The 55,467-nt window shown below is 67.4% G+C and carries 58 protein-coding genes (1 of these 58 only partly in view); 30 read left to right on the top strand and 28 right to left on the bottom strand.

Annotated elements, in window-relative coordinates; all coding sequences use genetic code 11:
• From BRO63_RS24835 to BRO63_RS24820, 4 genes are all read left to right on the top strand, one after another.
• Positions 1–1,159 carry the 3' portion of a TonB-dependent receptor gene (locus BRO63_RS24835; protein ID WP_088142344.1) on the top strand. It extends 1,043 nt beyond the left edge of the window, so the window shows 1,159 of its 2,202 coding nt (coding positions 1,044–2,202); its start codon lies beyond the left edge, outside the window; the stop codon is at positions 1,157–1,159.
• A 23-nt stretch (positions 1,160–1,182) separates the two neighbouring features.
• Positions 1,183–2,712 carry a PepSY-associated TM helix domain-containing protein gene (locus tag BRO63_RS24830; protein ID WP_088142343.1) on the top strand — a complete coding sequence of 510 codons (1,530 nt, stop codon included), beginning with the start codon at positions 1,183–1,185 and terminating at the stop codon, positions 2,710–2,712.
• A 65-nt stretch (positions 2,713–2,777) separates the two neighbouring features.
• Positions 2,778–3,206, top strand: a complete 429-nt coding sequence (gene arsC / locus BRO63_RS24825; protein ID WP_088142342.1) for an arsenate reductase (glutaredoxin) — start codon at positions 2,778–2,780, stop codon at positions 3,204–3,206.
• Between the two features lie 91 nt (positions 3,207–3,297).
• Positions 3,298–3,903, top strand: a complete 606-nt coding sequence (locus BRO63_RS24820) for a phosphatase PAP2 family protein (protein WP_088142341.1) — start codon at positions 3,298–3,300, stop codon at positions 3,901–3,903.
• 13 nt (positions 3,904–3,916) lie between these two features.
• On the opposite strand, the gene BRO63_RS24815 is transcribed toward BRO63_RS24820, so the two are convergent.
• From BRO63_RS24815 to ogt, 4 genes are all read right to left on the bottom strand, one after another.
• Positions 3,917–4,897 carry a Bug family tripartite tricarboxylate transporter substrate binding protein gene (locus BRO63_RS24815; RefSeq protein WP_088142340.1) on the bottom strand — a complete coding sequence of 327 codons (981 nt, stop codon included), beginning with the start codon at positions 4,895–4,897 and terminating at the stop codon, positions 3,917–3,919.
• Between the two features lie 107 nt (positions 4,898–5,004).
• Positions 5,005–6,090, bottom strand: a complete 1,086-nt coding sequence (locus BRO63_RS24810) for a tartrate dehydrogenase (RefSeq protein ID WP_088142339.1) — start codon at positions 6,088–6,090, stop codon at positions 5,005–5,007.
• Positions 6,091–6,291: 201 nt separating this feature from the next.
• Positions 6,292–7,257 (bottom strand): DUF3829 domain-containing protein, encoded by a 966-nt coding sequence (locus BRO63_RS24805; protein WP_088142338.1) that lies wholly within the window; start codon positions 7,255–7,257, stop codon positions 6,292–6,294.
• A 73-nt stretch (positions 7,258–7,330) separates the two neighbouring features.
• Complete coding sequence (gene ogt, locus BRO63_RS24800; RefSeq protein WP_088142337.1) at positions 7,331–7,879, bottom strand: methylated-DNA--[protein]-cysteine S-methyltransferase; 549 nt, start codon at positions 7,877–7,879, stop codon at positions 7,331–7,333.
• 146 nt (positions 7,880–8,025) lie between these two features.
• On the opposite strand from ogt, the gene BRO63_RS24795 reads away from it, so the two are divergent.
• Complete coding sequence (locus BRO63_RS24795; RefSeq protein WP_088142336.1) at positions 8,026–9,471, top strand: AlkA N-terminal domain-containing protein; 1,446 nt, start codon at positions 8,026–8,028, stop codon at positions 9,469–9,471.
• Positions 9,472–9,484: 13 nt separating this feature from the next.
• Here the strand turns inward: BRO63_RS24795 and BRO63_RS24790 are convergent, their stop codons facing one another.
• The 9 genes from BRO63_RS24790 to BRO63_RS24750 form a co-directional block, all read right to left on the bottom strand.
• The gene (locus tag BRO63_RS24790; protein WP_088142335.1) at positions 9,485–10,390 is read right to left on the bottom strand and encodes a LysR family transcriptional regulator; all 906 of its coding nucleotides are present in this window, start codon (positions 10,388–10,390) and stop codon (positions 9,485–9,487) included.
• A gap of 47 nt (positions 10,391–10,437) precedes the next feature.
• The gene (locus BRO63_RS24785) at positions 10,438–10,920 is read right to left on the bottom strand and encodes a YajQ family cyclic di-GMP-binding protein (RefSeq protein WP_054451634.1); all 483 of its coding nucleotides are present in this window, start codon (positions 10,918–10,920) and stop codon (positions 10,438–10,440) included.
• Positions 10,921–10,999: 79 nt separating this feature from the next.
• Entirely contained in the window at positions 11,000–11,788 is a 789-nt protein-coding gene (locus BRO63_RS24780) for a heme ABC transporter ATP-binding protein (protein WP_088142334.1), read from the bottom strand.
• The gene (locus tag BRO63_RS24775) at positions 11,785–12,729 is read right to left on the bottom strand and encodes a FecCD family ABC transporter permease (RefSeq protein WP_088142409.1); all 945 of its coding nucleotides are present in this window, start codon (positions 12,727–12,729) and stop codon (positions 11,785–11,787) included. The genes BRO63_RS24780 and BRO63_RS24775 overlap by 4 nt, the downstream gene beginning before the upstream one ends.
• 37 nt (positions 12,730–12,766) lie before the next feature.
• A complete protein-coding gene (locus tag BRO63_RS24770) occupies positions 12,767–13,600 on the bottom strand; it encodes a heme/hemin ABC transporter substrate-binding protein (protein ID WP_088142333.1) in 834 nt (277 codons plus the stop codon).
• An 18-nt stretch (positions 13,601–13,618) separates the two neighbouring features.
• Complete coding sequence (locus BRO63_RS24765; RefSeq protein ID WP_088142332.1) at positions 13,619–14,665, bottom strand: hemin-degrading factor; 1,047 nt, start codon at positions 14,663–14,665, stop codon at positions 13,619–13,621.
• Positions 14,666–14,744: 79 nt separating this feature from the next.
• Entirely contained in the window at positions 14,745–17,363 is a 2,619-nt protein-coding gene (locus BRO63_RS24760) for a TonB-dependent receptor (protein WP_373557795.1), read from the bottom strand.
• Positions 17,364–17,475: 112 nt separating this feature from the next.
• Entirely contained in the window at positions 17,476–18,489 is a 1,014-nt protein-coding gene (locus BRO63_RS24755) for a FecR domain-containing protein (RefSeq protein WP_088142330.1), read from the bottom strand.
• Positions 18,468–18,977 carry a sigma-70 family RNA polymerase sigma factor gene (locus BRO63_RS24750; protein ID WP_054451641.1) on the bottom strand — a complete coding sequence of 170 codons (510 nt, stop codon included), beginning with the start codon at positions 18,975–18,977 and terminating at the stop codon, positions 18,468–18,470. Before BRO63_RS24750 ends, BRO63_RS24755 begins: the two co-directional genes overlap by 22 nt.
• A 136-nt stretch (positions 18,978–19,113) precedes the next feature.
• On the opposite strand from BRO63_RS24750, the gene BRO63_RS24745 reads away from it, so the two are divergent.
• A complete protein-coding gene (locus BRO63_RS24745; protein ID WP_088142329.1) occupies positions 19,114–19,581 on the top strand; it encodes a CopD family protein in 468 nt (155 codons plus the stop codon).
• 143 nt (positions 19,582–19,724) lie between these two features.
• Complete coding sequence (locus tag BRO63_RS24740; RefSeq protein WP_088142328.1) at positions 19,725–20,585, top strand: hypothetical protein; 861 nt, start codon at positions 19,725–19,727, stop codon at positions 20,583–20,585.
• Here BRO63_RS24740 and BRO63_RS24735 read toward each other — a convergent pair.
• Complete coding sequence (locus BRO63_RS24735) at positions 20,582–21,538, bottom strand: LysR family transcriptional regulator (RefSeq protein ID WP_088142327.1); 957 nt, start codon at positions 21,536–21,538, stop codon at positions 20,582–20,584. The two genes, BRO63_RS24740 and BRO63_RS24735, sit on opposite strands and share 4 nt — an antisense overlap.
• Before the next feature lie 162 nt (positions 21,539–21,700).
• On the opposite strand from BRO63_RS24735, the gene BRO63_RS24730 reads away from it, so the two are divergent.
• From BRO63_RS24730 to BRO63_RS24715, 4 genes are all read left to right on the top strand, one after another.
• Positions 21,701–22,711, top strand: a complete 1,011-nt coding sequence (locus BRO63_RS24730) for a Bug family tripartite tricarboxylate transporter substrate binding protein (RefSeq protein ID WP_088142326.1) — start codon at positions 21,701–21,703, stop codon at positions 22,709–22,711.
• The gene (locus BRO63_RS24725; protein WP_256943402.1) at positions 22,711–23,679 is read left to right on the top strand and encodes a hypothetical protein; all 969 of its coding nucleotides are present in this window, start codon (positions 22,711–22,713) and stop codon (positions 23,677–23,679) included. Before BRO63_RS24730 ends, BRO63_RS24725 begins: the two co-directional genes overlap by 1 nt.
• A gap of 76 nt (positions 23,680–23,755) precedes the next feature.
• A complete protein-coding gene (locus BRO63_RS24720; protein WP_088142324.1) occupies positions 23,756–24,448 on the top strand; it encodes a helix-turn-helix transcriptional regulator in 693 nt (230 codons plus the stop codon).
• A gap of 78 nt (positions 24,449–24,526) precedes the next feature.
• Positions 24,527–24,940, top strand: coding sequence for a VOC family protein (locus tag BRO63_RS24715; RefSeq protein ID WP_088142323.1), 414 nt, complete (start codon positions 24,527–24,529; stop codon positions 24,938–24,940).
• A gap of 70 nt (positions 24,941–25,010) precedes the next feature.
• On the opposite strand, the gene BRO63_RS24710 is transcribed toward BRO63_RS24715, so the two are convergent.
• On the bottom strand, positions 25,011–26,417 hold the full coding sequence (locus BRO63_RS24710) for an amino acid permease (RefSeq protein ID WP_088142322.1): 1,407 nt from the start codon (positions 26,415–26,417) through the stop codon (positions 25,011–25,013).
• A 77-nt stretch (positions 26,418–26,494) separates the two neighbouring features.
• Positions 26,495–27,745 carry a kynureninase gene (gene kynU, locus BRO63_RS24705; RefSeq protein WP_088142321.1) on the bottom strand — a complete coding sequence of 417 codons (1,251 nt, stop codon included), beginning with the start codon at positions 27,743–27,745 and terminating at the stop codon, positions 26,495–26,497.
• A gap of 138 nt (positions 27,746–27,883) precedes the next feature.
• Between kynU and BRO63_RS24700 the strand changes: the two genes are divergently transcribed.
• Positions 27,884–28,357, top strand: coding sequence for an Lrp/AsnC family transcriptional regulator (locus tag BRO63_RS24700; RefSeq protein WP_088142320.1), 474 nt, complete (start codon positions 27,884–27,886; stop codon positions 28,355–28,357).
• 19 nt (positions 28,358–28,376) lie between these two features.
• Here the strand turns inward: BRO63_RS24700 and trhA are convergent, their stop codons facing one another.
• Both trhA and BRO63_RS24690 read right to left on the bottom strand, forming a co-directional pair.
• Entirely contained in the window at positions 28,377–29,006 is a 630-nt protein-coding gene (gene trhA, locus BRO63_RS24695) for a PAQR family membrane homeostasis protein TrhA (RefSeq protein WP_088142319.1), read from the bottom strand.
• An 85-nt stretch (positions 29,007–29,091) separates the two neighbouring features.
• Positions 29,092–30,177 carry a P1 family peptidase gene (locus BRO63_RS24690; RefSeq protein ID WP_179215210.1) on the bottom strand — a complete coding sequence of 362 codons (1,086 nt, stop codon included), beginning with the start codon at positions 30,175–30,177 and terminating at the stop codon, positions 29,092–29,094.
• Positions 30,178–30,371: 194 nt separating this feature from the next.
• Between BRO63_RS24690 and BRO63_RS24685 the strand changes: the two genes are divergently transcribed.
• The 3 genes from BRO63_RS24685 (at position 30,372) to BRO63_RS24675 (ending at position 32,671) form a co-directional block, all read left to right on the top strand.
• Positions 30,372–31,154: an amino acid ABC transporter substrate-binding protein gene (locus BRO63_RS24685; protein WP_059377702.1), complete on the top strand. Its 783-nt coding sequence runs from the start codon at positions 30,372–30,374 to the stop codon at positions 31,152–31,154.
• Between the two features lie 84 nt (positions 31,155–31,238).
• Positions 31,239–31,919, top strand: coding sequence for an ABC transporter permease subunit (locus BRO63_RS24680; RefSeq protein WP_088142407.1), 681 nt, complete (start codon positions 31,239–31,241; stop codon positions 31,917–31,919).
• Complete coding sequence (locus BRO63_RS24675; protein WP_059377700.1) at positions 31,916–32,671, top strand: amino acid ABC transporter ATP-binding protein; 756 nt, start codon at positions 31,916–31,918, stop codon at positions 32,669–32,671. Before BRO63_RS24680 ends, BRO63_RS24675 begins: the two co-directional genes overlap by 4 nt.
• Before the next feature lie 41 nt (positions 32,672–32,712).
• Here the strand turns inward: BRO63_RS24675 and BRO63_RS24670 are convergent, their stop codons facing one another.
• The 7 genes from BRO63_RS24670 to BRO63_RS24640 all read right to left on the bottom strand — a co-directional run bounded on the left by BRO63_RS24670 (position 32,713) and on the right by BRO63_RS24640 (position 39,705).
• Positions 32,713–33,252, bottom strand: coding sequence for a hypothetical protein (locus tag BRO63_RS24670; protein WP_088142318.1), 540 nt, complete (start codon positions 33,250–33,252; stop codon positions 32,713–32,715).
• 112 nt (positions 33,253–33,364) lie between these two features.
• A complete protein-coding gene (locus BRO63_RS24665) occupies positions 33,365–35,524 on the bottom strand; it encodes a TonB-dependent receptor (RefSeq protein WP_088142317.1) in 2,160 nt (719 codons plus the stop codon).
• Between the two features lie 55 nt (positions 35,525–35,579).
• Positions 35,580–36,230, bottom strand: coding sequence for a hypothetical protein (locus BRO63_RS24660; RefSeq protein WP_088142316.1), 651 nt, complete (start codon positions 36,228–36,230; stop codon positions 35,580–35,582).
• Positions 36,227–36,832: a hypothetical protein gene (locus tag BRO63_RS24655; protein ID WP_088142315.1), complete on the bottom strand. Its 606-nt coding sequence runs from the start codon at positions 36,830–36,832 to the stop codon at positions 36,227–36,229. The genes BRO63_RS24660 and BRO63_RS24655 overlap by 4 nt, the downstream gene beginning before the upstream one ends.
• A 3-nt stretch (positions 36,833–36,835) precedes the next feature.
• A complete protein-coding gene (locus BRO63_RS24650; protein ID WP_088142314.1) occupies positions 36,836–37,573 on the bottom strand; it encodes an ABC transporter ATP-binding protein in 738 nt (245 codons plus the stop codon).
• Entirely contained in the window at positions 37,566–38,651 is a 1,086-nt protein-coding gene (locus tag BRO63_RS24645; protein ID WP_256942876.1) for a FecCD family ABC transporter permease, read from the bottom strand. The genes BRO63_RS24650 and BRO63_RS24645 overlap by 8 nt, the downstream gene beginning before the upstream one ends.
• Positions 38,635–39,705 (bottom strand): ABC transporter substrate-binding protein, encoded by a 1,071-nt coding sequence (locus BRO63_RS24640; RefSeq protein WP_088142312.1) that lies wholly within the window; start codon positions 39,703–39,705, stop codon positions 38,635–38,637. Before BRO63_RS24640 ends, BRO63_RS24645 begins: the two co-directional genes overlap by 17 nt.
• 112 nt (positions 39,706–39,817) lie before the next feature.
• On the opposite strand from BRO63_RS24640, the gene BRO63_RS24635 reads away from it, so the two are divergent.
• Positions 39,818–40,513, top strand: coding sequence for a Crp/Fnr family transcriptional regulator (locus BRO63_RS24635; RefSeq protein WP_179215206.1), 696 nt, complete (start codon positions 39,818–39,820; stop codon positions 40,511–40,513).
• A 3-nt stretch (positions 40,514–40,516) separates the two neighbouring features.
• Here the strand turns inward: BRO63_RS24635 and BRO63_RS24630 are convergent, their stop codons facing one another.
• Positions 40,517–41,200, bottom strand: a complete 684-nt coding sequence (locus BRO63_RS24630) for a M23 family metallopeptidase (RefSeq protein WP_088142311.1) — start codon at positions 41,198–41,200, stop codon at positions 40,517–40,519.
• 207 nt (positions 41,201–41,407) lie between these two features.
• On the opposite strand from BRO63_RS24630, the gene BRO63_RS24625 reads away from it, so the two are divergent.
• From BRO63_RS24625 to BRO63_RS24575, 11 genes are all read left to right on the top strand, one after another.
• Positions 41,408–41,833, top strand: coding sequence for a DUF2946 family protein (locus tag BRO63_RS24625; RefSeq protein WP_088142310.1), 426 nt, complete (start codon positions 41,408–41,410; stop codon positions 41,831–41,833).
• A 61-nt stretch (positions 41,834–41,894) separates the two neighbouring features.
• A complete protein-coding gene (locus BRO63_RS24620; protein WP_088142309.1) occupies positions 41,895–42,518 on the top strand; it encodes an SCO family protein in 624 nt (207 codons plus the stop codon).
• 38 nt (positions 42,519–42,556) lie between these two features.
• The gene (locus tag BRO63_RS24615; RefSeq protein ID WP_179215205.1) at positions 42,557–43,051 is read left to right on the top strand and encodes a copper chaperone PCu(A)C; all 495 of its coding nucleotides are present in this window, start codon (positions 42,557–42,559) and stop codon (positions 43,049–43,051) included.
• 252 nt (positions 43,052–43,303) lie between these two features.
• Positions 43,304–43,663: a DUF4148 domain-containing protein gene (locus BRO63_RS24610; RefSeq protein WP_088142308.1), complete on the top strand. Its 360-nt coding sequence runs from the start codon at positions 43,304–43,306 to the stop codon at positions 43,661–43,663.
• 237 nt (positions 43,664–43,900) lie between these two features.
• Positions 43,901–45,103, top strand: a complete 1,203-nt coding sequence (locus BRO63_RS24605) for a HAMP domain-containing histidine kinase (RefSeq protein WP_088142307.1) — start codon at positions 43,901–43,903, stop codon at positions 45,101–45,103.
• Positions 45,104–45,108: 5 nt separating this feature from the next.
• Complete coding sequence (locus BRO63_RS24600; protein WP_042794894.1) at positions 45,109–45,660, top strand: response regulator transcription factor; 552 nt, start codon at positions 45,109–45,111, stop codon at positions 45,658–45,660.
• 258 nt (positions 45,661–45,918) lie between these two features.
• A complete protein-coding gene (gene cyoA, locus BRO63_RS24595) occupies positions 45,919–46,827 on the top strand; it encodes a ubiquinol oxidase subunit II (RefSeq protein WP_088142306.1) in 909 nt (302 codons plus the stop codon).
• Positions 46,828–46,829: 2 nt separating this feature from the next.
• On the top strand, positions 46,830–48,806 hold the full coding sequence (gene cyoB, locus BRO63_RS24590) for a cytochrome o ubiquinol oxidase subunit I (RefSeq protein ID WP_088142305.1): 1,977 nt from the start codon (positions 46,830–46,832) through the stop codon (positions 48,804–48,806).
• A 3-nt stretch (positions 48,807–48,809) separates the two neighbouring features.
• Positions 48,810–49,424 (top strand): cytochrome o ubiquinol oxidase subunit III, encoded by a 615-nt coding sequence (gene cyoC, locus BRO63_RS24585; RefSeq protein ID WP_042794897.1) that lies wholly within the window; start codon positions 48,810–48,812, stop codon positions 49,422–49,424.
• The gene (gene cyoD / locus BRO63_RS24580; protein ID WP_054451659.1) at positions 49,424–49,774 is read left to right on the top strand and encodes a cytochrome o ubiquinol oxidase subunit IV; all 351 of its coding nucleotides are present in this window, start codon (positions 49,424–49,426) and stop codon (positions 49,772–49,774) included. Before cyoC ends, cyoD begins: the two co-directional genes overlap by 1 nt.
• 167 nt (positions 49,775–49,941) lie before the next feature.
• Positions 49,942–50,577 carry a nitrogen fixation protein NifQ gene (locus BRO63_RS24575; RefSeq protein WP_088142304.1) on the top strand — a complete coding sequence of 212 codons (636 nt, stop codon included), beginning with the start codon at positions 49,942–49,944 and terminating at the stop codon, positions 50,575–50,577.
• A 9-nt stretch (positions 50,578–50,586) separates the two neighbouring features.
• On the opposite strand, the gene BRO63_RS24570 is transcribed toward BRO63_RS24575, so the two are convergent.
• Positions 50,587–52,671 carry a TonB-dependent receptor domain-containing protein gene (locus tag BRO63_RS24570; protein ID WP_088142303.1) on the bottom strand — a complete coding sequence of 695 codons (2,085 nt, stop codon included), beginning with the start codon at positions 52,669–52,671 and terminating at the stop codon, positions 50,587–50,589.
• A 78-nt stretch (positions 52,672–52,749) separates the two neighbouring features.
• Between BRO63_RS24570 and BRO63_RS24565 the strand changes: the two genes are divergently transcribed.
• The 3 genes from BRO63_RS24565 to BRO63_RS24555 all read left to right on the top strand — a co-directional run bounded on the left by BRO63_RS24565 (position 52,750) and on the right by BRO63_RS24555 (position 54,226).
• Positions 52,750–52,965, top strand: a complete 216-nt coding sequence (locus BRO63_RS24565; protein WP_088142302.1) for a SlyX family protein — start codon at positions 52,750–52,752, stop codon at positions 52,963–52,965.
• A 286-nt stretch (positions 52,966–53,251) separates the two neighbouring features.
• On the top strand, positions 53,252–53,608 hold the full coding sequence (locus tag BRO63_RS24560; RefSeq protein WP_088142301.1) for a DUF4148 domain-containing protein: 357 nt from the start codon (positions 53,252–53,254) through the stop codon (positions 53,606–53,608).
• A gap of 237 nt (positions 53,609–53,845) precedes the next feature.
• A complete protein-coding gene (locus BRO63_RS24555; RefSeq protein ID WP_088142300.1) occupies positions 53,846–54,226 on the top strand; it encodes a hypothetical protein in 381 nt (126 codons plus the stop codon).
• Between the two features lie 166 nt (positions 54,227–54,392).
• On the opposite strand, the gene BRO63_RS24550 is transcribed toward BRO63_RS24555, so the two are convergent.
• Positions 54,393–55,467: phosphate acyltransferase (locus tag BRO63_RS24550; protein WP_256943401.1), on the bottom strand; the 1,075-nt coding region annotated here is incomplete at its 5' end.

The following is a 55,467-nucleotide window of genomic DNA, read 5'->3' as shown; positions in this document are numbered from 1 at the left end:
CCTGGTGCTGCGTTCCGGGGCGCTGTTGCAACGGCACGAACAAAGCCTGATCGGCAACCGCGTGGAAGGCTTGTACCGTTCCACCCTGGCCGGCCTGCCCAGCGACTGGTCCTTCGGCGTGGACGTCAGCCAGAACAAGATCACGCGCTATCCCACCAGCCTGCCCGCGCAAGTGGACGCAGTCGATCCCTACGACTTCTCGCCCGGCGATTTCTACGACATCCCCGGCATGAAGCGCGGCCACGTCGCCGACCGCGATAACCGCATCCGCACGCTGGCGCTGACGATGGAAAACCGCACCACGGTGCTGCCGGGCGTGGCCATCGTATCGGCCTTGCGCAAGGACTTCATCGACATGGACCTGACCAACCGCCGCGCCGTCACCGCCGCCTCGCCCGCCAGCGCGCAGCGCAGCTACTCGCCGCTGACCGGACGGCTGGGCGTGAACTGGGAGCTGAGTCCGGAAGCCTCGCTGTACGCGCAGTACGCCACGGCGGCGGATCCTCCCTCGGGAATCCTGGCCACCGCCTCGTTCGCCGATGTGCTGAACAATGACAAGCTCACCACCGGCAGGCAGGCCGAGGTGGGCGGCAAGTTCAACTTCTGGGACGGCCGCGGTTCGGCCACGGTGGCGCTCTACGAGATCAAGCGCAAGAACATGGCGACCTCGGACCCGAACAACCCCGGCGTCAGCGTGCCCGTGGGCGCGCAATCGGCGCGCGGCATCGAACTGGCCGGCGGCTTGCAACTGACGTCGCAGCTGTCGCTGCAGGGCAACGTCGCCTTCGTCGATCCCAAGTACGACGACTTCTCGCAATCCGTGGGCGGCGTGGCGGTATCGCGCAACGGCAACGTGCCCACCAACACCCCGCGCCGCCTGGCCAACGTCTGGCTGGACTATGCCTTCCTGCCCGACTGGACCGCCAGCATGGCCGCGCGCTACGTCGGCCGCATGTACGCGGACGCCGCCAACAGCGTCTGGACGCCGTCCTACACCGTGTTCGACGCGGCGCTGTCGCACCGCATCAACCGCAACCTCAGCGTGACGGCGCGCGTGCGCAACCTGACCGACAAGGTCTATGCCGCGAACGCGACGCCGACCATGTACTACCTGGGCGCGCCCCGCTCGTTCGAGCTCACCTTGCAGGCCCGCTTCTGAGCGGCGCGCCAGGACAGACCGCCATGAACACGACACATCCCTCCCCGGCCCGCCATCGCGCCGGACCGCCGCTGTCGGCGCGCGCCAAGCGCTGGCTATACCTGATCCATCGCTGGGCGGGCATCGTGCTGTGCCTGTTCTTCGCCATGTGGTTCATCTCCGGCGTGGTGATGATGTACGTGGGCTATCCCAAGCTCACGCCGCAGGAACGCCTGACGCACCTGCCCGCGCTGGATTCCACGGCGATCACCGTCACGCCCGCGCAGGCGCTGGCGGCGGCGGGCGCCAAGGACGCCGCCGGCATGGCGTTGGCCGCCGCCCGCGGCGGCGCGCCGGTCTACGTGATTCCCGGCGAGGCGCGCCGCGCGCCCAGAATGGTGGACGCCGCCAGCGGCGCGCTGCTGCCCCAGGCCGATGCCGCGACCGCGCTGGCCACGGCGCACGCCTGGTCCGGCGGCGAGTATGCCGCCCGCTACCAGGGCACGGTGGACGAAGACGCCTACACCCATTCACGCGCGCTCGGCCCCGACCGGCCGCTGCACCGGGTGGACCTGGACGATCCCGCGCATACGCGGCTCTACATCTCGTCCGCCACGGGCATGGTGGTGCTGGACGCCACCCGCGCCGAACGCGTCTGGAACTACGCGGGCGCCTGGATCCACTGGCTGTATCCGTTCCGCGGCAATGCGCTGGACGGTTGGTGGCACGACATCGTGGTGTGGCTGTCGGTCGCCGGCGTATTGCTGGCGGTGACGGGCACGGTGGTCGGTATCCTGCGCTGGCGCTTTGCGCGGCCCTATGCCAGCGGCAGCCGCTCGCCCTACCGCGAAAGCATGATGCGCTGGCACCACTTGAGCGGCCTGCTGTTCGCGGCCATCACCATCACCTGGATCTTCAGCGGGCTGATGTCCATGAACCCGTGGAAGCTGTTCAGCAGCGGCGCGCCGCCCTTGGCCCAGACGGCCTACGCCGGCGCGCCGGGGAACACGCTGGCCGCTCCCGGGGCACTGATCGCAGCCCTGCCCGCGGCCCCGCGCGAATTGCGCTGGGCCCGCGCCGACGGCCAGGACGTGGTGCTGGCGCGCAGCGCCGCAGGCGCCCCGCTGGTGCTGTCGGCCGGCAACGCGCAGCCCTACACGTTCGACCCGGCGGCCCTGCGCGCCGCCGCCGCCCGGCTGGTCCCCGGCGCCCGGCTCGCCAGCGCCGAAACGCTGCAGGCCTACGACTTCTACTACTACGCCCGCGACGAGCACGCGATGCTGGGCCATGTCGAGAAGCCGCTTCCCGTATGGCGGCTGACCTATGACGATCCCCAGGCTACCTGGGTCTATCTGGACCCGCGCACGGGACAGATCGTGAGCCGGCAGGACAGCGGTTCGCGCACCAGCCGCTGGCTGTTTGCCTTTCTGCATAGCTGGGACTGGACTGGCCTCTTGTCGCGCCGCCCGTTGTGGGACGCCCTCCTGGTATTCCTGAGCCTGGGCGGCGCGGCGCTCAGCCTGACCGGCGCGGTGATAGGCTGGCGGCGGCTGGGCAAGAGGCTGCGCGCCTGAAGGCCCGGCGCGGATGCACTATGCTCACAGCCTTGCATGACGATCTACCGGAAAGAGGAGCTTCCATGTCCGACGTAACCATCTATCACAACCCCAAGTGCGGCACCTCGCGCAACACTCTGGCCATGATCCGCAACGCCGGCATCGAACCCGAAGTCGTGCTGTACCTGGAAACGCCGCCCTCGCGCGCCACCCTGAAGGCGCTGTTCAAGAAGGCCGGCGTCAGCGTGCGCGAGGCCCTGCGCGAGAAGGGCACGCCCTATCAGGAACTGGGCCTGGATGACGCGTCCCTCTCGGATGACGCGCTGCTGGACGCGATCGAGCAGCATCCCATCCTGCTGAACCGTCCCTTTGTCGCTACGCCGCTGGGCGCGCGCCTGTGCCGCCCGTCGGAACTGGTGCTGGACATCCTGCCGGCCCCGCAGCAAGGCGCCTTCGCCAAGGAAGACGGCGAAGCCGTGATAGACGCGCAGGGCAAACGCATCCAGAAGTAAAAGAAGGCAGTCCGCCGCCTTTTGTAAGCGGACTGACGGCTGGGATCATTACCATCGCGGCAATCGTTTCATTACGCCGCGATGACCAGTCATGAATTCCCTTGAGAGCCTTAACCAGTCCCTTTTTCTTTCGATCAACGCCGACCCGGCCACCCCGGTCTGGCAGATCCACGCCGCCATGCTGGTGGCGAACCGGCTGATCCTGCTGGTGCCGGCCGTGCTGGCCGCCCTGTGGCTGTGGGGGGGCCGGCCGCAGCGCGAGATCGCACTGAAAGCGTTGGTCAGCATCGCCATGGCGCTGTTCGCAAGCTACCTGTGCGGCGCGCTGTGGCCGCATGCGCGGCCCTTCGTCATCGGCCTGGGACACGCCTTCTTCCCGCACAAGGCGACGTCGTCGTTTCCCAGCAATCACACCATCATCATCGCCACGCTGGCGTGCGCGCTGATCTATGACCGGCGCTGGGCCGGCTGGGGCTGGCTGGCGCTGGCCGCGGCCGTGCTGGTGGGCGCTTCCCGCGTCTACCTGGGCGTGCATTTCCCGCTGGACATCCTGGGCGGACTTCTGCTCGCGCCCATGGCAGCCGGACTGACCGCCATGGCATGGCGCCGCTGCGGCGAACCTGCCACCAGTGTGGCGCAGGGCCTGTACCGCAGGGTCTTGGCCCTGCCGATCGCGCGCGGCTGGATCCGCGCCTGACCCGGCGCCGCGCTCAGTTGATCGCGACCTTGGCGTCCTTGACCAGCTTGGCGTAGTTCTCGGTGTCCGTACCGATGCGCGCCTTCATCTCGGCAGGCGTGTCGCCGATCGGCACCGCGCCGATCTCGGCCATCCGCCGCGAGAAGTCGGGCGAACGGATGATCTTGACCATCTCTGCATTCAGCCGCGCCACCACGTCCGCGGGCGTGGCCGCCGGCGCCAGCACGCCGAACCAGGTCCCCATGTTGAAGGGCTTGAGGCCGGCCTCCTCCATGGTGGGCACATCGGGCAGCGCGGCCGAACGCTGATTGGTGGTGACGGCCAGCGCGCGCAGCTTGCCGCTCTGGATGTGCGCCAGCACCGGCGTCACGGTGTCGAAGGACATGTCGATCTGGCCGCCCAGCAGATCCGTGGTCAACGGACCGCTGCCCTTGTAGGGCACGTGCAGCAGCTGCACATGCCCTTCCTTTTCGAACTGCGCGCCGATCAGGTGTTGTCCCGTGCCCATGCCGTTCGAGCCATAGGTCAGCTTGCCCGGCTGGCCTTGCGCCAGTTTCAGCAAGGACTTCACATCCTGCGCCGGCAGCTTGGGATTGACCACCAGCACGTTGGGCACCAGGGCCACGGTAGTCACCGGCGCGAAATCCTTCTGGAAGTCGTAATGCAGGCTCTTGTAGACGCTGGTGGCGATGGTGTGATGCACGGCGCCCATCAGCAGCGTGTAGCCGTCGGGCGCGGCCTTGGCCACGTAGTCCGCGCCCAGGGTCGAGCCCGCGCCCGGCTTGTTCTCCACCACCACCGGCTGGCCCAGGCTCTTGGCCAGCTCCTGGCCCAGCGCGCGCGCCAGCACGTCAGTGGTGCCGCCGGCCGGAAACGGCACCACCAGGTTCACGGGGCGGGCCGGATAACCCTGCGCCTGCGCGCCGCCGGCGAAGGACAGGCCCGCCAGGCAGGCCAGCGCCAGAACGCGCGCAGGGTTCGTTTTCTTGAGCATGCTTGTCTCCTCGGTACGAATGGAATTCGCTTTTTGTCGTGGAACCTGCAGCGGGCCTGGGTCTCGTGCCCCGGTCCCGCCTCGGGCCTGCTACGGGTCTGCTTCGCTTATGCGGCCTTGGCCTTGGCCGTAGCGGCCAGCTTCGCGCATACCGCCGCCGTGACTTGCTCCGTGGTCGCGGTTCCGCCCAGGTCCCCCGTATGCAGCGACGGATCGGCGGTCACGCTTTCGATAGCCTGCATCAGCCGCGCGGCGGCCTGGGTTTCGCCCAGGTGCTCCAGCAGCATGACCACGGACCAGAAGGTGCCGACCGGATTCGCCAGGCCCCTGCCCATGATGTCGAAGGCGGACCCGTGGATCGGCTCGAACATGGAGGGATAGCGGCGTTCCGGATCGATGTTGCCGGTGGGCGCGATGCCCAGGCTGCCGGCCAGCGCCGCCGCCAGGTCGCTCAGGATGTCGGCGTGCAGGTTGGTGGCGACAATGGTGTCCAACGATGCCGGGCGGTTCACCATGCGGGCGGTGGCCGCGTCGACCAGTTCCTTGTCCCAGGTCACGTCCGGAAACTCGCGGCTCACCTCCGTGGCGATCTCGTCCCACATGACCATGGCGTGGCGCTGCGCATTGGACTTGGTGACTACCGTCAGCAGCTTGCGCGGACGGGATTGCGCCAGCTTGAAGGCGAAGCGCAGGATCCGTTCGACGCCCGCGCGGGTCATGATGGACACGTCGGTCGCGGCTTCCAGCGGATGACCCTGGTGCACCCGGCCGCCCACGCCGGAGTATTCGCCTTCGGAGTTCTCGCGCACGATGACCCAGTCCAGCTGCCCCGGCGCGCAGCGCTTGAGCGGCGCGTCGATGCCGGGCAGGATGCGCGTGGGACGCACATTGGCATATTGGTCGAAGCCCTGGCAGATCTTCAGCCGCAAGCCCCACAGGGTGATGTGGTCGGGGATGTGCGGATCACCGGCAGAACCGAACAGGATGGCGTCCTTGCCGCGCAGCGCGTCCAGGCCGTCGGCCGGCATCATCACGCCGTGCTTGCGGTAGTAGTCGCCGCCCCAGTCGAAATCCTCGAACTCGAAGCTCAGGCCGCCGTCCCGGGCCAGTTCCTGCATGATGCGTTGTCCGGCCGGAATCACTTCCTTGCCGATGCCGTCGCCGGGGATGGTTGCGATGCGATAGGTCTTCATGTGCCGACTGGGCTCCTTGCTGGTGAGATGCTGTCGGCACTGTACTGAGGCCCGCGGGCGGCGGGCGCAATGGAATTCAAAACATTTTTAACCTGGAGTTGAAGATGGCAGACAGAGAAACCGGACGCACGTGAAAAAACAGCGCCCGCATGGGGCGCTGTGTCAGGTTGCGGCCATGAACCGGCCGCGGGCGCGCTGCGATCAGCAGCGGCCGATGTTCAGGTCGGAGATCAGGTTGTTGAAGTTCTGGCGCAGGCTGTTGGCGTCGTCTTCGATGGTGGGACGCATCATCTTGAACGCGCCGGTGCGCGCGGCGTCTTCCTTGTAGCGGCCATTGTTGGTGTGTTCCAGGATCTTGCGGCCGGAGGCCAGGAAGCCGTTGACGTTCATCATCATGCCGGAGCAGCCCTTGGCGTCGGCTTCGCGCGTCTTCTTGTCGAAGCCCAGCGCCATTTCGTTCATCTTGTCCAGCTCCTGCTTGAATGCGTCCTGGTCGGCGCCCAGGCCCTTGCCCTCAAACACGCCCGAGGCCTTGTCCATCGTGGCCTTGCCGTAATAGACCATGCCGGCGCGGTAGTAGGCGACCGTGTCCTTCTTGGCTTTCTCGAAGGCTTCCTTGGTGTTGGCCGTGTCCTTGATGGAGATGCCGCGGTAGAAGCCGTTCTCCGCCTTCACGACTTCGGTCAGCGCCGCGACATAGGCCGGACTCTTCTCGCGCGCCAGCGCGCCGTTGTCGGACAGGAAGGTCTTGGCTGCGGCATAGTTCTGCAGTTCGTGGCTAAGCGGCGCCAGCTTGCCCAACGCATCCGAGAATTCCTTGGCCGGCGCGTCGATCTCGGCGATGGGCGTCGTCATCGCCAGCGCGCGGTCGAGCTTCTCCTTGGTGCGCTGGATCGTCGAATCATTGCTGATGACAAAATCCTTGAGCGGCTTGCCTTCCTTCAGCGCCGGGACGGCATAGGCCTCGTGGCGTTCCAGCGCCTGCTCGAAAGTCGTGGAAATGCTGTTGGCGGTGTCAACGTACTGGTTGTACTTGGTGATCTCGGCCTGGGCGGTGGCCGCCTCGGGCGCTTTCGCTTCCTTCTTGGCGCTATCGTCGCCGCACGCGGCGAGCGCCAGCGTGACGGCCAGAACTGCGGACATGCGCAAGGGGCGCGGCATAAACATCTTTGTTTCCTGTTGCGGGTTGCTCTGAAGGGGACGCATGATATGCCCATCAGATGCTTAACAAGCTACAAATCTATTCAACCCTGTCACAAGAATTTTCAAGCCATCTCTTCTCGTGATCCAGCAGCCAGCGCTTGCGGTGCAGTCCGCCGCCGTAACCGGTCAGGGCGGCGTCAGCGCCCACGATGCGGTGGCAAGGCACGACGATGCCTATGGGATTCGCCCCATTGGCCGCGCCCACCGCTCGCACGGCTGCGGGACGCGCAATGCGATGCGCCAGCGCGCCATAGCTGATCGACTGGCCGCCCGACACTTCGCGCAACGCCCGCCACACTTCCCGTTGGAAGTCCGTGCCGCCCGTGGCCACATCCAGCGCGTCGATGACGCGCACGTCGCCGTCGAAGTAATCCAGCAGCGCGCGCCGCGCGAGCGAGGCCTGGGCCGCATCGCGCAGCTCCACGTTCTGATGGCGGTACTGCCTGCGCAGCAACAGATGCATGCGCGCTTCGTAGTCCTCCCAGTCGACCGCCCGCAGGCGCCGCTGCTCGTCGCTCAGGACCAGCATCAGGCCGATGGGCGTGGGTACGCGTTCAAGCAGAAATGTCTGGGTACGGGCTGGCATGGGATGGCCTCCTGCGATGATCGACGCAAACAATATAGGCTGTGGAGCAAGCCCTGCGCTGGCGGTTTTCGGACAGGAATGCCGCATCCACAACACTGTCCGAAAACCGCTAGATCCAACGCCCGCCGCGGCGTTAGCATGATCCCATGGACCTGAACCACGACGCCTGCTACAGCGCCATCCAAGTGCGCGACTCCCGTTACGACGGCCGCTTCTTCACCGCCGTGAAGACCACGCGCATCTATTGCCGCCCGGTCTGCCCGGCGCGCACCCCATTGTCGAAGAACGTCACGTTCTATGCCACCGCGGCGGCGGCACAGGAAGCCGGCTACCACCCCTGCCTGCGCTGCCGGCCCGAGACCGCGCCGGAAGTCGGGCCGGGACATGAACTGCCGGACGGCGTCGCCCGCGCGCTGCAGCTGATCGAGCTGGGCGCGCTGGACGAGGACGGCGTGGACGTCCTGGCGCAGCGCCTGGGCGTGGGCGAACGCCAGCTGCGGCGCCAGTTCCGCCAGCACCTGGGCGCCTCGCCCGTGGCCGTGGCCCAGACGCGGCGCGTGCTGCTGGCCAAGCAGCTGATCCACGAGACCCGGCTGCCGATGGCGGAGATCGCCTTCGCCTCGGGCTTTGGCAGCATCCGCCGCTTCAATGAAATCTTCCACGACCTGTTCGCGCGCGCCCCCGGGGAGTTGCGCCGATCCGGCAAGCCGGACGTGTCCGCGGCGCAGGAAGGCGAGATCAAGCTGCTGCTGCGCTACCGCCCGCCCTACGACTGGGATGCCATGCTGGCCTTCCTGCGGCTGCGCGCGATCCCCGGGATCGAACAGGTCACGGACGACAGCTATGCCCGCAGCGTTCTGCTGGACGGCAGCCAGGGCACGGTAACGGTGCGCCCGGGCCGCGGCGATGCGCTCGAGGCCACGGTGCGATTTCCCCGGCTGCAGGCGCTGCCGGCCATCATCGCGCGCCTGCGCCGCGTCTTCGACCTGGCCAGCGATCCCGTCGCCATCGCCGCGCAATTCGCCAGCGATCCCGTCATGACGGAGCTGATCCGCGCGCGGCCCGGCCTGCGCGTGCCCGGCGCCTGGGACGGCTTCGAACTGGCCATGCGCGCGGTGCTGGGCCAGCAGATCACGGTGGCCGCGGCCATCCGCCTGGCCGGCAAGCTGGTGGCCGCGCACGGCGCGGTCATGGCGCGTCCCGAAGGCGCGCTGACGCATGTGTTCCCCTTGCCTGAAGCCGTGGCCGCCGCCGAGCTGGCCTCGCTAGGCATGCCGCGCAGCCGCGCCGCAACCCTGTCGGCAGTCGCCGCGGCGGCGGTGGCGGACCGGCATCTGTTCGACGCCGCCGCCGGCCTGGACGACGCGGTACGCCGCTTGCGCACGATACGCGGGGTGGGCGAATGGACGGCGCAATACATCGCCCTGCGCCAGCTGCGCGAGCCGGACGCGTTTCCGTCCGCCGACATCGGCCTGATCCGCGCATTGGAAAGGCTGGAAGCGCGGACCTATACGCCCGCGCAGTTGCTGGCCCGCGCCGAAGGCTGGCGGCCCTGGCGCGCCTACGCGGCGCAGCACCTGTGGACGGCCTGAGCCACGGCCGGGCTCACCACTGGTCTTCCGCGCCCTTCCTGAAGTAAACCACCAGGAAGTCCACGAACACGCGCACCTTGGCCGACAGATGGTGGCGTTCCGGAAAGACGGCGTAGATGTCGGCTTGCGGCAAGGCGTAGTCCTCCAGCACCTGCACCAGCCTGCCGCTGCGCAGATAGCGCGCCAGGTCCCATTCGGCGCGCTGCAGGATGCCCAGGCCGGCCAGGCCCCAGGTCAACGTCACTTCGCCGTCATTGCTGCTGAGATTGCCGCGCACTTTCACGGTCTCGCTGCGGCGTCCCTTGGTGAAACGCCACAGGCCGTACGCGGCTTCATTCTGCCGCAGCACGATGCACTGGTGCCGCGCCAGGTCGTGCGGCGTGGCGGGAATGCCGTGGGTCTTCAGGTAGCCCGGCGACGCGCAGACCAGGCGCCGGTTGGGCGCGATCTTGCGGGCGATGAGGCGGGTGTCGGGCAGATCGCCGAAGCGCACCGCCACGTCGACGGCGTCCTGCACGAAGTCCGCGGGACTGTCGGTCAGCTGCAATTGCAGCGACACCTCGGGATATTTCTGGGCGAATTCCGCAATCGCGGGCGCAATGTAGCTGCGGCCGAAGCCCAGCGGCGCATTGACCTTGAGCAGGCCGCGCGGACTGTCCTGGCGGCTGGCGATCAGCTGGTCCAGGTCCTCGATCTCGCCCAGGATGCGGCGGGCGTTCTCCAGGTAGACCTCGCCTTCCGCGGTCAGGCTCAGGCGCCGCGTGCTGCGGTTGACCAGCCGCACGCCCAGCCGCGCCTCGATCTGGGCCAGCCGCTTGCTGACCGCGGCCGGCGTGACGCCCAGCTCGCGGGCGGCGGCGGACATGCCGCCGGCGCGCACCAGTTCGACCACCAGCTGCAACTCGTTGGAATGTCCCATGGCCCCTCCAGGTCCGCAGGGTGCGCGGCACCCTGGCGCGGGGCGGATCAGTCGCGGAAGTTTTCGAACTGCAAGGGCAGGTCGACGTCGGTCTTCTTCAGCAGCGCGATGGCGGTCTGCAAGTCGTCGCGCTTCTTGCCGCTGATGCGCAGCTTGTCGCCGTTGATCTGCGATTCCACCTTGAGCTTGGCGTTCTTGATGGCGGCGATGAGCTTCTTGGCCACCGGCTGTTCGATGCCCTGCTTGATGGTGACCTTCTGGCGGGCGCCGCCCAGGTTTTCGAGGGGATCGGCCACGTCCAGGCAGCGCACGTCGATGCCGCGGGCCGACAGGCGGCCGCGCAGGATGTCCAGCATCTGCTTGAGCTGGAAGGCGCTGGAAGCGACCTGGGTCACGACAAACTCGTCGAGCTCGAACTTGGCGTCGGTGCCCTTGAAATCGAAGCGGGTGGCGAGTTCGCGGTTGGCCTGGTCGACGGCGTTGGAGAGTTCGTGTTTGTCGACTTCGGAGACGACGTCAAAAGTAGGCATGACACGGGGTCCTGTTGGGTAAATGTTGAAAAAGGCGAATACCGGGGTATCGCCTATTTTACCGGCCCCGCGCCCCGAGTCACGCCGTCAGCACCAGCAGGCGGCCAGCCTGCAGGGGATGCGCGATCACCTGCGCGTCGATGCCGTAGGCCAGATACAGATTGGCCGGCGTCAGCACCTCTGCCGGCGTCCCCTGGGCGATGCCGCGTCCGCCGCTGAGCAGCAGCAGGCGGTCGCACCAGCGGGCGGCCAGATTCATGTCGTGCAGGATCACCAGTACGCCCGTATTGCCTGCGTGGGCCAGCTCCCAGGAGCGCCGCAGCAGGTCGCCCTGGTGCTTGGGGTCCAGGCTGGCGGTGGGTTCGTCCAGCAACAGGTAGCGCGGCTCGTTGTGTTCGCGCGCGGCATGGCATTGAACCAGTACGCGGGCGAACTGGACGCGCTGCTGTTCGCCGCCGGACAGCTCGGGATAGCGCCGCGCGGCAAGATGGGCCGCGTCAGCCTCGCCCAGCGTCTGCGTCACCAGTGCGTCCACAAGGGATGGCGGCAATTCCGGGAACGGATAGGCGCCCATGGCGACCACCTCGCGCACGCCAAGGTCGAAGCTCAAGCCGGGCTTTTGCGGCAGCACGGCGCGGCGGCGCGCCTGTTGCCGGTGCGGCATGGCGGCAAGCGGGGTCTCGCCCAGGCTCAGCTGGCCTGCATCGGCAGCCAGTTCCGCGGACAGCGCGCCCAGCAAGGTGGATTTGCCGGCCCCGTTGGCGCCCAGCAAGCCCACGACTTCTCCCGGGCGGATCTCCAGCGATACGTCGGTGAGGATGCGGGCGCCGCCGCGGTTGACGGTCAGGTTCCGTGCGCGGAGGGTCATCCTATCCTCCGTCCGCGCGCCAGCAGCCACAGGAAGAACGGTCCGCCCACCAGGCCGGTCACCAGGCCGATAGGCAGTTCCGCCGGCACCACCACGGTACGCGCCAGCCAATCCGCGAGGATCAGCGCCAGGCCGCCGGCCAGAATGGTCGCGGGCAGCAGCCAGCGGTGATTGGCGCCCAGCGTCATGCGCACCAGGTGCGGCACCACCAGGCCGACGAAGACGATGGTGCCGGTGGCGGCGACCAGGGGTCCGACGATGAGCGCGCTGGCCAGCACCAGCCTGGCCCGCACACGCTTGAGCGTGTAGCCCAGATGCTGGGCCTCGCGTTCGCCCAGCAGCAGCGCGTTCATGACGCGCCACTGGCTCATCAGCCACAGGCTCACCAGCAGCACCCAGGGTCCCAGGAACGACAGCACCTTCCAATTCGCGCCGCCCAGGCTGCCCATGTTCCAGAACGTCAGGTCGCGCAGTTGCGCATCGGTGGCAACAAAGGTGAACAGGCCGATCAGGCTGAACGCCATGGCCGTGATGGCCACGCCCGCCAGCAACAGCCCCGCCACGCCCGGCACGCGCCGGCCCACCGCGTAGGCGCAGAGCGTGGCCAGCAGGCTGCCGGCGAAGGCGGCGGGCGCGGTGATCCAGAAACCGCCGGACGTCAGCACGATGGCGGCCACCGCCCCCAGCGCGCCGCCCGCCGAGATGCCGATCAGGCCGGGCTCGGCCAGCGGATTGCGGAACAGCGCCTGCATGGCCGCGCCGGACACCGCCAGGCCGGCGCCCGCCACCAGCGCGAACAGCACGCGCGGCAAGCGGATGTCGATCAGCACATTGCGCCACAGGGCGGTCTCCGGCGTGGGCGCGCCCCACAGCAGGGACGGCAGCTCGCGCAAGGGGATCGCCACCGCGCCGTTGGCGGTCGCGGCCACCACCGCCAGCATCAGGGCCGTCGCCAGCAGGCCCAACGCCAGCGGCGCGCTAACGCGCCATGACATGCGCAACCTCCTGCTTGAGCTGGGTCAGCGCCAGCGGCAGGCGCGGTCCCATGCCCAGGATGAGCAGGTCGTCCATCACGACGATGCGCCGCTTCGCGACCGCCTGGGTGGACGCGATGCCGGGCATGCGCAGAAAGGCGTCCATGCCGCCGCCAGCGTCCAGCGATGCCTGCGTCACGATGATCAGGTCGGGCGCGAGCGCGCCCATGGCCTCGGCGGACAAGGGCTTGTAGCCATGCTGGTCTTGCAGCACGTTCACCAGACCCGCCAGGTGCATGACTTCGTTGGCGGCGGTGTCGCGGCCGGCGCCCTGCGGCGAGCCTGTGCGGTTGATCAGCAGCAGCGCCCGCGCGCGCGTCGCGGGCACCGCCTCGGCGCGCGCGAGCTCGCGCGTGACGTCTTCCACCATGCGTTCGCCCGCCGACGCCACGCCCAGCGCGTCGGCTATGCCGCGGATGCGCGACTTGAGCGAAGCCACCGACGGCGCGTCCGACACGGTGACGACGCGCACGCCGACGTCCGCCAGCCGCTTGAGCGCGTCCGGCGGCCCGGCCTGCTCAGAGGCCAGCACCAGGTCGGGCTTGAGCGACAAGACGCCTTCCACCGGTACCGAACGGTAGTAGCCGACGCGCGGCAGCTTGGTCGCGGCCTCGGGATAGAGGCTGGAGAGATCGTCTCCCACCAGCTTGCCGCCCTGCCCCAGCTGATACACGATTTCGGTCACGGAGCCGCCCAGGGTCACCACCCGGGCGGGCGGCGCCGCGTGCGCGCCCAGCGCGATTGCCCAGCCCGCCGCCATTGCCAACCATTTTTTCATCGCTACGTCCTTATGGGCTCAGGCGGCCAGCGGCACGCTGCACAGGCTGATCATCAGTTCGCGCCATTGCGCCAGTTCCGGCTTGCCGGGCTTGCGTTCGCCGAAGAACTGCGCGATCAGGTCGCCAGTGGCGGCATACAGCTCCAGCGAGGTGACCCAGCCGTCCGAGGTCGGCTTGTTCACCACCCAGGCCGAGGCAATGGCGGTGGTGTCCAGGTGCAGGTTGAACTTGGGGTCCAGCACGTTGTACCAAGGGCCGGTGCGGCGCAACTGCTGCACCGGGCCGGTATGGATCTGGATCATGCCGCGGTTGCCCACGAAGCACATGATGGACAGCCCGGACTGCGCCGCGGATTCCAGCATGCGTTCTACGGCGTCGGCCGGCACTTGCTGCGCCAGATCCTCGCCCGCGGCCGCCAGGGCGGCCAGGCGCGACACCTTGAACTTGCGCAGCAAGGGGAAGAACTCGTGCGTGTCCTGCATGCCCAGCCAGGCCTCGCGCCATTGCGCGCCGTCCTCGACTCGGTCGGCGTCGGCGGCGGGCGCATAGGGCTGGGTCTCGGGCCATTGCGCCTCGCCCGCGAACTTGGCGACCAGGGCATCGTAGGCGGTGGCATCGGTGGCCTCGGTGCGATAGACCTTGTGCACCGCCACGCCCGCGCCGTCGAAGAACTGCAGACTGTGGCGGCCGTCCTGCTCGACCGCCCAGGCCGACTTCCAGGCCGTGAAGAAGACGCGCAGGTCGATGTCCGGCCCCAGCACCAGGCCTACCGGACCGTCGGCCTGGATGTCCTCATACACGCCGTGACGCTCGTGCACACACCAGTCGTTGCGCGTCAGCGCCATGACCGGACCCAGCGTGCCCAGTTCGCGGAAGATCTCCTGGGGCGTGCCGTGCAGGGCGGTGGCCTTCAGGCCGCCGCATTCGGCCGCGACCCACTCGGCTTCGGATACGCCCAGCGATTGCGCCAGGTTGCGGGCGCGCAGCTTGGGTTGCGAGGCGGCCAGGGCCTCGTTGCGGGCGCGCAGTTCCTGGGCGCGGGACATGAAATCGGTGTTGCTCATCGTGGGCCCTCCGGCCGTTGCTAAGGTTTGCGTAGACCGCCGCCGTCCCGGCATTGCCCGGACCGGCGGCGGGTCTGGATCAATACTGGTATGTCAGTGAGACGCGCAGGCTGCGCCCCGGTTCCGTGTACCAATCGACCGGCCGCGGAATGGCGATGGCGCCGGCGGTCGGCACGTTGATGGCCTCCCAATACTTCTTGTCGAACAGGTTGAAAACGCCTGCCTGCACCTGCAGCCCCTTCACCGCGGCCGGACGCCAATAGCCCATCAGGTCCACCACGCCGTAGCCGGGCGCCTGGAAATCGGGATTGCGCGCCGTGGCCGTGGCCTCGGGATACTCGACCTTGTCGCGCTTCAGGGCGGTGGTCAGCATGGCATCCACCCCCCACGCGTCGCGGCTGTAGCCCAGGCCCAGCACCGCCTTCAACGGCGCCACGGAGTTCAGGTACTGCCCCGTGCTTTCGTCCTTGCCCACGGCCCACGCCAGCGAACCCCAGGTGCGCCAGCCTGGCGAGAACTTCCAGTGCGCGCTGGCTTCGGCGCCATAGATGCGCACCTTGGCGCGATTGACGTTGCCGGTCACGCCCAAGGGATACTGTCCAGCCCAGCCCGGCTGCCACTGGGGCGAGGACGCGTTCAACGGCACGTCGCCATCGATGAAGTTCTGGTAGCGGTTGTCGAACAACGATACCGCGCCGCCCAGTGAATCGGAACCGATCTTGGCGCCCAGCTCCCAGCCCTTGCTGGTTTCGGGCTTCAGATAGGGATTGCCCACGCGCAGGTAGGTGCCGGGGCCGCCGTAGTTGGTGTAGAGCTGGGTCGGGCTGGGCGCCTTGAAGCCGTAGGCGTACTGGGCATACAGGCTCAGCTCGTCCGCGGCCTTCCAGGTGGCCAGCAGCTTGGGCGAGAAGCGGCTGCCGCTGTTGGACGGCGGCAGCGCGCCCGCGTTCGGGTTGCTTTCGTAGCTGGCCGTGGATTGCGGCTTCTGTTCGTAGTGGTCATAGCGCAGCGCCGGCATGACGGTGTAGCGGCCGTCGGCGAAGCTGAATTCGTCCTGCACCCACAGGGCCCATTGATTGCCCTTGGATTGCGGCACATCGGCCTGGTTGGTGTGCAGCATGTCGCACAGGCGCGGGCCCAGGGGCGCCGCCGTGCCGGGAGGAATCGCGGGGCAATTGTCGTAGCCGCTGGAGTACTGCTCGGTCTTGTTGCCGTACCACTCGCCGCCTATCGTCCACAGCTGAGAAGCCGTCGCGCCCGCCAGCCGCTTGGTGACTTCGCCGTTGAAGCCGAACATCGTCTGTCGGATGGAGTTGCTACGGCCGTAGGGACCGCTGGGATAGCCGTAGTAGTAGGGATCCCCCCGCCAGCGGTAGGCGCGGGAATCGACGCTGCGCACGCCGCTCAGCGAGCTGTCCAGCTGCAAGCGCTGCCAATAGAGGACCGCGGTGGCGGTGTCGATCAGGCTGCCCTCGCCTGGCGCCTTGTACGAGTAGTCCAAGGACACGCGCTGGCGTTCGGTTTCCTTGCGGGTGCTGTTCTCGCCGTACAGGTAACTGGTGCCCGCGCCCTGCTCGAACATGCTGTCGATGTCGGCATTGCGCTTGAAGTATTCGCCTGTCAGGCCGAAGCGATGGCCGCCTTCGACGCGCTGCTGCAGCTTCAAGAGGAAGCTGCGCTGGTCGTAATCTTCGGGGCTGGGTTCGCTGCGCTTGGGGCCGTAGCCGCCCACGTCGCCGCGGTTGTCCAGGGCATGGCCGTTGCGCACGCCGGCCTGCACCAGCCAGAACGTATTGCTGTGGATCTGGCCGGCCAAGGCCGCGTTGGCGCCCCAGCTGCTGTCGGCCGTGTCGTAGTCGGTCTTGGCCAGCGCGCCGAAGGTCTTGCCGTCGGTCAGCAGGTCCGACGGCTGCAGCGTGTGCAGGTCGGCCATGCCGGAAATCGCACCGGAACCGCCGCTGCTGGCGTCGGCGCCGCGCACGATGTCCAGGCGCGACAGGCTATTGAAATCCACCGCCTCCAGCCCGCCCTTCAGGCCGCGCGCGCCGTCGTCCAGCCACGGCAGGCGGATGCCGTCCACCCGCGTCAGCACGCGATCCTGGTCCAGGCCGCGGATGTTGATGCTGTTGGTCGTGCGGTTGAAGTTCACGCCGGGCTCGGCGCGTCTGCCGAAGTCGGTCCAGTCCCTGACCTGCAGCTCGTCCAAACGCTTGCGGTCGGTGCTGGTTTCCCAGGCGGGCATCACCGGCGCCCCCTCGCCGTCGACCTGGACGGGCGCCAGCTGCGTCACGTCCGCGGGCGTGACCGCCTGCAGCACGTAGACGCGGGCGCTGCGCTCCTGCACGCCCAGGCCGCTGCCCGCCAGCAAGCGCGCAAAGCCTTCATTCACGGAATAGACCCCATCGAGCCCCGCCGTGCGGCGCTGGCCCACCAGCGCCGCATCGAACAGCACCGTCACGCCCGCGCTGTCGGCAAAGCGCGGCAGCGCCTCGGCCAGCGCGCCCGCCGGAATGCGATAGCCGCGCGCCTGCATTTGCTGCGCGGACTGGGCCCATGCGCCGCTTGCGGGCAGCAAGGCGGCGGACAGGGCGGCCAGCGCCAGCGCGGCATGCACGGCGGCGGCGACGCGGGTCATTCGGCATTGCAGGCCTCGGGCGGGTCGGGAGCCGCTTGCGCGGCCGGCGGGTAGATAAGCCATGGTCGTCCTTTCGATCCAACAGGTGTCGGCATTCGTTTGCCTCTACAGACCATGACCCTCGTGAAATCCGAATCGGACAGCTGGCCCTCCAGTTTTTTGTAACGGCGCGGATTCAGGCCTCGGCGGCCGCGCGCAAGGTGATCGTCACCCAGTACGGCGTGCGGTAGCGCACCCGCACCGGCAGGGTCGCGGGCAGCGCCGCCAGCACCGCATCGGTGTCGCGCAGCTGGAACGCGCCCGAGATGCGCAGGTGCGCGGCCTCGGGGTCGCAGCGCAGCATGCCGGAACGGTAGCGGCCGAGTTCCGCCGCGAAGGCGTCCAGGCGCATGCGCTGGGCGTACAGCACGCCGCGCTGCCAGTCGCTGGCATGCGGATCCGCGGGTGACGGCGGCGACACGCCCTGATCCGTCAGGCTGCCCTGTTCGCCAGCCGCCAGGCTGACCAGGCTGCGCGGATGCGCGGCGCTGCCGATACGGACCCGCCCTTCCTGCACGCTGACGCGGCACAGCCCGCCTTCCTGCCGCACGCAGAAGCGCGAGGCCTGCGCCTCGATGTCTCCCAGCCGCGTGCGCACTACGAAGGGCCGCGGCGCGGGCGCCGTATCGGCCACGGCGTGCACCGCGATCTCGCCGGCGCGCAGGCGCAGCAAGCGGGCCGTGGAGCTGAACATCACGTCGACGGCGCTGGCCGTGTTCAAGAGCAGCGTGGAGCCGTCCGCCAAGGCCACTTCGCGCCGCTCGCCCGGCGCGCTGCGATAGTCGGCGGTCCAATCCAGCGGATCGGCGCGCCAGGCGGCCCAGCCGACGGGTCCGGCCACCACCAGCGCGACCAGCGTCTTGAGCGCGGCGCGGCGGCTCGCGAGCTCGGGGCGGTTCAAGGTCGCCATGCCCAGCGCCGCCGGAATCAGGCCGAAGCGTTCGTTCACGCGTTGCGCGCGCTGCCAGGCGTGCTCATGCTCGGCCTTGCTGGCGCGCCATAGTTCACAGGCTCGCTGGTCGGCATCGGTGGCGCGGCCCGAGCTCAGCCGCAGCAGCCAGCGTGCAGCCTCGCGCGCCACGCTGCGTTCGACGGCGGGCGGCTCGGACGCCGCCCCGGCCTGCGGGCTCAGATCGACGCCATGATGCATTGTTCGAATCCCTTGGCGATGTAACGGTGCACGGTACGCAGCGACACGTTGAGCCGGGCGGCAATCTCGCCGTGGCTCAAGCCTTCCAGTTGCGCCATCAGGAATGCCTGCCGCGCCGGCAGGGACAGGCCCGCCAGCATCTCGTCGATTTCCTGCAGCGTTTCCAGGATGATCAGGCGCTGCTCGGCCGAGGGCGCCAACGCCTCTGGCATCAAGGCCAGGGCTTCCAGGTAGGCCTGCTCCACCGAGCGCCGCCGGTGGTGGTTCAGCAGCAGGCGCTTGGCGATGGTGGTGAGATAGGCGCGCGGCTCGCGCAGGGCGTCCAGTTCGTGACGGTGGCGCAGCACCCGCACGAAAGTGTCCTGCGCCAGGTCGGCCGCGTCGAAACTGTTGCCCAGCTTGGCACGCAGCCAGCCATGCAGCCATCCATGATGAGCGCGGTACAGCAGTTGGACGTTGTCGCTGGCGGCGACCGCGGGGTTCGGCACGAAAGGCTCCCTGAACTATCAATCACAAATAGAAATCAATCTCATTCTAAATGCAAAACCATGATTCCGGTCAAGTCCGCGCGCCGCGCTTGACGGGGATATGATGGGGACGGATTCCCCCTACAGGTCTGCCCCCATGCTCTATGCCGCGCTCAAATTCATCCACCTGATGGCCGTGATCCTCTGGGTCGGGGGCATGCTGTTCGCGCACTGTTTCCTGCGGCCAGCGGCCGCGCAGCTGGAACCGCCGGTACGGCTGCGGCTGATGGCATCGGTGCTGGGGCCGTTCCTGAACGCCGTGCTGGCGGCCATCGTGCTGATCCTGTTCTCCGGCGCGCTCATGATCGGCCAGGAAGCCAGCCAGGCCGCGCAGACGGGTGGGGCCTTCTTCATGCCGCGCAGTTGGACCCTCATGGCCTCGGGCGGCCTGGTCATGACGGCCATCTATGCCTATATCCGTTTCGTGCTCTACCCGCAGCTGCGGGCAGCGGTCGCGGCGGCGGACTGGCCCCAGGGCGGACAAGCCATGGGCGGCATCCGCCGCTGGGTCGGCATCAACCTGCTGCTGGGCATCGCCATCGTGGCCATCGTCTTTCTGGGGTAGCCGGATATCAGCCGGCGCGCGCCAGCTATCGGGCATGCGCAGGCTGGTATCGGAATTCTTTTGCTTGGTGCAATACGCATTACATCCGCGCTGGCCACACTGCGGATGACTCTCGCGGGCCTACACAAACAAAAGGAATCTCCATGATCAAACGTGTCTTCCAGCTGGCCGCCCTCGGCCTGTTCGTATCCGCCTCGGCCGCGCATGCCGCCGCCCCCATCGACAACAGCTCCCTGGACCAGCCTGGGTTCCGCGAGCACAAGGCCACCTACGGCGTGGTCTACCGCCTGCCCCAGGACGTCAACGCCATCCTGGATGCCAAGATCAACGGCACGCTGAAGGCCGACCTGCTCACGCTGGGCCTGAAGACCGAGGCCGAAACGCCCAACATGCCGCACGTGACGGTGGTGCACATCCACAGCGCCGACCCGCAAACGCCCGCCCGCATGCTCAAGGCCCTGCCCAAGCCGCCGGCCCCGCTGCAGATCACGCTGAAGACCTTCTATCCCACCGAAGCCGCCAAGGGCGCGGGCCATCCGTGGTGGCTGGACCTGGGCGTGGTCAAGAGCGGCCAGGGCTTCGAGGACATGATGCGCTACAACACCGTTACCACCGCCGCCCTGGCGCCGCTGCGCGACGGCCCGCTGCCGCGCGTCACCGGCCCGGTCTACGCCAAGATGGGCGATGCCGGCAAGGATCTGGTCAAGACCATGGGCGTGAGCGGCGTGAACATCATGCAGGACGGCAAGGAAGTGCGCGCGCACAACCCGCACACCACGCTGGTCTACAGCATGGCGCCCTACGACGCGCGCCTGCAGGACGCGATGAAGCAGGAGTCCGACAAGTTCAACGCCGTGCTGCCGGACGGCATCAACACCACCTTCAAGGACGTCTCCATCGTCGAGATCGGCTTCGCCGGCAACGTGGTGCGCGAGATCTACCGCGTCAGCCTGGAAGACGGTTCGGCCATCGATGTGGCCACGGGCAAGAAGGTCGGCTCCTAAGCCGCAGCGGCTGCGGGAACGTCCGCGCGTTCCCGCAGCACCTCGCGGATCTGCCCGCGCAGCCAGGCCTGCAGCGGCGAGGTATGCAGGCGCCGCGGCCACACCATCACCAATTCGATCTTGCGCAGGCTGGCGGGCAGCTCCAGCGTCGCCAGCGGAAAATGCCGGGCGTGCGCGCGCGCCACGCTGGCTGACATGGTGGTCGCGTAATCGGTGTCCAGCAGCACATAGGGCGTGATGCCGAAACCCGACAGGTAGGCCGAAAACTCCATGCGGGCCGCGTCCGGCTTGAGCGCGCGGTCGAAGTTGGTCTCCCGGCCGTACATCTGCGCAAAGGCGAACCACTTGATGGACGGCAGGTCCGCCAGCGTCAGCGCGCCCCGCCCAGCCCAGGGATGTTTGGCCGACACCACGCAGACGCGCCGGTCCTTGAGCAGCGTATCGCGGTGAAACCGCGCCGGCACCTTGCCGAACAGTCCGATGGCCAGGTCCAGGCGTTCGGCGTCGAGGTCGTCGGGCACGAAATCCCCGTGCACGGACTGGAAGCGCAGCGTGATGCCGGGCGCGGCGCGATGCAGGCGTTCTATCAGGGGCGCGGCCAGCAGGATCTCGCTATGCGCACCGGTGCCGATATTGACCACGCCGCCAGCCTTGGCAGGATCGAAGGCCTCGGGCGGACGCAGCGCGGACTCGATCTGCGCCAGCGCGTCGTGCACCGCCGAATGCAGTTCCAACGCACGTTCCGTCGGGATGAAGCGGCCCTTCACCACCACCAGCAAGGGATCTTCCAGCCGCAGGCGCAAGCGCGCCAGCTCGCGGCTGATGGCCGGCTGCGTCTTGTGCAGCAGGGCCGAACTGGCCGTGGCGCTGCGGGTGCGCATCAGGGCGTCGAACGTCAGCAGCAGGTTCATGTCCAGCCGGCGCAGATAGGGCAAGGAGTGGGTGTCGCTCATGCCGCCGATACTATGCCTGAAATGCATGTATTGGAAATTCCATACCAATTTCGACATGATTGGCTTGCGCAACCGGCATTGGGCAAGGCGCCCGGGCTTGGCTACAGTCCGCGGCAGATCGGGGCCATCCGCACCCGACCCGACTTTCCGGAGACTGCTGCAATGAACCCCTTGGGCCCGACCGCCGCGCGCTGGCGCGCTTCCCCCCGCCGCTGGATGGCGGCCGTGCTGACCGGCTCGGCGCTGCTGCTGGGCGCCGCCCAACCGTCCGCTGCCGCCTTCCCCGAACGTCCCGTGACCTTGGTGGTGCCCTTCCCCGCTGGCGGCACGCCCGACATCCTGGCCCGCATCCTCAGCGACAGCCTGGCCAAGCGCCTGGGCCAGCCCCTGATCGTGGAAAACCGCGCTGGCGCCGGCGGCAACATCGGCGCGCAGGCCGTGGCGCGCGCCGCGCCCGACGGCTATACGCTGCTGATGTGCGCCTTCGGCTGCACGGTCGCGCCCTCGCTCTACCAGCCCGCCCCCTACGACATCGTCAAGGACTTCGCGCCCGTCGCCATGGTCGGCACGGTGCCCAGCGTGCTGGTCGTCAATCCCAAGGTGCCGGCGCAGACCGTGGCCGAGCTGCTGGCCTACGCCCGCGCCCATCCGGGCAAGCTGAACTCGGCCTCGTCGGGCGTGGGCGGCTCGGCCCACCTGGCCACCGAACTGCTGAAGCTGCGCACCGGCATCGACGTGGCGCACATCCCCTACAAGGGCGCCGGGCAGGTCGCGGCCGACCTGCTGGGCGGCCAGGTCGACATGTACTTCGACAATCTGCCGGCCTCGCTGGCGAACATCCGCGCGGGCAAGCTGCGGGCCCTGGCCGTGGCCAGCGCCAAGCGCGCGCCGGCGATTCCGGACGTGCCGACCTTCGCCGAGGCCGGCGTGGCCGATTTCCTGATCACGCCCTGGTTCGGCATCATGGCGCCGGCCGGCACGCCGGACGCCACGCTGGCCGCGCTGCACGGCGCCCTCAACGACGCCCTGCAGGCGCCCGAGGTCGCCGCCAAGATGCGCGAACTGGGCGTGGAAACCGCCGCCGGCCCGCGCCAGGCGCTGGGCGACTTCGTGCTGGCCGAGACCGCGCGCTGGAAGGACGTGATCCAGGCCAACCACATCCGGGCGGAATGATGGCGGACGAACCCGGCGGCGCCGCATCCGACGCGCTCGCGCCGATCCGGCTGCGCGACATGGGCGCCTTCCATGTCGGCGGGCGCGAGGTGAGCCTGTCGGGCCTGCCGCGGCGCGAGGTGGTCATGGCCGAGGGCGGCCAGCCCGTTGCGCTGGACCCCAACGGCACCTACCGCGTCGAGCAGATGTACGCGCAGTATTTCCTGGCCGAACCGGCCAGCGGCCGCCCGCCCCTGACCTTCTGGCACGGTGGCGGCATGACCGGCGCGGCCTGGGAGACCACGCCCGACGGCCGCCAGGGCTGGCTCCATGCCTTTCTGCGCCGCGGCTGGGACGCCTATCTCTGCGATGCCGTGGAACGCGGCCGCTCGGGCTACGCGCCGGTTCCAGAGATCTGGCCCGAAGGCCCCATCGTGCAGGCGCAGGAAGACTGCTACACGCGCTTTCGCATCGGCCGCCCGGGCGCCCGCCCCGGCCCCGGCAGCGCCTATGGCAACACGCAGTTCCCGGTGCAAGCCTTCGGCGAGCTGGCCGCGCAGATGGTGCCGCGCTGGGTGCATACCGACGCCGCCGTCCTGCGCGGCTATCTGGCCTTGCTGGAGCGGGTCGGCCGCATGATCGTCATCTGCCATTCGCAGGCGGGCGTATTCGGCATCCGCGCCGCCTCCGCCCGACCCGACCTGGTACGCGCCGTGGTGGCGCTGGAGCCGGCCAGCATCCCGCAGCTGGACGCCGGCTATCGCACGCCCACGCTGATCCTCATGGGCGACAACATGGATACGGACCCGCGCTGGCCGCGCATGCGCGAGCGGGTGCGCGATTTCGCGCGGCGGCACGCTTGCGTCACCCTGCTGTCGCTGCCCGAACTGGGCATTGCCGGCAATTCGCACATGCTGATGATGGACCGCAACAGCCTGGACCTGGCCGCGCGCGTGCACGACTGGCTGATGGCCCTGCCGCCGGGCTGACATCTCGCCGCGGACGGGGCCCCGCCTGCTGCCATTTCGTGGCAGCATTATGGATCCGCCATCCCCGCCCGTCCCCATGTCCCGCACCGAACGCCTCCTGGGCCTGATGCAGACCTTGCGCTGCCATCGCCGCCCCGTCAGCGGCCGCCAATTGGCCGCCGACCTCGGCGTCAGCATCCGCACGCTATACCGCGACATCGCCACCCTGCAATCGCAGGGCGCCGAGATCGAGGGCGAGCCAGGTGTGGGCTATGTGCTGCGGCCCGGTTTCATGCTGCCGCCGCTGATGTTCAGCACCGAGGAGATCGAGGCGCTGGTGCTGGGCACCCGCTGGGTGGCGGACCGCGCCGACCCCCGGCTGGCGCAGGCCGCGAGCAACGCGCTGGCCAAGATCGGCGCGGTGCTGCCGGCGGAAATGCGCGACGGGCTGGACGCGATCCCGCTGCTGGTCGGCCCCAGCGCGATGCAGGTGGTGGACCGCGTGGACCTGTCGCTGATCCGCCACGCCATACGCTGCGAACAGAAGATCGACATCACCTACCGCGACGACAAGGGCGCCGATTCCGCGCGGGTGATCTGGCCGTTCGCGCTGGGTTTTTTCGACAGCGTGCGCATCGTCATGGCGTGGTGCGAACTGCGCCAGGATTTCCGCCATTTCCGCACCGACCGCATCGCCACGCTGACGCCCGGTGAGCGCTATCCCAAGCGCCGCCATGCGCTGCTGAAGGAGTGGCGCGCGATCGATCGCACGCCCAAGAATTGCGGCTGAAAACGCGGCTGAAAGCTACTGCCAAAAACTGACAGCACCCCTGTCTAAGATGAGCGCGTCAATCACCTGGAGCGCATCATGTCAGACACTAATTTCGTGATTTTCTACGTCGAGAAGCCCGCCGCCAGCGCCGCGTTCTACAGCGCCCTGCTGCAGCGCCCGCCCGTCGAAAGCTCCCCCACGTTTGCCCTGTTCAGGCTGGATTCCGGCCTGATGCTGGGCTTGTGGTCGCGCTATACCGTGGAGCCTGCCGCCGCCGGCCGCGGCGGCGCGACCGAGCTCGCCTTCACCGTACCCGACGCGCAAGCGCTGGACCGCCGCCACCTGGACTGGAGCCTGCGCGGCCTGCCCATCCTGCAGGCGCCCACCGACATGGACTTCGGCCGGACCTTCGTGGCGCTGGACCCCGATGGACACCGGCTGCGCGTGTTCGCGCCGGCGCCGCAGGAACAGGCCGAGCAGCAACCGGCGCCCGCCATGGCCAGCGCTTGAAGCGCGGCCATGGAATACGGGCCTGAGGCGCTGGCCTCGGGCCCGTGGCTGAACCGGGCGCGCTGCAGTATCAGGAACGCTGATCGCGCGGGGTCAGCGCCACGCTTTCGCCGCGGCGGCGGAACAGCAGCTGGTACAGCACGGCCAGCACCAGCAGGAACGGCACACCGAACACCAGCGTCATCTTGAAGACGCTGGTGAAGTAGGTGGTGGCCAGGATGGCCAGCATCGCGCCCGCGCCCAGCAGGGTCAGCACCGGAAAGCCCGGCATGCGGAACGACAGCTTGCCGCCGCCTTCGCGCGCCCAGCGGCGCCGAAAGCAGTAGTGGGTCACGAAGATCATCATCCAGGTGAACAACGCGCCGAACATCGAAATCGCCATCATCAGCGTGAACGAGGTCTCGGGGTACAGCACGTTCAACACCGCCGCGATGGCGATGCCGCTGGTCGACAGCAGCAGCGCGTTCAAGGGCGTGCCGTTGCGGGTCAGTTTGCCGAACGCGGACGGCGCATGGCCGGCGCGCGACAGGCTGAACATCATGCGCGTGGTGATGTACAGCTGGCTGTTCATAGCCGACAGCGCCGCCACCAGCACGATGAAGTTGATGACGCCCGCCGCGCCCGGAATCTCGAGCGCCTGCATCACCTTGACGAAGGGACTGCCGCCCTTGCCGGCCTCGTCCCAGGGCACGATGGCCAGGATCAGCGCCAGCGTCAGCAGGTAGAACACCACCAGCCGGACGATGGTGGCGCGGAACGCCTGCTTGACCGCGCGCTCGGGGTCTTCGGCCTCGCCCGCCGCCACCGCGATCATCTCCACGCTGAGGTAGCTGAAGATCGAGATGACCACGGCGATCCACATGCCCCAGACGCCATTCGGGAAGAACCCGCCGTGCGAGGTGTACAGCGCCGTGCCGTACTGCGGATTGCCCCAGACCACGTAGGCGCCCAGGATGATGAAGGCCACGATGGCGGTGATCTTGATCGTGGAGAACCAGTATTCGACCGTGCCGAAGGTCTTGACGCTCATGGCGTTGATGAAGATCAGCGCCGCCGAGAACAGGCAGACCCACTGCCAGCCGGGCACGTCCGGGAACCAGAATTTCATGTATTCCGCCACGGCCGTGACCTCGGTGCCTACCGCCAGCACCACGCAGGACCAGTACGCATAGCGCACCAGAAAGCCCGCCAGCGGGCCGACGTAGTGCTCGGCATAGGCGCCGAACGAGCCCGAGGTGGAATGCGCCACCGTCATTTCCGCCAGGCATCCCATCAGCAGCAGCGTGATCAGGCCGCCGATGGCGTAGCTGATGATCACGCTGGGTCCGGCAAAGCCGATGGCGAACTTGCTGCCCAGGAACAGGCCCGTGCCGATGGCGCCGCCGATGGCAATCATGCTCATCTGCCCCGACGTCAGCCGCCGCTTCAGGCCTTGCTCGCGTTCGGCGATCTGGCCGAATCCTTTTTGTTGTTGCATTGTCTCCTCCAGGTCCTGCGCTCTCTTTATGGATGTAGGGCCGGTTTGGCCCGCGCAATGGGGTTGTGTTGCGGCGCTCAGGTCACGGCGGCGCGATGCTTGAATTCCGGCTTGTCCCAGGAACGCGTGTCCAGCACGTCCGTCAGGATGTCGACGGCGTCCCAGACGTCGGCATAGCCGAAGTACAGCGGCGTCAGGCCGAAGCGCAGCACCTCGGGCTCGCGGTAGTCGCCGATCACGCCGCGCGCGATCAGCGCCTGCATCACCTCGAAGCCGTTGGGATGGCGGAAGCTGACATGGCTGCCGCGGTCGGCATGCTTGCGCGGCGTCACCAGCGTAAGCGGATGGCCGGCGCAACGTTCTTCGACCAGCGCGATGAACAGGTCGCCCAGGGCCAGCGATTTCTTGCGCACCTCGGCCATGTCGGCGGCATGCGCCACGTCCAGGCCGCATTCCACCAGCGACAGCGACACGATGGGCTGGGTGCCGCACAGATAGCGGCGCACGCCGCCGGCCGGCTCGTAGGCCACGGCCATGTCGAACGGCCGCGTGTGGCCCCACCAGCCGGACAGCGGCTGCCAGAAGTCCTTGGTGTGGCGCGGCGCCACCCAGATGAAGGCGGGCGAACCGGGGCCGCCATTCAGGTATTTATAGGTGCAACCCACGGCGAAGTCGGTGTCGGCGCCGTTCAGGTCCACCGGCACCGCGCCCGCGGCGTGCGCCAGGTCCCAGATGGCCAGCGCGCCGCGCTCATGCGCCAGCGCGGTCACGGCGGCCATGTCGTGCATCTGGCCGCTGCGGTAATTCACGTGCGACAGCAGCATCACCGCCACGGACTCGTCCAGCGCCTTTTCCAGCGGCAGTTCGTCGTCGATCAGGCGCATTTCGTAGCCCTGCTGCAGCAGGTCGATCATGCCCTGGATCATGTAGAGATCGGTGGGGAAGTTGTCGCGCTCGGACAGGATGACGCGGCGCTTGGGGTGCTGGTGCTGCTGGATGCGCAGGGCGGCGGCCAGCGCCTTGAAGATGTTCAGCGAGGTCGTGTCGGTCACGACCAGCTCGCCTTCGCGCGCGCCCAGCAGGCGGCCCAGCTTGTCGCCCAGGCGGGCGGGCAGTTCGAACCAGCCGGCGGTGTTCCAGCTGCGGATCAGGCCCGAGCCCCATTCCTGGCCGATCACGGCGGCGGCGCGGGCGGCGGCGGCCTTGGGCATCACGCCCAAGGAATTGCCGTCCAGGTAGAGGACGCCCGGCGGCAGGTCGAAACGGTCTTTGAGGGGCGCCAGGGGGTCCAGGCGGTCGGCGTTGACGCAGGCGTCGCGGGTGTTCATTTTCTGCTCCAAAGGGCTATATTCTGGATACATACTATCAGCGCGATCGGGCTGATAAATTGCAAAATCAGGCGCGGAATACCCTATGTTTCCGCATTGGATTGCACATAATCAATATTTTCGGAATTTGATTGCACCATGCAGATCGACGCCATAGACCAGCGCATTCTTTACCGGCTGCAGGAAGACGGCCACCTCAGCAACCAGGACCTGGCCGAGCAGGTGGCGCTGTCGCCTTCGGCCTGCCTGCGGCGGGTGCGCGCGCTGGAAGAAAGCGGACTGATCCGCAACTATCGCGCCGTGCTGGACGCGGAAAAGCTGGGTTTCGAGCTGGAGGCCATCGTCCATGTGTCGCTGGACCAGTCGCGTCCGGGCTGGCACGAGGAATTCCTGGCCGGCATCGCCCTGCATGACGAGATCACCGAGGCCAGCATCGTGACGGGCGCCTCCAACTACATCCTGACGGTGTGCACGCGCAATCTGAAGGCGTTCTCGCAGTTCGTCGAAGACAAGCTCAGCAAGATCCCGGGCGTACGGAACCTGTCCTCGCATATCGTCATGCGCAAAGTGAAGAACCGCGGCGGCATGCTGCCGCTGGCAAGCTGGCGCTAGCGTCCCGCTGAAACCCCGCTCAGGCCGGGCTCAGCCTCAGGAAGCCGAACACGGTCACGAAATGGCAGGCCGTGCCGCCCATGACGAACAGGTGCCAGATGCCGTGGGCGTGCGGCCAGCGCTGGTCGTTGGCGTAGAACAGCGTGCCGGCGGTATAGATGGCCGCGCCCGCCAGCAGCCAGGCCAGTCCGGCCGCGGACAAGGCGCCCGCGATCGGCGCGGCGAACATCACGCCCAGCCAGCCCATGGCCAGATACAGCGGCAGGGCCGGCGCCGCGCCGCGCGCCCACCACAGCTCGCGGCTGATGCCGACCGCCGCCAGCACCCAGATCGCCACACCCATGGCCGCGCCCCAGCCATGCTCCACCGGCCCGTAGGCCAGCGGCGTGTAGGTGCCGGCGATCAGCAGGTAGATCGCGCAATGGTCGGCCTTGGCCCACCAGGCCTTGCGGCGGCCGCGCGAACAATGGAACAGCACCGAAGAGGCATAGACGGCAATCATCGACGCGGCGAACACGGCGCAGGCGACGACCTGCCGCGTGTCCACCTTGAGTTCGGCGGCGCGGGCGATCAGGGCGCCCGAAGCGGCCACGGCCAGCGCCAGGCCGGCCAGGTGGGTCGCGCCGTTGAATCGTTCGCCCTTGTACATGCACGCCCTCCGCCCGCCAGCCACGCGCCGGCGCCCCCCATGATGGCGCCCTTGTGTGACAGGCGAAGGTCAGGACGCGCAGCCTTCAGGCGACGAAATCCACCGCCGCCGGATAGCCTTCCAGCGCGCGCGCCGAAAGAATGGCGCGCTGCACGGCGATCGCCATCGCCTCGGCCGCCATCACGCCCAGCAGCATGACGTTGCCCGGCTTGCCGGACGTGCCCGTGCCCAGCGCGAAAATGGTGTCGCCGTCCAGCATGGTGTGGATGGGATTGATGGTGCGGGCCAGGCCATCGTGCGCCATGCCGGCGATCTTCTGCGCCTGCGCCTTGGTGAGCTTGGCGTCGGTGGCAACCAGCCCTATGGTGGTGGCGGTGCCCGGGCGCATGGACTTGGGCAGGTCGCCCGCCAGGATCGCGGCGCGGGTGTCCAGCAGCATCTTGCCGTCCGCGGTGCGCGCGCCGGCCAGGATGCGCCCCGTGGCCGGGTCCACCACGTCGCCCACCGCGTTGACCGCGACGATGGCGCCCACCGTCACGCCCGCCACGGTCAGCGAGGCGCTGCCGATGCCGCCCTTCATGGCGCGCTTGGGGCCGTACAGCTTGCCCACCGTCGCGCCCGCGCCCGCGCCCACGTTGCCCTCCTGCGGCGCGGCGTCCGTGGCCGACTTGCAGGCCTGGTAGCCCGCGGCCGCGTCCGGGCGGATCGAGGCGTCGCCCACGCCCAGGTCGAACAGGATGGCCGAAGGCACGATGGGCACGTGCGCCACGCCCACGTCGAAGCCGATCTTCTTTTCCTCCAGATAGCGCATGACGCCCGAGGCCGCATCCAGGCCGAAGGCGCTGCCGCCGGACAGCACCACGGCATGCACTTTCTCCACCATGTTGACGGGATTGAGCAGGTCGGTCTCGCGCGTGCCCGGCGCCGCGCCGCGCACGTCGACCCCGGCGGTCGCGCCGGCCTCGGCGATGATGACCGTACAGCCCGTGGGCCGGCGCGTATCGGTGTAGTGCCCCACCCGCAAGCCCGCCACCTGCGTGATGCTGCCGCTGCCCGGCATCAGCCGCGTACCGTCCGCGGCCTGGGCGGGCATTGCACTTGCTGCTGCCGCGCCAGCGGCCGCCATCATGAAAGCCCGCCTGTTCCATTGCTGTTCCACACCGATCTCCATCGAAGTCCTGCCTGGATGAACCCCGGCAGTTTCGCGCCAGGGCATGGGTATCGCCATATGACTTGCAGCTATATTTTTACTATTCCTTATGCTTTGTGGAAAAATAGACGCGTTGTTAGAGTGCGGCTACGCCGGAGGGCATTGCAGGCACGGATGCTCTCCACCGAGATATCTGCCATCCGTGGAGCACCGCCATGAAACTCTTCCGTACGCTGTTCGTCGCCGGCCTCGTCCAGGTCGCCGCCTTGTCCGCGGCCCATGCCCAATCCGGACTGGACCAGATCAAATCCGCCGGCGTGTTCAAGATCGGCACCGAAGGCACCTACGCCCCCTTCACTTTCCACGACGCATCCGGCCAGCTTACCGGGTTTGACGTGGACATCGGCCGCGCCATCGCCGAACGCCTGGGCGTCAAGGCGCAATTCGTCGAAGGCAAATGGGACGGCCTGATCGCCGGCCTGGACGCCAAGCGCTACGACGCCGTGATCAACCAGGTCGGCATCACCGACGCGCGCCGCGCCAAGTACGATTTCTCGGATCCCTACATCTCGTCGGCCGCCGTGCTGATCGTGCGTGACGACAACACCAGCATCAAGTCCTTCGACGACCTGAAGGGCAAGAAGTCCGCCAACACGCTGACCAGCAACTTCGGCAAGCTGGCGCAGAAGCACGGCGCGGAAGTGATCGCGGTGCAGGGCTTCAATGAAGCCATCGACCTGCTGACCTCGGGCCGGGTCGAGGCCACGGTGAACGACAACCTGTCGTTCCTGGACTTCAAGAAGCAGAAGCCCAATGCCAAGGTAAAGATCGCCGCCACCGACAAGACCGCCGAATTCAGCAATTCGGGCGTGCTGATCCGCAAGGGCAACCCCGAGCTGCAGGCCGCCATCAACAAGGCGCTGGCCGACATCAAGGCGGACGGCACCTACAAGACCATCTCGGTCAAGTATTTCGGCACGGACCTGTCGGCGCAATAAGCGAGCGGAGCGCACATGACGCTACCCCCCTGGCTGCAATCCGTCCTGCCCGACTGGCTGCTGGCGCAACTCGGCAACTTGGCGGTGCCTGCCTGGGTGCAGCTGATGCTGGACTCGTTCTGGCCGCTGCTGCACGCGGGGCTGATGTTCACGGTTCCGCTGACGCTGATGTCGTTCGCGCTGGGCCTGGCGCTGGCCTTCGTGGTGGCGCTGATCCGGCTGTTCGGCCCGGCGCCGCTGGTGGCCGTGGTGCGCTTCTATGTCTGGCTGATCCGCGGCACGCCGCTGCTGGTGCAGCTGTTCGTGATCTTCTACGGCCTGCCCAGCGTCGGCATCGTGCTGGATCCGCTGCCGGCCGCGCTGATCGGCTTCACCCTCAACGTGGGCGCGTACAACTCGGAAGTGATACGCGGCGCCATCGAGTCCATCACCAAGGGCCAGTGGGAAGCGGCGTACTCCCTGAGCATGACGCGCGCACAGGCGCTGCGCCGGACCATCCTGCCGCAGGCGGCGCGGGTGGCGGTGCCGCCCCTGTCCAATTCCTTCATCGCGCTGGTCAAGGACACCTCGCTGGCGGCGGTGCTGACCGTGCCCGAGATCTTCCAGGCCGCGCAGCGCATCGCCGCCGTCACCTATGAACCGCTGATCCTGTACACCGAGGCGGCGCTGATCTACCTGGTGTTCAGCTCCGTGCTGTCCGCCGCGCAGGTGCGCCTGGAACGGCGTTTCGGCCAGCACGCGGTCTTTAACGAGAAAAACCGATGATCCGCCTGGAAAAGATAGAAAAGGCGTTCGGCGGCAATCCCGTGCTCAAGCAAGTGGACGTGAGCATCGCCGAAGGCAGCGTCACCGCCCTGATCGGCCCGTCCGGCAGCGGCAAGAGCACCTTGCTGCGCTGTGTGAACCTGCTGGAAGTGCCGGATCGAGGCACGCTGGAGATCGGGCCGGAAACGGTGCATTTCGAGCCCGGCCGCAAGCTCTCGCGCGACCAGGTGCAGCGCGTGCGCAAGCAGACCGGCATGGTGTTCCAGAACTTCCAGCTGTTCCCGCACCAGACCGTGATCGGCAATGTCATGGAAGGCCTGCTGACCGTGCAGAAGTGGCCGCTGGACCGCGCGCGCGCCCGCGCCGAGGAACTGCTGCGCAAGGTCGGCATGCTGGAAAAGCGCGACGCCTGGCCCGCCAACCTGTCGGGCGGCCAGCAGCAGCGCGTGGCCATCGCCCGCGCGCTGGCGCCCGCGCCGCGCGTGCTGCTGTGCGACGAGCCGACCTCGGCGCTGGATCCGGGCCTGGCCGCCGAAGTGGTGGATGTGCTGCGCCAGCTCGCGGCCGAAGGCATGACCATGTTGATGGCCACCCACGACCTGCGCCTGGCGGCCAGCGTATCGCGCGAGGTGGTGTTCCTGCTGGACGGCACGGTGGTCGAATCCGGCGATTCGCGCACGCTGTTCAGCCAGCCGGCGGACCCGCGCACGGCGGCGTTCATCTCGACGCTGACGCAGGAAGCCGCGCTGTAGGACGGCTGGAGCCGGTGGGGACGCCCCCCGTCCGTGCCGCCTCAGCCCTGACCGTCCGTTACCCGAAAGTCGAACAGCGTTGCAGGCTCGGCAGCAATGACCCGCGCGGCAATGTCGCGCCGCAGTTCGGCATGAACGCGCTGGGCGTCCGGCGCGGGATTTCCCAGCAGGTCAAAGAACTCCGGCGGCAGCACGCCCGGGCGCAACACGCCCTGGACGCTGCGCGCGCCGCGACGCAGATGAAAGCTGTACGACTTGTCCGCGCCGCGGCTGTAGCGCGCTTCGGGCAGCGTCAAGTCCACCGCGTAGCAGCCGCGCGTGACGGCGCGCGTGACGAATTCGAACGCGTCGCGCACGCCCGGACCGGGGTGTCCGCTGATGACGGACAACTCCTTGCGCGGCACCGGCGAGCCGTCCTGCTCCAGCTTCGGCAGCGCGCCGCGCAGGCCCTGGAAGGTCAGCGCCAGCATGGCAAGCGCGCCATGGCCATGATAGGCCTGGACCGCGTCGAAACAGATGGGCAGCGGCCCTTCCTCGGCCGTCACGATCAAGGAGGAAGCGCGTTGTTCAGGGGTAGTCATGGAATGTCTCCGTGTCATGCGTGGTCGCGGGGCGCCACCGTGGCGGCCCGCTGGCGCAGGGTAGGTCAGGGTTGAAGGACGCACCGGGGCGCGTCCGGATGGACAGGCGGATTCAGAAGCGCGTGCGCAGCGTCAGGCTGAAACTGCGGCCGGGTTCCAGCAGCGGATTCAGATCGGTCATGGCGTAGGCCACGTTGGATGCGGTCGCCGCCGTGCGGTAGGCGCGGTCGAACAGGTTGTTCACGCCCAGCACGACCTGGGTATTGCCAGCCTGCGGCAGCCCCAGGCGATCCAGCTGGAACTGGGCGTAGAGATTCACGACGCCGAAGCCCGCCGCCGGATACTCCGCGCGTTCCGCATAGCGGCTCTGGCCCTTGGCCCATTGCAGTTCGCCGCTCAAGGCATAGGCTTCATTGGGGCTCATGTATTGCAGGCCGACCAGGCCGCTGAAGGGCGCGATCGATTGCAGCGGCGTGTCCGTCGTGCGGTTGGTGCCGTGCAGGTAGCTGGCGTTGCCGTACAGGTTGACCTCGCGGCTCAGCTGCCAGCGCCAATCCAGCTCCAGGCCCTGGATCCGAGCCTTGCCCACGTTGCGGCGCTGCGTGGCGGGCAGGCCTTCATAGGTGGTGGTGACGTTCTCCAGGAAGTCGCTGTAGTTGCTGCGGAACGCGGTCAGGCCGACCGTGGCCTGCTCGAAGTGCAGCCGGGTGCCGGCTTCCACGGTGACGCCGCGTTCCGGCTTCAAGCCCGGATTGGGAATGGTGTAGCTGGTTCCGGTATAGCCGCTGCTGAACATTTCCGAGGTCCACGGCATGCGGAACGAACTGCCCACGCTGCCCAGCAGTTCGACCACTTCGGTGGCGCGATAGGACAGCCCCAGGCTGCCGGTGGTGGCGGTTTCTGTCGTGTTCTGGGCCGCGCGGAAGGCCGGCAGCAGATTGGGCGAGGGCAAGGGTTCCAAGCCCACGTCGGACTTGAACCAGTCGAAGCGGCCGCCAGCGGTAACGGTCCATTTGGCAGCGGGTTTCCATTCCGTGGTCAGGAACGCGCCGACGTTGGTCTGGTACTGGTCCGGCCCGGTCTTGACGTAGGGCGTGCTGGTGGTCGTGGTGGTTCCGTTCGGACGCCGCACCGTGATATCGCTGCGCGATTCCGATCCCGGACGGCGCTCATGCATGAAGTCCAGGCCAAAGGTCGTGTTGGTGTCGGCCCAAGGCACCGTCGCGGCCACGCTGCCGCCCCACACGACGGGACCGATCACGTTGTTGCGCGCGTCGACCACGCGCGCCGGATTGGTCTGGTTGTGCGTAGCCATGACGGTGCCGAACTCGTTCACATAGACGCTGGCCTTGAGCGCGCTGATGGCGCCGTCGAACTCGCCGCTGTAGGCCAGCCTGCCCTGCTTGACCTTGAGCGGATCGCGGCGGCTGTAGCTCAATGGGTAGGGAGGCACGGTGCCGGCCGCGCCGTCCTTGACATAGGCCACGCGCGCGCTGGCCTCGATGCGCTGGCGCGCATCAGGCATGTAGCCCAGCACGATGCCCCCGCCCGCGCCGCGGAAGTCGCTGTTCGGCACTTCGCCCGCCGCGCTGTCGTAATTGCTGGCACGGCGCCCGGTGGCGTAGACGCGCAGGTCGAAGCCATCGCCCGCGCCTTCCAGCGCCACGTTGCTCTGCACGCCGTCGCCGTTGGTGTTGTACGTGACCGAAGCTTCGCCGCCGTTCAGGCCGAAGGGCTGGCTCAGGTTGCCATGCGCCCGCTTGGTCACGAAATTGACCAGCCCGCCCAGGCCGTCGCTGCCGAAGCGCGAGGAATTCGGCCCGCGCACCACTTCGACCTGTTCGATCTCGGTCGGGCTGATGAGCATGAACTGCAGCGTATTGCGGCCGCGGAAGCGGTCGCCATCGATGAACATCGGCACCCGCATGTCGTTGGTGTTCAGCCCGCGCAGGAACAACGTGCCTGCAATGCCGCCGCTGCGGCTGATGGTGGCGTTGGGCACGCGGCCCAGCAGGTCCAGCGTGCTCATCGTGTTCAGGCGGTCGATGTCCTGGCTGTCGACCACGCTGACCGCCTGCGTGACAGTGTGGTCGATCGAGGCCGCGGGCGGTGTCGCCCCCATCGGCCGCAGGCGGCCGTCATCGGGCTGGTCTTCGGCGGTGACCTGGATCGACGGCAGTTGCGGAATGTTGGCGGCGGCGCTGGGCGCGGCCATGGCGGCGGTCAGCAGTCCGGCGCCGACCAAGGGAACATACAGATAGGAGCGTTGCATACATGCACACAAGAGAGGGGGCAAAATCGGAATGGGCGCGGAGAGCCGCGCCGCGTCAGGCGGAAGCCATGTCCTGATCGGCGGCAGGCGTGGAATCCCTCAGCCAAGGCAGGAATCCGCGCAGGAAACGGCTGGACGCCGGCATGAAATAGCTGCCGTGGTGATACATCGGGTCCAGCGAGGTCACGATCAGGCGGCCCGGCGTGCTGCGCCGGTCTTCGTACAGCACCGATCCCGCGCCGGCCTTGTCGATCAGGGACAGCGCGCCCGGCGGCGGCTCGAAGGAGCCATGCTGATGCCAGGTGGCGTCGGCCAGCGTCAGATAGCGGAACAGCGGATGCTCGGGCGCCGCAAGGCGCAGGCCGGAGTCGGCGCCCGGCTCCTTCCACCACCAGAAGTTCACTTCGGACGGGGTCCAGCGCACGCCGTCCAGCCAGCGTTCGGAATGCGTTTCGCCCATGGCGACCAGGGTCTTGCCCGCAGCCAGGAAGCGGCGCCAGAGTTCCCGGTGCGGCGTCAGCAGATCCGGATTGCTGCGGCAGGACACGATCAGCGCATCGCAGTCCCGCAGCGCGGCTGCGCTCAGGTCGCGGATGTATATCGTCCGGTCGATATGCGGCATCAGCTCCGGCGTGCGGAACGTGCGATGGTGGTAATAGGTGCCGGCGTCCAGCGCCGCGATCACGGGGGTGCGTCCTGCGGTCATGCCGCGTCTCCCTGCAGCCAGGCGAACAGTTGCGGGACAATGCGGCCCGCGCTGTCGGCGCTGCCGGCATACATCCACAGGTCATTGCCGGAATGCACCAGCAGCCTCCCGCCACCCGGCAGGGCCAGGACCCAGTCGATGGCCTGGGCATCAGGTCCCAGCGTGTTGAGGACCAACGCGCCGGCCGGCGCGGGATTGCTGCCGCGGGCATAAAAACCCGCCACGCCGCGGCGGAACGTCAGGTGTTCGGGATCCACGCCGTCAAAGAGCGGATGAGGCGCGGCGCGATGCACCCGCAGGCCGGCGATGCCTGCGCCGGATCCCGGCACGAACGGTGCGAGCCAGCGCAGGAAGGGATAGGCAACATGGCCGTTGAAGACCATTGTGCCGCCCGATTCCAGATAGGCTTCCAGTAGCGCGCCCTGCTGCAACAGATAGCGCTGGTCCGCGTGCGCGGGGACCAGCAACGCTCGGAATCTGGAAAGATCGCGCTCATGCAGTTGATACAGCGGCACGCTGGCAGCGCACGGCGCGGCGCCGCCAGTCAGTGCGGCAGGACCGTCGCCGCTCCAGTTGTTCAGGTAGGCAATCGTGTTTTTCATGATTCAACGGAAGACGGGGATTACGCCGAGGATGTCGCCGGACTCGCCGCGCAGCGTGGCTACGCGCACCGGCAGGCCGTATAGGCGACTCAGGCGGTCGTCCACGCACATGCTGGCGGTGGGACCGGTTTCGCAAGCGCCGGCATGCATGAGCAGGGTCTGATCGGCGATGTGCTGCGCATGCTGCGGCTGGTGTGTGGTGAAAACCACCGCCAGTCCCTGTTCCCGCGCCAGCCGGCGCAGCAGCGACAGCACCACGTCCTGGTTGCGCAGGTCCAGGGCCGCCGCGGGCTCGTCCAGGATGATGATGGGGCTGGCGCTGGCCAAGGCGCGCGCGATGCAGGCCAGTTGTTGCTCGCCCCCGCTCAACGCGTGGAACGGGCGGTCCGCCAGATGCGCCAGGCCGACCTGCCCCAGGCAGTCACGGGCGATGTTCCAGTCACGGGCGCCGGGCGCCGCGTACCAGCGCAGATGCCGCGCGCGCCCCATGCTGACCATGGTCAGCACGTCATAGGCGTAGAGCGTGTCGCTGCGCTGCGGGACATAGGCGGCGTGGCCTTGCAGGCGCACGGCGCCCGCGGCGGGAGGATTCAGCCCCAATATCGTGCGCAGCAGCGTGGTCTTGCCGCGCCCGTTGGGACCCAGAACGGCGAGGATCTGGCCGGCGGACAAACTCAACGACAGGTCGCTCAGCAGGCGCCGGCCGCCGGCCTGCACGGACAATTGCGCAAGCTCAAGCATGTTGCACTCCCCGGCTCTGGGCGCGGCGCAACAGCCATGCGAACAGCGGCGCGCCGATGAGCGCGGTGATCACGCCCAGCGGAATCTCCGCACTGGTGGCGCTGCGGGCCACGGTATCCACCCACACCATGTAGGTGCCGCCGATCAGGGCGCTGGCGGGCAGCAGCACCCGGTGGTCCGGACCGACCAGCATGCGCGCGATGTGCGGCACCACCAGTCCCACCCAGCCCACCGTGCCGGATACGGCCACGCTGGCCGACACCACCAGCGTGGCGCAGCCCAGCAGCAGCCAACGCAAGGGCTCCACGGCGATGCCCATGGCGCTGGCCTGCTCGTCGCCCAAGGACAGAACGTTGATGCGGAAACGCAGCGCGACCAGCAGCGCCATGCCGGCCACGATGGGCGGCACGGCAGCCGCCAGCTTGACGTAGGTTGCGGTGGCGAAGCTGCCCATCAGCCAGAACACAATGGCCGGCAGGCTGTCATTCGGATCCGCGAAATACGTGGTCAGCGAGATCAGCGCGGAAAAGAAGGCGCTGGTCACCACACCGGCCAGCACCAGCATCAGGATGGTCGTGCGGCCGTTGGCACGGCCCAGCAGGTAGACCACGGCCACCGCCAACAGGCCTCCGGCAAACGCCAGGCCCAGCGTTGCCCACAGCGATGAGAACAACAGGATCGCCGCGCAGCCGCCAAACGCCGCGCCCGAGGAAATGCCCAGGATCTGCGGCCCGACCAGCGGATTGCGGAAAGCACCTTGCAGTGCCGCGCCGCACATCGCCAGGCTGGATCCGGCCAGCACCGCCAACAGCACGCGCGGCAGCCGCACCTGCATGACGACGCGGTGCTCCGTGGCGCCGACCGACGGCAGCCAGTTCGCGAGGCCGTCCGGCAATGCGAGCCCGGCCAGCACGCTGGACACCTGCGACAACGCCAGGGGGTAGCGGCCGACGCATAGCGCCGCCAACACGGACACGGGCAACGCCAGCGCCATCAATAACCACGGCCACGCCCACAGCCCTGGACGCGCGCGAGTCCCGGCGGCCGACGCGCGCGCCGTTTCAACGGAAGCGTTCATAGCCCATGGCCCCCTCGTTCATTTTCAGGCGCAGCACCGTGTCGATCTCGCTGGCGGCGGGCTTATATCCATAGAGTTCGCCGTAGGCGCGCGCGATGTTGTCGCGCAAGGGCCAGGAGAATTTTTCCGGGTGCAGCAACATGCTCAGCCACTGCCAGTACAAGGGCGATTCCTGGCTGGGGGGATCCCACAGATAGCCGCCCATCGGCACCTTGTAGACGCGGCGATCGCGCACAGCGGGGATGTCGGCAAACAGTGGGTCGCCATACAGGGTTTCGGGCGTCAACCCCGGCTCAAAGTTGTTCAGCAGGATCACGTCAGGCGCCCAGGCCATGATCTGCTCGATGTTCACGGTCTGGCCGCTGGCGATGGATGCCGAAACGTTGCGCCCGCCCGCCAGGGTGATGTCGTCCTCGAAGCTGGTGTTGCCGCCAGCCGCGCGCAGCTGCGGCGCATAACGCGACAGGTACAGCACCCCCGGCCGCTTGGCGGTTGAGATGCCATCGGTGATGGCGCGGATGCCCGCGCGCACCTGATCCCGCCAGAGCAACTGGGACTGCGCGCGAGCCTCCTGTCCCAGCGACAGGCCCATCAGGCGTATCCATTCGCGGGTGCGGTCTTCGGTGCCATACACCAGCGCCGCGGTCGGCAGGCCTGCATTGCGCAGGGGCGCGATCAGATCGTCGCCCATGTGCCCCCACTGCCACACCAGGTCGGGCTGGATCTGCAGCAGCGTTTCCACATTGGGCACGAAACCGGACCGGGTGATGTCGGTGCGTACCTGGGCCGTGGCCGGAAAGATCCGCGCCAGCAGCCCATCCTTCATCAACCCGTAGGCGCTGGGATGCATGCCGGCCAGATGCTCGGCGCCCCCGTCCAGCGAGATGAGCAGCGATCCGGCCGGCATGGGCAGGGTCACTGCCCGTTGGGATGGCGCGGACAGGCTCACGGGATTGCCCAGCATGTCCTGGAACACGATGGGCGCCGCACTCGCGGCGGACGACAAGAGAACCCCTGCCGCCAAGGCGGTGCGGAAGTGTGCTGAGATGGTCATGTGGGAGCGGGTTACCCGGCAAAGGCCTGCCATGGACGGCGGCCTGCACAGTGGTACGATCACAAATAAGAATCAATCGCATTAATTCTAGAGTCCCGAGCCCCCAGACCAAATGACTATTGTCAATTCACGATCCGCGCCCTTGATCGCGGCGCTGCGCCAGCATCCCTGGTTCGATGGCGTGGACGATGCCGCCCTGCTCGCCCTGGCGGGCCGCAGCCGCTGGCTGGAGTTCGACGCGGGGGACACGATTTTCTCGGAAGGCCAGACGGCCTCCTCCTGCCTGCTGGTTTGCGCCGGATCGCTGCAGGGCTTGCGCTACACCGTGGATGGCGACGACAAGGTATTCGGCCATGTCGGCCCGGGCGGCTGGCTGTCCGTGTCCACGCTGTTCGAGTCCGCGCCGCGTCACCTGCATGGCGTGCGTGCGCGCACCGACGGCAACGGCTGCCTGCTCAATGGCGAGGCGTTCCGCCAGCTCTGCCTGAACGATGCGCGCTTCGCCTGCCGCGTCATGGCGCATGGCGCCAACCTGATACGCCATCACACGGACCAGATCGATTGGCTGACGTCGAGTTCGGCCGAGGAGCGCCTGGCCGAATACATCCTGCGCGCGGGCAAGCCGCAGGGCAGCCAGCCCGTGGTGCTGCCGCTGAGCCATTCGCAGATCGCGGTCAAGCTGGGCATGCGCGCCGAAACGCTGAGCAGGATCTTCGCCAAATGGCGGCGCCAGGGCTATATATCGGACCGGCGCGGCGAGCTATGCATCCTGAAGCTGGATTCGCTCAAGCAACTGGTGCACATCTAGCACCTACTTCGGCGGCAGGGACCCCGCCGGATCGACCGCCTGCCCGTCGTAGCGCAGCTCGAAATACAGCCCCACCTGCTTGCTGTCGCTACTGCCCATTTCGGCGATCTTCTGGCCCTGGCTGACGCGTTGGCCTTCCTTGACCAGCAGCTTGCTGTTGTGAGCGTAGATGCTCAGGAAACTGGCGTTGTGCTTGACGATGACCAAGTGGCCATAACCGCGCAGGCCGCTGCCGGAATAGGCCACCGTGCCTTGCGCCGCGGCCACCACCGGCGTGCCGGAGGAATTGCTGATGACGATGCCGTTGGAGCCCGAGCCGTCGTAGCCGCGCGTGACCTTGCCCTGGGCGGGCCAGACCAGCGAGATCGCGCCCGGCGGGGCGGTGCGGCGCTTGGCGGTCGAGGTTGACGACTTGGGCGAGGGCGCGGGCTTGCCGCGCGCCTTGCTGGGAGCGGTGGACGTGCTGGCCTGCCCGGCCGGCGGCTCGACCCGCAGCAATTGCCCGACTTCGATGGCATTGGAATTCGACAGATTGTTCCAGCGCACCAGATTGCTCACGCTGGTGCCCTGCTTGCGCGCGATCTGGGTCAGCGTGTCGCCCGACTGCACGCGGTAGTAGCCGGGCTGGACCTTGGTGGTGCCGCAGGCGGACAGCAGAGCCAGCAGCGCCACTGCCAGCACGCACATCCATAGGCGGAAGGACGGCCAGGCCCGACGGGCAGCGGCGGGCAAAACGGGAACGGACAGGGTCGGGGCGGACGAGGAAAGCACTGAAACCTGGGGCACTGAGTGGGATGTCGGGATTTGAGTGCGTTCAAGGGTACCAAGATTTTGGCGCGCCATGGGCGGTGACGTCAGATGCCTGGCGCCGATGGCACAGGATAGAATGCCGCCATGTCCCGCCTCACCCGCCTCCAGCACCTAGGCCGCGCCGCGCGCGCGCGGGGCGTGCTGTGGCTGGCGCTCCTGGCCCTGGCGCTGCGCGCGCTGGTGCCGGCGGGCTACATGCCCGACGCCCGGGCGCTGCACGACGGCCGGCTCGCCGTTACGTTCTGCTCGGCCGCCGGCGATCTGTCGACGCTGACGCTGGCGCTGTCGCCCGGCGACAAGAACACGGCCGGGCACGACACCGCCGACACCGGCGCGCTCTGCCCCTTCGGCCTGCTGGCGCACGTAGCGCCCGCTCCGGCTCCCGCGCTCACTCCCCTGCTGTTGGCCGTCGGCCTACATGCGCTGCCCGCGCCCGCAAGCGATGCCCCGCCCGCGCCGACCGCTCCAGGTCCGCCGCTGGGGTCCCGCGCCCCGCCATTCCTCGCCTGACTCCGCCTGAACGCGCGGCCCCGCCGCGCCCCTGGACGAACCGTCAACCGACGAGGTTTACATGCATTCCCCCATTCTGCGCGCGCCCGCCGGCGCGGCGCGCTCCCACGCGCCCGATCCGCGGCGCCGCCTGCTGCTGTCCTCTTTCGCCTTGCTGGCCCTGGCGGGCTGCGGCCCCGATGCACCCAAGCTGCACGGCATGGATCTGTCCGGCATGCCTTCCGGCGACTTCCAGCTGCAGGACACCGAAGGCCGCCAGCGCAAGCTGGCCGACTACGCCGGCCAGCCGGTCATGCTGTTCTTCGGCTTCACGCAATGCCCGGACATCTGCCCCACGGCGCTCACCCGCGCGGTCGAGATCAAGAGCCTGCTGGGCGCGGACGCCAAGAAGCTGCGCGTCCTCTTCATCACCGTCGACCCCGAGCGCGACACGCCGGAGATCCTGCGCGCCTATACCCAGGCCTTTGATCCGGATTTCGTCGGCCTGCGCGGCGATGCCGAACAGACCCGCGCCGCCGCGCAGTCGTTCAAGGTCTTCTACCAGAAGGTCGCGACCGGCTCGTCCTACACCATGGACCACACCGCGCTGACCTACGTCATCGACGCCAGCGGCAAGCTGCGCATCGCCCTGCGCCACCAGCAGAGCGCGCAGGAATGCGTGGACGATCTGCGCACCGTGCTCTGACCCGAACCCATATATAGATAGAGATAGAGGCAACCATCATGAAAAAATCCGCGATCAAATCCCTGGCGGCCGCCGCCTTCGCCGTCTGCGCCCTGGCCGGCGCCAGCCCTGCCGCGTTGGCCCAGGATGCCGCCCTGAAGGTGGACGACGCCTGCGTGCGCTCCACCGTGCCCAGCCAGCACGCCACCGGCGTCTTCATGCGCCTGACCTCCGCCTCCGGCGGCCGCCTGGTCGGCGTGGAGTCGCAGGCCGCCAAGCACGTGGAAATCCATGAAATGGCGATGCAGGACAACGTCATGAAGATGCGCCAGGTGCCGGGCATCGCCCTGCCCGCGGGCCAGGCGGTGGAGCTCAAGCCCGGCGGCTATCACGTGATGCTGATCGACCTGGCCGGCCAGATCTCGCCCGGCGAGCACGTCGCCCTGACGCTCATCGTCGAAGATGCCGACAAACGCCAGCAGCGCGTGCCGGTGGACGCGGTGGCGCGCCCGCTGAACGCGGCAGCCGCGCCGGCTGCCGGCCACGGCCACTGAGCCCTCAGCCCGAAGCGTCCCCTTGAAAGTGGCGTGACAGCTATGCTGCACGGCTGAAACAGCTTCCTTGCAACAAGGCTGTCCGGCATGCAACGCCGCGCCGCGCGGCGGGTCGAATTGGAAAAGGTCCGGCGCGCGCCGTCGCGGCGCGCCGGGCCAGGCTTTCCCGCATCCAGGAATCGTCCGCGGACAGCATCGCGGACGTAGGCGCGGCCGGCCACGGCCGCAAGCTTTGATTGCCAGGAGCGTTTCATGAAGACCCTCAGCAGGACCTTATTGCTATGCGCCGGCTTGGCCGCCGCCGGGGCCGCCCAGGCCCAGACCACGCAGTACACCCACGACCTCTACGGCGACTGGCGCGTGACCTACGCCGCCCCCGCCGCCAAGACGGCGGACCAGGTCAGTGCCGAGCTGGCCCAGGCCAAGGCCAACGGCCAGTACACATTCGGCGACGAAGACTATCCTCCCCCGGTCATGTCGCACCAATCCGAAACCCGCGCCCAGGTCGACCAGGAGCTGCAGCAGGCGCAGATCCAAGGCCAGATGGCCTCCGACGAAGAAGACTATCCGCCGCCCGCGATGGCGCACAGCGGCACCTCCGATATCCACTGACACAAAGGCGGGACAGCGGCAGGCCCAGGCGCCATGCGCCCATATCGGGGACACATTAATCGCCGGCTGACCGGCGGCGGCGCCTGATTCGCCATACAATGCCAGCACATCCACCGCCGGCCCGCCTGAGGGCGCGGCGGGGCAGCCGGCCCCCTGCGCCGCGCCCCGGATGCCAGCGTTCCGCGCAGCCGGGCGCGCGTACCCGCCGGCAGCCTGCCGGCACCTCTGTGTCTGGATATGCCCGGTAGTTCCGCCTTTTCATTCCTGCGTACCCTCTGCAGCCTGCGCTGGCTCGCCATCGCGGGCCAGGCCGCCACCATCCTGCTGGCCAGCAGCGTCCTGGGCCTGGCCCTGCCGCTGGAGCCCCTGTGGATCGGCGTCGGCGCGCTGATCGGCTTCAACGTCTACGCCAGCCTGCGCCTGCGCCACCGCCGCGACCTGTCCCACGCCACCGCCTTCGGCCATCTGTTCGTGGACATGGCGGTGCTGGCCTGGATGGTGGGCTGGAGCGGCGGCATCAGCAATCCCTTCGGCATGATGTTCCTGATCCTGACCGCGCTGGCGGCCCTGGCGCTGCCGCGCAACTGGGCGCTGGCCGCGGCGGTGGCGGGCATCTCGGGCTACGCGGCGGCCGCGATCTTCGGCCAGCCCCTGCGCGGAGACGTCGACACCCATACCCTGCTGCTCTGGGGCATGGGCGCCAACTTCCTGATTTCGGTGGTGGTGGTGCTGGTGTTTTCGACCCGCCTGGCCTCGGACCTGCGCGACCGCGAGCGCGAACTGGCGCGGCTGCGCGAACGCTTCACCCGCAACGAAGGCATCGTCGCCCTGGCCACCCACGCCGCCGCGATGGCGCACGAACTGAATACCCCGCTGGCGACCATGACCCTGCTGACCGACGAGATCGCCGCCGAGGTCAAGGACGAAGACCTGCGCGCCGACGTCTCCACCCTCAGCCAATTGCTGGCCCTGTGCCGGGAACGTATCCGCAACCTGGCGGTCCCAACTGCGGTGGACCTGGTCCGCGTGGTGGGGCAATGGCGCTTGATCCGGCCGACCATCGACCTGCAGCGCTCGGGCACCCTGCCCGGCAGCCTGCGGGTGGATCCGGCCATCGCCCACCTGCTGCAGGCCCTGCTGAACAACGCGGCGGACGCCGGCGAAGCCGCCGACGCGCCCCGCGTGGACCTGCATCTGGAATACGGTTATGGCGCCCTGCGCGGCGAAGTCAGGGACTACGGGCGGGGCTTCGACCCCGACCAGACCCTGCTGCCGGCGACCAGCCTGTTCAATAGTGGCAAGCCGGGAGGGCTGGGCGTGGGCCTGGCGCTGTCGCACGCCACGGTGGAACAGATGGGCGGCGAAATGACCATGACCGCCGCCGAAGACGGCGGCACGCGTATCCGCTTTTACCTCCCGTTAGGGAGTACCGGGACTTGAGTGCAATGAACCCAACCGATCTTGGCCTGCTGATCGACGACGACGAACTCTACGTGCGCACCCTGCAGCGCAGCCTGTCGCGCCGCGGCCTGGAAACGCGTACCGCCACCGGCATCGCCGAGGCGCTGCGCGTGGCCGAGGAAATCCGTCCCGCCTTCGCCCTGGTGGACCTGCGCCTGGGCGAAGACTCCGGCCTGACCCTGATCCGTCCCCTGCGCGCCCTGCGCGCCGACATGCGCATCCTGCTGGTCACCGGCTACGCCAGCGTGGCCACCGCCGTCGAGGCCATCAAGCGCGGCGCCGACGACTACCTGCCCAAGCCCGCCACGGCGCCCATGATCCTGCGCACGCTGGGCCTGGTGAAGCCGGAAAACGTGACGATCGAAACCACCATGACGCCGTTGCACCGCCTGGAATGGGAGCATATCCACCAGGCCCTGCACGAAACCGGCGGCAACGTTTCGGCGGCGGCCCGCCTCCTGGGCATGCACCGGCGCTCCCTGCAGCGCAAACTGGCCAAGAAACCGGGGCCGGAACGCGAAGTGCTCATCGACTGATTTGTGCAGATGCGACAAATCGTCGCAGGGCCCTCGTGTGCGGGTGCGACATATCGTCGCACCCAGGAACCTTGCAGCAGGCCCCTGCCCCCCTAGGAAAACCCTGAATCTGCCCCCCTTGGGGCGGAATCCTCCCAGGCAATGCGACCATTCGTCGCATGCTTGACCCATATCAAGCCGATAGGATGGACGTTGCTGCCTAGCAGCATTCCAGTCTGCTGCTATGCAGCATTTTCCACCTTCCATCCAAGGCTGTACGTGAAACACCCCCTCCTTGCGACCCTTACGCGCATTCTCAGCGTCGGCGCGGTCATGCTGCTTGGCGGCTGCAACATGGAAATCCTCTCCCCCAAGGGAGATATTGGCGCCCAGGAAAAGACTTTGCTGTTCACGGCGACCGGGCTGATGCTCATCGTCGTGATTCCGGTCATTGTCATGATCCTGGCTTTTGCCTGGAAATACCGCGCATCCAACACCAAAGCTGACTACCAGCCCAAGTGGGCCCACTCCACCGCGATCGAAGTCGTGGTCTGGACCGTCCCTTGTATCATCGTGGCGATTCTCGCCGTGATCACCTGGCGCTCGACGCACGCGCTGGATCCCTACAAGCCGCTCGTATCCGAACACAAGCCGGTCACCATCGAGGTGGTTTCGCTGGATTGGAAGTGGCTGTTCATCTACCCCGAGTACGACATCGCCACGGTCAACGAGATCGCCTTCCCGGTCGATGTTCCGGTCAACTTCCGGATCACCTCGGCCACGGTCATGAACTCGTTCTTCATCCCCCAGCTGGGCAGCCAGATCTACTCGATGGCCGGCATGGAGACCAAGCTGCACCTGAATGCGACGGAAGCCGGCACCTACGCGGGCATCTCGGCCAACTACAGCGGCGCCGGCTTCTCCGGCATGCGCTTCAAGGCCATCGCCATGTCGCAGGAAGGTTTCGACAACTGGGTCAAGGAAGCCAAGGCTGCCCCCGTGGCGCTGACCCCCGAGGTCTACGCGGAGCTGAGCAAGCGCAGCGAGCGCAACCCGGTCGTCAAGTACTCCTCGGCGCCCCCCGCCATGTTTGATTTCATTCTTGGCAGCACCATGACCAAGATGGCCGGCGTGGACTCCGCCACGTGCACCCCCACGTCGAACAATCTGATCGCAGGAATTAACTAACAATGCTCGGGAAACTCACCCTCGAGGCCATTCCGTACCATGAACCCATCGTCATGGTTACGCTGGCCGCCGTGTGCCTGGGAGGCCTAGCGGTCTTCGGCGCCATCACCTACTTCCAGAAGTGGAAGTACCTCTGGACGGAATGGCTGACCACCGTCGACCACAAGCGCATCGGCGTGATGTACATCATCGTCGCCCTGATCATGCTGCTGCGCGGCTTCGCCGACGCCATCATGATGCGTACCCAGCTGGCGGTCGCGTCCTCCGACTCGGCCGGCTTCCTGCCGCCGCACCACTACGACCAGATCTTCACCGCCCACGGCGTCATCATGATTTTCTTCATGGCGATGCCCTTCATCACCGGGCTGATGAACCTCGTGGTGCCGCTGCAGATCGGCGCCCGCGACGTGGCCTACCCGTTCCTGAACTCGCTGAGCTTCTGGCTGTTCGGCGCCGGCGTCGCGCTGATGATGATCTCGCTGTTCGTGGGCGAATTCGCCGCGACCGGCTGGCTCGCCTATCCGCCGCTCTCCGGACTGGACTACAGCCCAAGCGTGGGGGTGGACTACTACATCTGGGCGCTCCAGATATCCGGGCTGGGCACCACGCTTAGCGGCATCAACTTCATCGTGACCATCCTGCGCATGCGCGCGCCGGGCATGGGCCTGATGAAGATGCCGATCTTCACCTGGACCTCGCTGGTCACCAACGTCCTGATCGTCGCCGCCTTCCCCGTGCTGGCCGCAACGCTCGCGCTGCTGACGATGGACCGCTACCTGGGCACGCACTTCTTCACGAACGACATGGGCGGCAACGTCATGATGTACGTGAACCTGATCTGGATCTGGGGCCACCCCGAGGTCTACATCCTGGTGCTGCCGGCGTTCGGCGTGTACTCGGAAATCGTCGCCACCTTCGCCCGCAAGACCCTGTTCGGCTACAAGTCCATGGTCTACGCCACGGCCGCCATCGGCGTGCTGTCGTTCCTGGTCTGGCTGCACCACTTCTTCACCATGGGCGCGGGAGCCAACGTCAATGCCTTCTTCGGCATAGCGACAATGATCATCTCGATCCCGACGGGCGCGAAGATCTTCAACTGGCTGTTCACCATCTACCGCGGCCGCCTGCGCATCACCACGCCGGTGCTGTGGACGCTGGGCTTCATGATCGTGTTCGTCATCGGCGGCATGACCGGCGTGATGCTGGCCATCCCCGGCGTGTCGTTCGTGCTGCACAACAGCCTGTTCCTGATCGCCCACTTCCACAACACCATCATCGGTGGCGTGGTGTTCGGCTGCATCGCGGGCATGACCTACTGGTTCCCCAAGGCGTTCGGCTTCACGCTGAACGAGCGCCTGGGCCGCTACTCGTTCTACTGCTGGTTCGTCGGCTTCTTCCTGGCCTTCATGCCCCTGTACATCCTGGGCTTCAAGGGCATGACGCGCCGCCTGAACCACTACGACAACCCCGAATGGCAGCCCTACCTGCTGGTCGCCCTGGCCGGCGCCGCGCTGATCATGCTGGGCATCTGGTTCCTGCTGCAGCAAGTGTTCGTCTCGATCCGCCAGCGCAAGCAGAACCAGGACGTCACCGGCGATCCCTGGGATGGCCGCACGCTGGAATGGGCCATTTCTTCGCCCGCTCCTTTCTACAACTTCGCCCACGTGCCGCACGTTGACTCGCTGGACCAGTTCTGGGAAGACAAGCAGAACGGCAAGGCCTACAAGCGCCCGGCCAAGTACGAAGACATCCACATGCCGAGGAACACCGCCGCCGGCGTATTCATCGGCGCCTTTGGCCTGGTCATGTGCTTCGCGCTGATCTGGCACATCTGGTGGCTGTCCATCGTCGGTTTCGTCGGCATGATCGGTTCGTTCATCGTCCGCGCCTATGACCGCGACGTCGACTACTGGGTCCCGGCCGCGGAAGTCGAACGCATCGAAAACGCTCACTTTGACAAAATGCAGAAGGCCGCCTGAGCCATGATTCAAGCCGTAGCCACTCACCCCCACGCGGGTCACGACGATCACGCGCATCACGATGATGGATCCAAGACCGTATTCGGTTTCTGGGTCTATCTGATGAGCGACTTGCTGATCTTCTCGGTGCTGTTCGCCACGTTCGCGGTGTTGTTCAACGCCACCGCGGGCGGCCCTACCGGCAAGGAACTGTTCGATCTGAAGTTCGTGCTGGTCGAAACGCTGTTGCTGCTGTTCTCCAGCTTCACCTTCGGCATGGCCAACCTGAACGTGCACGCCAACAACAAGAGCCGCGCCATGGGCTGGTTGATGGTGACGTTCCTGTTCGGCGCGGGCTTCATCGCGATGGAAGTCTATGAATTCCATCACCTGATCTCGATCGGCGCCGGCCCGGGCCGCAGCGCGTACCTGTCGGCGTTCTTCACGCTGATCGGCACGCACGGCCTGCACGTCACCTTCGGCCTGATCTGGATCATCGTCCTGCTGGACATGATCCGCCGCCATGGCCTGGATTCGATCAACAAGCGTCGTCTGGCGTGCCTGAGCCTGTTCTGGCACTTCCTGGACATCGTCTGGATCTGCGTCTTCACCTTCGTCTATCTCATGGGAGCCATCTGATGTCGCACTCCGCTGCGGCCGCACACGGCCACGACGATCACGCCGCCGACCACGGCAGCCTGAAGTCCTACATCATCGGTTTCGTGCTTTCGCTGCTTCTCACCTTCGGCTCCTTCGGCCTGGTGATGAACGGCGGACTGTCCCACGCCATCACCATCGCCGGCGTGGTTGCGCTGTGCGTGCTCCAGTTGCTGGTGCAATTGGTGTACTTCCTGCACATGGGCGCATCGAAGTCGGCCCGCGACAACCTGGCCACGTTTGTCTTCACCGTGATGATCATCGCCATCATCGTCGGCGGTTCGGCATGGGTGCTGTACAACATGAACGTCAACATGGGCCACGCCATGTGATGACGGCTTGCCGTTGAAGCAAAAACAGGCGCCTTCGGGCGCCTGTTTTTTTGCGCCGGCGCCCCGGGCCAGCCTTGCGTCCAGACAAGGACTGCGGAGGCATTTCGTTATATATTCAACACCATAACGATTTCATTAACAGTTTAATTACTGATCCTCCACCAACCATGCCCGCCGTTTCCATCGCCCCAGCAGCCGCTGCGGCCGACAGCGCCGAACCCACCCTGCGGTTCGCCGGCGCCTTGTTGCGCCATGCGCCGCCCAGCCATCCCGACGCGGGCTTCTTCGCCACCGTCATCGGCAAGAGCCTGGCCAGCGGCGACCTGGGACGCAGCGGCCTGTCGCCGCGCGAGCTGGAAAGCCTGATCGCCCGCCTCTTCCCCGGCGCGCTGACCGGCCACGACCCGGCGCTGGCTACCTTGCGCGCGCAGGCCGCCATCTACCCGGCCCGCGGCCTGGATGCGGCCCAGGCGGAGTTCACCCGCTTGCTGCGCGCCCTCCTGGACACCTGGGCTGCGCCCGGCGGCGCGGGCATCACAGCCTGGGTCAGCAGCGTGCTGACGCACGCCTGTTTGCGGCCCGACCATCTGTGGCGGGACCTGGGCCTGTCCGGACGCGAGGACGTCACCTTCCTGCTGGCGCGCCACTACCCCGGGCTGGTGGTGCGCAATGTGCGCAATCTGCGGTGGAAGCAGTTCCTGGCCTATTCCGCCTGTGAGCAGGCGGGCCTGCCGCCCGCCGCGGCGCCAGGCTGTCCGGCCTGCGAGGACCACGGCTTCTGCTATCCGGAAATGCCGGACTGAGCGCCGGCTTCAGAACCGGTACGTCGCCCCCAGGCCCGCTCCCAGACTGCGCCCCGCCGCCGGTTCGTAGTAGCGCCCGTTGCTCTCGTTGACGATCACGGACCCGGCATAGCGCCGGTCGAACAGGTTGTCCACGCGCCCATAGGCATTCAGTTCCCAGGCGCCGGCCTTGAGCACGTAGCCCGCGCTCAGCGCCGCGACGAAATAGCCTGGCGCATCGCCGTCGTTGGCGTCGTTCACGTAGATCTTGCTGAGGAAACGCCCTTCCACCGAGGCCTGCCAGCCCTCGGGCGGCGCCCAGGCCAGCGAGGCATAGGCGGCCTGGCGCGCGATGCCGGGAATCTTGTTGCCGGCGCGGATATCGCCCGGCCCGTCGTCGGCATAGCGCGCATTCAGCCAGGTATAGGCCAGCTGCGCGCGCCCGTGCCGCGCGAATTCGCCGGACCAGCCCAGTTCCACGCCGTCGCGCCGCGTGCGGCCGGCGTTCTGGTACGTGGTCCGTCCGCCCAAGCTGCCCGCGGACACGATCTCGTCGTCGGTGCCGGTATGGAACACCGCGGCCGTCAGCAGGCCGCCCGCAAGGTTCGCCTTCACGCCCGCCTCCAGATTGGTGCTGAGCGCGGGCGCCAGCCCGAAATTCAGGCCGGGCTGGCCACCCGGCCGGTACGAGATCTCGTTGAGCGTCGGCGTCTCGAAGCCCCGGCCATACGACGCGTATAAGCTCAGATCGGCGTTTGGCGCATAGCGGATGGCCGCCACCGGCAAGGCCTTGCGATAGCGCGCATCGCCGCTATCGTCGGCATTGCCCGACGCGATGTAGTGGTCGTTGGAATCGAAGCTGACGGTGCTATAGCGCAAGCCCGCGTCCAGCGTCCAGCGCGGCGACACCTGCCAGGAGGCCTGTAGATAAGGATCGGCGTTGTAGACGGTATTGGTCTCGTCGCGCCGCAGCGCCCCCTGCACGCCCAGTTGGCGGCTGGCGCCTGCGCCGGTGTAGTTCTGGTAGCCCTTGCGGTCCTCGCGCATGGAATCGTAGGCAAAGCCGCCGATCAGGGTCAGCGGCTGGCCCGCCATCGTCTGCTCGGAGGTCCAGCGCAGGTCCGCCCCGCCGTACTGGCGCTTCAGGTCGATGACCCCGCCGGCCTGGGTGGGCGCCATTTGCACGGCAGGAGGAATCGCCTGGTACTGCGTGGTGTCGCGCTGGCCGTAATAGGCCATCAGGCGCAAGGTATTGCGGCTGTCGACCTGACGCTCGTAGATCAGGCCGCCCTGGGTCTGCCTGACCGTCTTGCGGGTGTCGTACTGCTCGGCCAGCGGCGCCGCGCGCGGATCGTTCTGGAACTGTTGATAGGTCAGGCCCAGCGGATCCTGCGCCTTGAGGTCCACGCTGTTGGCCACGATGGTCAGGCGGCTGGCGTCGTCCAGTTGCAGGCCCAGCTTGGCATTGCCCAGGTTCTTGCGGGCGGCGCTGTGGTCGCGGTAGCCGTCGGTGGTAAAGCGGGTCAGGTCCAGCACGTAGTCCAGCGCGCCGGCTGCGCCGTTGGCGCGGGCGCCGTAGCGCCAGGTGCCGTAGCTGCCGCCCCAGCCGCTGGCCGTGAGCGAGGGCGGCGCCACGCCATCCTCGGTAAACACCTGGATCACGCCACCCGAGGAATTGCCGTACAGCGCGGAAAACGGCCCGCGCAGCACTTCGACGCGGCCGATGGAGCCGATGTCGATGTTCGAGGTCTGCCCCTGTCCGTCCGGCATGGTGGCCGGAATGCCATCCACGTACAGGCGCACGCCCCGCACGCCGAAGGTGGAACGCGCGCCAAAGCCGCGGCTGGAGATCTGCAAATCCTGCGCGTAGTTTTGGCGGTTCTGGATCTGCAGGCCGGGCACGCCGGCCAGGCCCTCCGACAGGTTGATGCCCGGCTGCTGCAGGCGCATGGCCGCGCCCTCCACCACGTTGACCGAAGCGGGCGTGTCCAGCACCGCGGTGCCCAGGCGGGTGCCGGTCACCACTACCGCAGGCAAGAGCGGCTCAGCCTCCTGGGCCCAGGCAGTTCCGGCCGGAAACGACGCCAGCAGGCCATGCACGGCCCAATGCCCCACGCCCGTACGCCACCATCGCCGCTGCGTCAAACACGCCTCCTGTAGGGGCCGCGGCGGGAATCGGTTCTAATACCCGCCATGGATAACTTGCAAGACATCGAACGCCGCCTGCTGGAGCTGGAGGTCAAGGCCAGCTTCTCGGACGACATGCTGGAACAGCTCAACCAGATCATCGTGCGCCAGCAGCAGCAGATAGACCGGCTGCTGCGCGAAGTGGCCGACCTGCGCCAGCAGGCGCCCGAGGGCGGCGCCCCCTTCCGCAGCTTGCGCGACGAAATACCCCCGCACTATTGATACGGGCCGCGCCCTCTCGCGCCGCCCTTTCCCGCCCGCGTCTGGTACTTCATGGAATCACCGTACTCCAGGCATTCCTGTGCCTGAAAATCCGTCCCCGATTCCATTGGTGGAAAATATATCCTAAGAAATTGACTATCTTTCCACTGATGGGAATATCTTTTACCAATATACGGGTTTATCCCTAGTCCGATTCAGCGCACTATTGAGCCATCGGGAAACAGCAACGAACCAGACGGATAGGCCGCCGATTCGCTCCCAAAGCTCTTGAAATCGGAGATTTACCATGAAGACCCTCGCTACCGCTTTGATGATGTCCCTGGCCGCGCTAAGCGCCGGCGCCTATGCCGCCTCGCCCAACATCGAACCCAACAACGTCCCGTTCCAGGGTGTCTACGGCACCCCTTATGAAGGCCCGACCCGCGCCCAGGTGCAGGCCGAACTGGCCGCTGCCAAGGCCGCCGGCCGGATGGCCGAAGTGGAACCGAACAACGTGCCCTTCCAAGGCGTCTACGGCACGCCCCACACCGGCAAGACCCGCGCTGAAGTGCGCGCCGAACTGGCTGCCGCCCGCGCCGCCGGCCAGATGGCCGATGTGGAACCGAACAACGTGCCCTTCCAAGGCGTCTACCACGGCAACTGAGCGCACGCGGATTTACCCCTCCCCTTGTTGTACCTTGGCCGCCAGCACCTGGCGGCCTTTTTTCGTCTGTGTGGAAGATGAAAGCCATGCGTCATGGAACGCGGCTTTCATCATTGCCCTGCGGGCCTCAAGGCAAAAACGGCCAATTTCAGGGAATGCGCAAGGCATTGTTCCATCTGTTCGCGTACTATCGCCCCAAGATCAGGCATAACACTACGACTCAACAGGGAGCCCATCTTGAAACACACCCGCGTTCTCGCCTCTTTGCTGATGGCTTGCGGCATCTCCGCGCCGGCATTCGCCGCGCCTCCGGTGATGCTGAACAATGCCATCATCACGCAGATCCCCAAGGCCGATCAGCCCTCGTTCCACGAAGCCGTGGCGCAATCGCTGAACAGCTCGGCCGACGGCCAGCGCACCCAATGGAGCAGCACGCACCAGCCGCGCAAGGCGCCGCCCATCACGGTGCAGCTGACCCCCACGCAGACCAGCAAGGTCAAGGACGACCGCGTCTGCCGCTTCCTGGTGGGTGATTTCGCCCGCGGCGCCACCACCGAAAAGTGGCAATTCTGGTTCTGCAAGCAGCCCGACGGCACCTGGAAGGCCAGCCGCAATTAAGGCCGTGCTGCGCTGAACCCCGGCGCCAGCGCAAGAAGCAACTTCTGCGCCAGCGCCAACTACAACTTCTGCGCCAGCGCCAAAAAAGCGCGCCGCTCCATGATGGAGCGGCGCGCTTTTTTTACCCCGTGCCGCGCGCGCCATACCGGCGCGCGCAACAACAGGCTCAAGCCGAGGCTTCGGTCCGGTTGGCGTCCAGCACGGTCATCGCGGTCATGTTGATGATGCGGCGCACGGTGGAGCTGGAGGTCAGGATGTGCACCGGCGCGTTGGCGCCCAGCAGGAACGGCCCCACCGCCACGTTGCCGCCGGCGGCGGTTTTCAACAGGTTGTAGGCGATGTTGCCCGAGTCCACGTTCGGGCACACCAGCAGATTGGCCTGGCCCTTGAGCGTGGACGAGGGCAGGATGCGCATGCGCAGCGCTTCGTCCAGCGCGCAGTCGCCGTGCATTTCGCCGTCGATCTCCAGGTCCGGCGCCGCCTGGCGCACCAGTTCCAGCGCGCGGCGCATCTTCGCGCCAGACGCCGAACTGCCCGAACCGAAGTTCGAACGCGACAGCAGCGCGACCTTGGGCGCCAGATTCATGCGGGCCATTTCCTGCGCCGCCATCACCGTGAACTCAGCGATCTGCTCGGCCGAAGGCTCGTCGTTGACATGCGTGTCCACCAACACCACCGTGCGCTCGTTGAGCAGCAGGATGTTCATGGCGGCGTATACATTGTGGCCAGGACGGCGGCCGATGACTTCATCCACGAAGCGCAGATGGTCGTGGTACGCGCCCACCGTGCCGCAGACCATGCCGTCGGCATCGCCCAGGTGCACCATCATGGCGCCGATCAGGGTCAGGCGGCGGCGCATTTCCACCCGCGCCATTTCCTTGGTGATGCCGCGGCGGCACATCAGTTCCCAGTACGTGGTCCAGTACTGATGGAAGCGTTCGTCATATTCCGGGTTGGTGACTTCGACGTCCTCGCCCAGGCGCAGGCGCAGGCCGAACTTCTCGATGCGCGACAGCAGGACGGCGGGACGGCCCACCAGGATGGGACGGGCCAGGCCTTCGTCCACGATCACCTGCACCGCGCGCAGCACGCGCTCGTCTTCGCCTTCCGTGAACACGATGCGAGACTTGCCGCCTTCGCGCACGATGCGCTTGGCTGCCGAGAACAGCGGCTTCATGAAGGCGCCCGAGTGATACACGAACTGCTGCAGCTGCTCTTCGTAGGCTTCCAGGTCGGCCAGC

Source organism: Achromobacter xylosoxidans, assembly GCF_002192695.1.
Taxonomy (GTDB): Bacteria; Pseudomonadota; Gammaproteobacteria; order Burkholderiales; family Burkholderiaceae_B; genus Achromobacter; species Achromobacter xylosoxidans_C.
Note: the sequence above shows the minus strand (reverse complement) of the source record. Positions and strands in the feature narration are given on the sequence as shown.

Coding starts and splice junctions, on each gene's coding strand:
- BRO63_RS24830 (WP_088142343.1), top strand. CDS start 1,183: ATGAACACGACACATCCCTCCCCGGCCCGCCATCGCGCCGGACCGCCG.
- arsC (WP_088142342.1), top strand. CDS start 2,778: ATGTCCGACGTAACCATCTATCACAACCCCAAGTGCGGCACCTCGCGC.
- BRO63_RS24820 (WP_088142341.1), top strand. CDS start 3,298: ATGAATTCCCTTGAGAGCCTTAACCAGTCCCTTTTTCTTTCGATCAAC.
- BRO63_RS24815 (WP_088142340.1), bottom strand. CDS start 4,897: ATGCTCAAGAAAACGAACCCTGCGCGCGTTCTGGCGCTGGCCTGCCTG.
- BRO63_RS24810 (WP_088142339.1), bottom strand. CDS start 6,090: ATGAAGACCTATCGCATCGCAACCATCCCCGGCGACGGCATCGGCAAG.
- BRO63_RS24805 (WP_088142338.1), bottom strand. CDS start 7,257: ATGTTTATGCCGCGCCCCTTGCGCATGTCCGCAGTTCTGGCCGTCACG.
- ogt (WP_088142337.1), bottom strand. CDS start 7,879: ATGCCAGCCCGTACCCAGACATTTCTGCTTGAACGCGTACCCACGCCC.
- BRO63_RS24795 (WP_088142336.1), top strand. CDS start 8,026: ATGGACCTGAACCACGACGCCTGCTACAGCGCCATCCAAGTGCGCGAC.
- BRO63_RS24790 (WP_088142335.1), bottom strand. CDS start 10,390: ATGGGACATTCCAACGAGTTGCAGCTGGTGGTCGAACTGGTGCGCGCC.
- BRO63_RS24785 (WP_054451634.1), bottom strand. CDS start 10,920: ATGCCTACTTTTGACGTCGTCTCCGAAGTCGACAAACACGAACTCTCC.
- BRO63_RS24780 (WP_088142334.1), bottom strand. CDS start 11,788: ATGACCCTCCGCGCACGGAACCTGACCGTCAACCGCGGCGGCGCCCGC.
- BRO63_RS24775 (WP_088142409.1), bottom strand. CDS start 12,729: ATGCTGGCGGTGGTGGCCGCGACCGCCAACGGCGCGGTGGCGATCCCC.
- BRO63_RS24770 (WP_088142333.1), bottom strand. CDS start 13,600: ATGAAAAAATGGTTGGCAATGGCGGCGGGCTGGGCAATCGCGCTGGGC.
- BRO63_RS24765 (WP_088142332.1), bottom strand. CDS start 14,665: ATGAGCAACACCGATTTCATGTCCCGCGCCCAGGAACTGCGCGCCCGC.
- BRO63_RS24760 (WP_373557795.1), bottom strand. CDS start 17,363: ATGGCTTATCTACCCGCCGGCCGCGCAAGCGGCTCCCGACCCGCCCGA.
- BRO63_RS24755 (WP_088142330.1), bottom strand. CDS start 18,489: ATGCATCATGGCGTCGATCTGAGCCCGCAGGCCGGGGCGGCGTCCGAG.
- BRO63_RS24745 (WP_088142329.1), top strand. CDS start 19,114: ATGCTCTATGCCGCGCTCAAATTCATCCACCTGATGGCCGTGATCCTC.
- BRO63_RS24740 (WP_088142328.1), top strand. CDS start 19,725: ATGATCAAACGTGTCTTCCAGCTGGCCGCCCTCGGCCTGTTCGTATCC.
- BRO63_RS24735 (WP_088142327.1), bottom strand. CDS start 21,538: ATGAGCGACACCCACTCCTTGCCCTATCTGCGCCGGCTGGACATGAAC.
- BRO63_RS24730 (WP_088142326.1), top strand. CDS start 21,701: ATGAACCCCTTGGGCCCGACCGCCGCGCGCTGGCGCGCTTCCCCCCGC.
- BRO63_RS24725 (WP_256943402.1), top strand. CDS start 22,711: ATGGCGGACGAACCCGGCGGCGCCGCATCCGACGCGCTCGCGCCGATC.
- BRO63_RS24720 (WP_088142324.1), top strand. CDS start 23,756: ATGTCCCGCACCGAACGCCTCCTGGGCCTGATGCAGACCTTGCGCTGC.
- BRO63_RS24715 (WP_088142323.1), top strand. CDS start 24,527: ATGTCAGACACTAATTTCGTGATTTTCTACGTCGAGAAGCCCGCCGCC.
- BRO63_RS24710 (WP_088142322.1), bottom strand. CDS start 26,417: ATGCAACAACAAAAAGGATTCGGCCAGATCGCCGAACGCGAGCAAGGC.
- kynU (WP_088142321.1), bottom strand. CDS start 27,745: ATGAACACCCGCGACGCCTGCGTCAACGCCGACCGCCTGGACCCCCTG.
- BRO63_RS24700 (WP_088142320.1), top strand. CDS start 27,884: ATGCAGATCGACGCCATAGACCAGCGCATTCTTTACCGGCTGCAGGAA.
- trhA (WP_088142319.1), bottom strand. CDS start 29,006: ATGTACAAGGGCGAACGATTCAACGGCGCGACCCACCTGGCCGGCCTG.
- BRO63_RS24690 (WP_179215210.1), bottom strand. CDS start 30,177: ATGGAGATCGGTGTGGAACAGCAATGGAACAGGCGGGCTTTCATGATG.
- BRO63_RS24685 (WP_059377702.1), top strand. CDS start 30,372: ATGAAACTCTTCCGTACGCTGTTCGTCGCCGGCCTCGTCCAGGTCGCC.
- BRO63_RS24675 (WP_059377700.1), top strand. CDS start 31,916: ATGATCCGCCTGGAAAAGATAGAAAAGGCGTTCGGCGGCAATCCCGTG.
- BRO63_RS24670 (WP_088142318.1), bottom strand. CDS start 33,252: ATGACTACCCCTGAACAACGCGCTTCCTCCTTGATCGTGACGGCCGAG.
- BRO63_RS24665 (WP_088142317.1), bottom strand. CDS start 35,524: ATGCAACGCTCCTATCTGTATGTTCCCTTGGTCGGCGCCGGACTGCTG.
- BRO63_RS24660 (WP_088142316.1), bottom strand. CDS start 36,230: ATGACCGCAGGACGCACCCCCGTGATCGCGGCGCTGGACGCCGGCACC.
- BRO63_RS24655 (WP_088142315.1), bottom strand. CDS start 36,832: ATGAAAAACACGATTGCCTACCTGAACAACTGGAGCGGCGACGGTCCT.
- BRO63_RS24650 (WP_088142314.1), bottom strand. CDS start 37,573: ATGCTTGAGCTTGCGCAATTGTCCGTGCAGGCCGGCGGCCGGCGCCTG.
- BRO63_RS24645 (WP_256942876.1), bottom strand. CDS start 38,651: ATGAACGCTTCCGTTGAAACGGCGCGCGCGTCGGCCGCCGGGACTCGC.
- BRO63_RS24640 (WP_088142312.1), bottom strand. CDS start 39,705: ATGACCATCTCAGCACACTTCCGCACCGCCTTGGCGGCAGGGGTTCTC.
- BRO63_RS24635 (WP_179215206.1), top strand. CDS start 39,818: ATGACTATTGTCAATTCACGATCCGCGCCCTTGATCGCGGCGCTGCGC.
- BRO63_RS24630 (WP_088142311.1), bottom strand. CDS start 41,200: ATGTGCGTGCTGGCAGTGGCGCTGCTGGCTCTGCTGTCCGCCTGCGGC.
- BRO63_RS24625 (WP_088142310.1), top strand. CDS start 41,408: ATGTCCCGCCTCACCCGCCTCCAGCACCTAGGCCGCGCCGCGCGCGCG.
- BRO63_RS24620 (WP_088142309.1), top strand. CDS start 41,895: ATGCATTCCCCCATTCTGCGCGCGCCCGCCGGCGCGGCGCGCTCCCAC.
- BRO63_RS24615 (WP_179215205.1), top strand. CDS start 42,557: ATGAAAAAATCCGCGATCAAATCCCTGGCGGCCGCCGCCTTCGCCGTC.
- BRO63_RS24610 (WP_088142308.1), top strand. CDS start 43,304: ATGAAGACCCTCAGCAGGACCTTATTGCTATGCGCCGGCTTGGCCGCC.
- BRO63_RS24605 (WP_088142307.1), top strand. CDS start 43,901: ATGCCCGGTAGTTCCGCCTTTTCATTCCTGCGTACCCTCTGCAGCCTG.
- BRO63_RS24600 (WP_042794894.1), top strand. CDS start 45,109: ATGAACCCAACCGATCTTGGCCTGCTGATCGACGACGACGAACTCTAC.
- cyoB (WP_088142305.1), top strand. CDS start 46,830: ATGCTCGGGAAACTCACCCTCGAGGCCATTCCGTACCATGAACCCATC.
- cyoC (WP_042794897.1), top strand. CDS start 48,810: ATGATTCAAGCCGTAGCCACTCACCCCCACGCGGGTCACGACGATCAC.
- cyoD (WP_054451659.1), top strand. CDS start 49,424: ATGTCGCACTCCGCTGCGGCCGCACACGGCCACGACGATCACGCCGCC.
- BRO63_RS24575 (WP_088142304.1), top strand. CDS start 49,942: ATGCCCGCCGTTTCCATCGCCCCAGCAGCCGCTGCGGCCGACAGCGCC.
- BRO63_RS24565 (WP_088142302.1), top strand. CDS start 52,750: ATGGATAACTTGCAAGACATCGAACGCCGCCTGCTGGAGCTGGAGGTC.
- BRO63_RS24560 (WP_088142301.1), top strand. CDS start 53,252: ATGAAGACCCTCGCTACCGCTTTGATGATGTCCCTGGCCGCGCTAAGC.